Here is a 52,925-nt window from a genome sequence, read left to right as displayed (position 1 = left end):
GCGGACCTCGCCGGGGGCCAGAAGGTCGACCCCGGGCGTGGTGCTCGAGGCTCCGCCCTCGGAGACGATCGGGATCGGCCCGGTGGTCGCGTAGGAGGTGAACACCGTGTCGTGGTAGGCGACGGCGATGGTGGGGATGGCGACGGCGAGGGTGTGGCGCTGTGCGATCCCTGGCTGCAGGATTGCCCCCTGGACCAAAAGTGCGTGCCCGCGACGACCGAGGACAACGCGGCACCGAGCATCAACAAGTGTGTCCCGGTGCTCGGTGCTGGGCAGCCGGGTGACGCGTGCAAGCTCGCCAGCAGGGTCGAGGCGACCGACGATTGTGGTGCGGATAGCTACTGCTGGAACCAGGACCTGGGCCTCTCGGGCGAGTGTTCGGCCTTTTGCGAAGGAAGCTCGGCGGAGCCGAGCTGCGCTCCCGGTACGACCTGTGTCACCGTCGACGCCGGCGCGGTGTGGAACCTGTGCGTGGATGGCTGCGACCCGGTCGCGCAGGACTGCAACATGGGTGAGCAATTCGGGTGCTACATCTTCGACGGGGATTTCCTGTGCGCGCAGTCGCCCTCGCTCATCCCCCTGGGTGAGCCCTGCGAATACATCAACGACTGCGCGCCGGGAGGCGTATGCATCCCCGGGGCAAGCCTGCCCGATTGCGTCGATGCGGCTTGCTGTACGGCCGTCTGCGAGCTCGATGGTGCGCAGTGCAACGCGCTGCCCGGGACCCAGTGCCTTCCGCTGTTCGAAGCCGGCGAGGCGCCGTTCGGATTCGAGGACGTCGGAACCTGCCAGTTGCCCACGTGATGCGATTTGCCTGTGTCCACGCGACGCAGCAGAACGCGCAGCTCGCCACACTCGACCCGCGAGCTCGCGGCGTGACGAGCCTTCGGCGTGGCGCCTGTTCGATGACGAGCGCCGCCCGATCGCCTATCCTCGCGCCCGTGCCACGTGCCCCTGTGCCCGAACTCCGCGGTCTGACGCGCTACGGCAACACTTTGGAGCTGATGCTGGACACGGACGGGTTCATGGCCCGCACGTTTGACAGTGCCGACGTGGTGCGAGCGCGGTTCGGAGGCGACTGGGTCGTGCTCGCGCGGGCGCCGGAGCTGATCGAGCAGGTGCTCGTGACCCAGAGCCGCAGCTTCATGAAGGACCGCATCACCCGCGACGTCGCCGAGCTGCTCGGCAACGGGCTGCTGGTCAGCGACGGTGAGCTCTGGCGCCGCCAGCGTCGGCTCGTCCAGCCGGCGTTTTCTCGCGATCGGATCGCCGACTACGCGGGGGGCATGGTCGAGGCGGCACGACGCCACGCGGCCGCTTGGCGCGAAGGACAAGTCGCGGATCTGTACGGCATGCTGATGCGCCTGACTCGCGACGTCGTCGTCGCTACCCTGCTGCGCGGGAAGCATGTCCAGAACGCCGACGACTTCGGCGCGGCGCTCGAGACCCTGATGGCCCGCTACGCTGACTGGCGCCACGCGGTGTTCCCCGGGCTGGGCCGGCTGCCGCTGCCGGAGAACCGCCGATTCGCGGCGGCACGCCGGCGGATGTACGCGCAGGTCGACGCCGTGATCGCCGAGCGGCGGCGCAGCGGGTCCGGGGACAGCGGCGACCTGCTCGATTTGCTTGGCATGCTCATGGCGGCGCGCGACGAGTGTCCCGCGCAGCTGAGTGACGAGCAGCTGCGGGCCGAGGTGCTGATCTTCTACATCGCCGGGCACGAGACCGTTGCGATGACGCTGTCGTGGGTATTCGCGCTGCTGTCGCGGCGGCCGAGTGCGTGGGACCTGCTCACGCGCGAGGTGGACGCGGTGCTCGGCATGCGCGATGCGACCGCCGAGGACGCACCCAAGCTCGCGTACACCGAGCAAGTGATCCTCGAGGCGATGCGCCTGTACCCGCCAATCTGGACCATCGGCCGCGAGGCGCTCGAGGACGTCGAGCTCGACGGGTTGACGCTGACCCGCGGTACGCAGGTGTGGCTCGTGCAATGGGCGGCACACCGCAACCCGCGGTATTTCCCGCAGCCGCTCGCGTTCTTGCCCGAGCGCTGGGAGAACGACCTCGGGGCCCGGCTGCCGCGTTTCGCCTACTTCCCGTTCAGTGGCGGGCCGCGGCAGTGCATCGGCAACCGCTTCGCCATGCTCGAGACCGTGCTGGTCCTGGCGACGCTGGTCCAGCGCTGGCGCCCGGAGATCGCACCGCGCGACCAACCGAAGCCGCGGTTCTCTATCAGTCTGCGTCCGAGCGGCCCGCTGCGCGCCCGCCTGCGAGCCCGCTGACGAACACCTACGTACGCAGCGACGCAGCGGCTCCGTCAACGCCACCGCCGGCGCAATTCGGGTTCTCGTAGAGCACCATGACCCCCACGTTCAGGCTCGCCGGATCCTCGATCCAGTCGGGCAAGACAGCCGCGACGCCGAACTTCGGATGCTTCAAATACTTGCTGAGGACCGGGTCGGGGACCTCCGGTTCGGGCGGGCGAACGGTCCCCGCATACGCCACGCCGTCGTGCACGAGTCCCCCGACCCGACGGGCGCAGCAGAGCGCGTACCAGGTCGCCAGTCGCTCGTGGTCGAGCTGAGACGCCGCGGCCCCAAGGCGCTCGCGGTACGCGGCGAAGCCGGGAATGCGTGCGAAGCCGAAGTAGTATCGACGTCCCTCACGCCGCAGCTGCTCGAAGATCACCTCGAATAGGGCTCGGCCGGCCCCCGGCATCGACGAGCACACGCTCACCCCATTGATGGAGTTGCCGCCGGCCTGATGTGTACGGCGCGTGAACCCTCGGTCCGTGAACGCGGCGTTGCAAGTCAGCCCGGCGATATCTCCAAGGTCGAAGTCGAGGTACTGCGAGTATCGATAGCCGACGATGCCGCCCGCATGGCTTGCGACGAGCAGCCCGCAGGGGTTCACTTCCAGCCAGCACCGGAAGTGCTCCTCGCCGTAGACCTCCATCCCCGAAGGTCCGAATCGGGCGCGGTCCAGTGCCGCCAACGCTGGCACGTCCGCCGCGGTGGCGGTGCGGATCGTGAAGCCGCTGAACGTGCCAATCTCGCCGATCATCTGCTTGATCACAGCGCCGGTACTTCCGTGAGGCCCGGTTCCGCGACGCGCTCGTCGTCGGGCTGGCGCCGGCGTGACCGCCAGATTGGAATCGTGTTTCCCGCGATACCGAGACCGGTGCTGGCGACGAACGCCAGATTGATGGTGGCCAGGCCGATGTGAGCGATGAACACACCGGCCACGCACACGACCGACGAGCCCATCGTGATCACCGTATTGTAGCGTTGGTCGCGGGCGAAGGCGTCCCCGAGGTCGAACACGTCGGCGAGACCTCGCAGCGTCCCGTCCAGGAGAACCATCTGCGCGCTGGCGACGGCCGGCGCCGCCGCGTCGCGCAGCGACACTGACAGCGCTGCTTTCTTGAGCGCGATCGCGTCGTTGATGCCGTCGCCGACGAAGCAGACGGTCCGTCCGGCGGCGTGCAGCGTATCGATGAACCGGCCCTTGTCCTCCGGGAGCTGCTCGGCGTGAACATTCGGGATTCCCAGCGCCTCCGCGAGGGCGCGGGTCGGGGCCTCCCGATCGCCCGACAGGACGTGGATAGCGAGACCGCGCGCGCGCAAGCGATCGATCAGCGCCCGCGCCTCCGGGCGGACGACCGGCGCGAGGACCAGGCTCCCGATCGGCGCGGAGTCGACCGCGACCCACACCCGCGAGTGGATCCCCGCGTCCGCCTGCTCCGCGTCGGGCAGCTCGATCCCCTGCTGGTGCATGAACCGTTGGCTCCCCGTGAACACCACCTCGCCGCCGACCTCGGCGCGAACGCCATGACCGAGCGTGTACTCGACCTCGGTCGCGGGAGCGAGGACGACCTCGCTCGCGACCGCCGCGGCCACAATCGCCCGCGCGATCGCATGGTTCTGGCGCTGCTCGACCGCCCCCGCGTACGCGAGGACGGCCCGTTCGTCCGCGCCACCGAGCGGGACGATCGCCGCGACCTTCAGCTCGCCGAGCGTCAGCGTGCCCGTCTTGTCGAACACGACGGTATCGACCCGCGACAGCGTCTCGAGCGACCGACCGTCCTTGACGAGGACCTCACGGTTCGCGGCGATCTCGATGTAGTTGAGCATCGACCACGGACTCAACAACCGCAGCGCCGACGAGAAATTCGACGACATGACCCCGAGCAGCGCCGGCACGCCCTGCAGGACGCCCGCCGCAGCAGCGAGGGCGAAGGTGGGCACGGTCGTGCGGTCCGACACGAGCTCGCTGCGTAGCTCGAGCTGCTGCTCGTAGGCGATCGTGTCTCGGAGCGCGGCCTCGATGCGGGCCGCCGCGGTCTCTGCTCCGGTCCGCGTGACACGGACGACGACCCGACCGCGAAGCACGACGGTGCTCGCATGCACTTCGTCTCCCGGCACCTTCTCGGCCGGCTGGTCCTCGCCGGTGAGAAACCGCTGGTCGATGGCTGCCTCGCCGCGCTCGACGATGCCGTCGACCGGCACCAGCTCGCCGGCTCCGACGATGACGTGGTCCCCGACCCGCACACGGTCGACCGGCGTGGCGATCTCGGACTCGCCGACGAGACACCAGGCGACCGCCGGCGGCGCCGCGACGATCCCCCCGAGGTTGTCGCGCAGGCGGCTCTTCGCGTTGACACGCAGCCGAATCGCCACGAAGTAGACCCACTGCGCAAACCCTCCCAGCACATACAGCCCGGCGCCGAGCGCAATTAGCACCGCTGAGGTATCTACGAACTCGGCACCGATCCGCCGCTCTACCTGCCACTTGCGCCACGCGCCGCGCAGCACGTCGACCGTATTGTAGACAATGCACCCGATTCCCAGCAATGTCGCCGGCGCCCACAAGACCGCGCCGGCTGCCGTCAGCCCGAGCCCTGTGACTGCCAGCGCGTGTCCTTCGCGCACGCCGTCGCTCTCGGCGCTTGCAGCCGCGTGGGTCGCCTCGGCGTCGTCGGCTCGAGGGGCAGACTCGGCAGCAGGTTGCTCGGGCTCCGCAGCGAGGTGCTCGTAGAGCCTGCGCGCGACGTACACGACACCGCCGACGAGCAGGATCTCGAGGCCCAGCATGGCCTTCACTACCATGAATAAGCGGACGGTGTCGACTACGCGCGGTCGCGCGACGTCACGAGTGGAGCGCGCAGCCGAACAGGTCATCCTGCTCGGCGACACCGTCGATGCCTGGGACATCCTGGTTATCTTCGTTGGGTTACACCGATCGCCAGATCGTCGAACCCATCGCAGTTGAAGTCCCCTGCCGCCAGCGCCCAGCCAAAGTGGTCGCCCGCTTCGGCGATGTCTTTGTTGAGCTTGTTCTCATCGCAGTACTCGTCGTTGTCCTCGGTCAGGCCATCGCCGCGGTCCACGGCGTCAAGATCGGGATCGTGGCCGGGTACGCATCGAGGGCTCGGTAGGCGAAGTAGGCCTTCCACGCCAGCCGCCCCCGACAATCGATCGACAGCTTGAGGTGCGTGACTTCGAACGAGCAGCGCTCGCCACGGGCGTTGGTCCGGGTCACGCGAGGTCGGGCGAGACCAGCAACCAGGGCCGCGCGCGCCGACTCGGGCAGTCGCTCGCTGACCAGCTGCGAGTCGAACAGGACCGGGAGATAGCGCTCGCGCGCGCCGGGCTCTTCGAAATTGAATTCGAAGCCAAGCCTGACGAGCTCGCCATCGACGACATCGAGGGGGCAAAAGCAGTCCCACTGCGGCAGCGCCCGACCGAGCTGCTCGATCGCCGGACGCAAGCTCCGCGCCGCGTCGTGCTCGAAGCCATCGAGCAGCGCCGCGCTGGCGCTGAACCGCAGCGCCGGGTAGGCCTTGAACAGCTCGCGTCCTCGGCGGATACCGTGACCGATCTCGAGCGGCCGCACGGACCCACACAGCTCGGCCAGCCGCACGATCGACGGGTTTGCGGGGTCGAAGCCTGGGCCGAGCAGCTGCGCGAATAGATCGCCGAGCTCGTGCTCGCCGAGCCTGGCCGCGTGCATGAAATACGACCAGACCACGCCAGCGATGCGCAGGCGCTCGTCGTCGTCGACCTCGAACCCAAAGTAGCAACGCTCGGGGAACACTGGCGCCTGGCGATGACCCACGAGGGCCTCGCACGCGCGCGTGAACCCGGCCGCAAACCGTGGCTCGGCGAACCATGGGCGCAGGTGCTTGGTCACCACGCGGGCGAGGTTGAGCCGGCCAACGCCGGGCAGCTCGGTTGCGATCGAGACCGACAAGCTGTTGCGACCGCGCGCGTCGTCGAGGAGGCCGAGCTCATGTTCGATGCCGAAGCCGTTGCTCATGAACACCTGCGGCAGCTCGCCGAGCGTTCGCTGAACTCGCGCGTAGCCATCGGCGTCGCGGACCGCGGTCGGCAACAGGTCAGCAAAACAATCCAAGGTTGCGCGCATGCTCGAGTCGTTCATTCAGGGCTCCTGATGGTCCACTAATAGCAGTAAAGCGCCCCGTCGAGGGGGCGGGGATGGTTGCCATCCCAACCCGAAGTACAGCGTTTAAATATGAGCAAATGCCAAAATTTAAGTTGAATTGTGACCCGCGGGTTCTTAGAGTCGCTCTCGCCAGCGCCCCTTGGTCTGGCGAGAGGAAGTAGGAAAATGAAGAAAAAAGTAAGCATGGTCGAATTGTATGAAGCCACCCGCTCCATGAGCGAGGAGCAGTGGTCGGTCTTTCACAAGATTGGCAATGAGTGTTCCCTCGACGAGTTCTCGGACTTCGTCGCGAATGGCGAGCTCCCGCTCGTCGAGTTGTCCAAAGAGCAGCTCGAGAGCGTCGCGGGTGGCAACAAGCCGCGCAAGGTCGTGGTCGTGAGCAACCCTCACGATTGGCCGTCCTGACCCCTCTGATCTCCCCAACCGAGCGCTGCGGTCACGCCGTGGCGCTCATATAATTCACACACTCGACCGAGGATAGTTCAGATGCTGCCCGAGGGTCTCACCCGTCTCGTAGGAACTAAAGCCGAGGAATTCGCCGCCGCCGTGCGTGAGGATCGGCTCGTGCAGTGCTTCGTACCCGAGCCCCAGCGAGGGGGATGGCCCGATCCGACCGCGCCGAGCCTCAAAGACTTGCTCGACGAGTTTCCCCAGACCTCGTGTGCGGTCGGCGTGATGCCATATGGCGAGTGTCGGGCGACCAACGACGAGGCTGTCGATGCGCTCAAGCTCGGCGGGCACGTGCAGATGGCCATGACCTGTATCCCCGACGTCAACGCGTGGATGTGTGGCCTCGCCGACGAACTATCCCGCGGTCAGGCACACCACATTCAGGCGACCTTGACGGTCAGCAGCCCGGGCGCGGGGGTCGCCTGGCACCACGACTCGGACTCGTGCCTGCTCATCGTGCAGCTCGCGGGTCAAAAGACCTGGTGGCTGACCGAGAGCGGTGAGGATCTCCACCCCGAGCGAATGGGCCACATCGACGCACGGCTCGCGGGGGTCGGGGGGACCCAGGCGCAACACGAGGCGACCGTCGCTCGACTCGAGCAGCGAGCCGAGCGCGTCGTGATGCGTCCGGGCACCGTCGTGGTCGCGCCGCCCTACACCTGGCACCGGACCCTGGCCGAGACAGACGAGGAGTCGTGGACGCTGCTGTTCGTGATCCAGCGCGGGACCTACGTCGAGGCCGAGTGGCGCCGACTCGCGCGCCAGGTGTGGCCGCGCGAGCTGTGGCCCGAGGTCGGGGACTATGACGCGACCGAGGTCGGCGAGCAGCTCGCGGCCCGGGTCCGCGAGTACAGCGAGGCCAAGCTCGAGGCGCGGCCGTCGACGATCTTCGATCCGCGGACCATGGTCAGGCGCAGGCCCGGCGTCGGCGTCGAGCTCGACCGCGGGCGCGGCGGCTACTGGACGCTGCGGACCACCGTCGACGACGAGACCCGCGAGCTGCTGGTCCCGCGGGCCTACGTCGCGGCCCTGCGCTGGCTGGCGACGACCCCCCGTCCGTTCTCGGGCTACCGCGCGCGGGCTGAAGCAGGCATCTCGCACCAGCTCGTCGATCGAATGCTCGAGACCCTGCTCGCGCGCGGCGTGCTCGAGCGTGTCGAGACCGAGACCGAGACCGAGACCGAGGTCGCGGGTGTCGGATCCTAGCTCGGTGATCGAGGCCGTCGACACCGTCCCCGCGCTGCTCGAGCACGTCGACGCCGGGCGGCCCGCGCTGTTCGACGCGGCCTTGCTCGGCCCGCGGACGACGGCGCTGGTCGGCTCGTGGTCGGCGCTGTGTGACGCGGCCGAGCCGTGGGCGATCCCGGTCCGTCCCAACTATCGCGACCACCGCTTCGCCGCCTTCCGCGACTACCTGCGAACCCGATCCGAGCCGAGCCTCGCCGGCTTCGGACCGCTGCCGGCCGCGCGCGTGGAGCTGCGCGATTACATCGAGCAGGCCCAGGCGCGCCCCGACCAGACCGATCCCGCGGTCGAGCTTCGACCCTCTGCGCGGCTGCTCGAGCACCTCGACGGGCCGGCCCCGCTGTTCGAAGCGATGGGCCTGACCCGGCTCCACCCCGGCAAGACCGACGACGCCGACGCGATCGTGGTCTACGCCTACGTCGCGGGCGCGGATCAGTCGAGTGATCTGCACTTCGATCGCGATGGTCGCCACGTGTTCAACGTCCAGCTGATCGGTCGCAAGCGCTTCGTGTTGTTCAGCCCGCACGCCGGCCCGCTGCTCAGCCCGATCATGCAGTTCAGCGGGATCCGGGCGCGCGAGTGGAGCCCGAGCCAGCGCCGCGACTTTCTCGCCTACGCCGGTGGCTGCGAGGTCGTGCTCGAGCCCGGCTGGGCCCTCTACATGCCGCCGTTTTACTGGCACCACATCGACTACCTCGACGCGGCCGCGGGTCTCGGGTTTCGCGTGCGGCCGCCCGACCCCGGGCTGCAGCGGGTGCTCGATCGACTCCCCGCCAACTACCTGCTCCAGACGATCGCCGCCGAGCTGCTCGCGCGCGACGACGAGCCCGCGCGCCAGTGCCGGGCCGAGCTCGAGGCCTTTGTCGATCGAGGCGCGCGCTCGGTCGCGGCCGCCTACGAGGCCGCGTGCGCGCTCCAGCGTCGTTGCCTGGCGACGCTCGGGGTCGAGCTGTGTGGCGGCGGCAGCCCGGTCATCGACAGCCTCGACTTCGGCGCCCCGCTGTTTCGGCAGTTCATGGCTGGGCTGGTCGACGACGCGCGCGAGCCGAGCCTGGCGCTGGCGCCCGAGCTTCGCTTCGCGCCGCTCGACCGCGGTCACGTCGCGCTCGTCCACGGCGAGCGCTCGGTCCCGGTCCCGCTCGCGCTCGGCCGGGCGCTGCTCGGTCGCCCGCGCTTCGATCTCGACGTGCTGATCGCCGAGCACCCCGAGATCTCGGCGACGCGCTGGACCCGGACCATCACCAAGCTGCGCGAGCGCGGCTTCATTGTCGCGCTCGACGGCTGATCCGTCAGCGTCGACGCGCGCGCACGATGAAGCTGTAGTGGCGCGGGGTGTTGATGTGAAAGTCGTAGTAGTGGCGGATCCACTCGATCTCGTAGACCGGATCGAGGAGCCGCTCGAGCTCGCTGCGGGTGAAGCACGACTCGGGGTTGTGCTGCAGCACGTAGCGCAAGAATTTGCCGACGACGCCGAGCGAGAGCGAGACCAGGCCGAGCGTGGGGTTGTACTTGGCCGAGTGGACCAGGACCAGCAGCTCACCGCCTGCGCGCAGCGCCGCCGCGCCGCGCTGGACGTAGTTGCCGAGCAGATGCCCGGGGATGTGATGCATGCACCAGCTGTCGAGGATCGCGTCGAAGCTCTGGGGCTCGAGCTCGAGCTCGAACACGTTGGCCGCACGAAACTCGAGCTCGCCCGCGTGGCTCGCAAACAGCTCGCCCGCGCGAGCGATCGCGCGAGCCGAGATGTCGACGCCGAGGACCGCGGCGCCTCGCTCGGCCAGCGCGGCGCTGTTCGAACCGACCCCGCAGCCGAGCTCGAGCACCCGCCCGCGGCCAAACCCCGCCTCGGCGGCCTCGACGACGATCGGGTGGGGCAGCCGCTCGTCGTCCTCGTGGGCCCAGGGCGCGGCGGCTCCTTCGGCGTAGCTCGGCTCCCAGTCGCGGACGTGAGCGCGGTACTCGTCGACGTCGTAGCCAAGCTCGGCGAGGGGCGCGGCCACGTCCCAGGCGCTGAGCTCGAGCAGCGGGCGATCTCCGAGCGTCTCGATCAGCTTGGTCAGCGGCTCGATCGCCGCGCGCATCCGGCAAGCCTCGGCTTCGGCGAGCAGCGGCAACAGGTGGTCTCGGGTCGAGATCGGCGTGGTCATGGCGGGTCGCAGGGCAACAGCTGGCGGGTCAGGGCGAGGTCGCGCACGGTCGCGACCATGGCCGCGACGCTGCGCTCGGGTTCAGGCAAGTGAAAGCGAGACTGGAGGTCGGCGGTGATCTCGGCGTGGGTCCGGCCGTCGATGAGCAAGACCAACACCCGCGCCAGCGCCCGGCCGGCGGCGCCCGTGGGCAAGCTCCCGGTGCCAGCGCGGACCAGCAGCTCGGTGTAGCGCTCGCCGAGGGCCGCGGGATCCAGATCGAACGCGGCGGGGTCGAGCCCGGCGACGACGCGATCGAGCTGCCTGCGATCCTCGCAAAAGCGCAGCAGCGCCGCGAGCAAGCGCGACCGGGGCGTGTCGCAGACCTCGAGTAGACCCAGGGCCTGCTGATGAAAGGCCCGGGCCTCGAGCGCCGCACGGATCGCGCGGGTGTGGCTCGGCCCGCAGTCGTGGGCCGTGAGGATCGCGTCCGCGAGCTCGCCGGCCTCGCTCGGGCGGGTGCTGACGAGGTCGAGGCCCAGGACCACGCAGGCGCGCAGACCGTTGGCGGCGAGCGTGCGCTCGAGCCCGGCGCGGTAACCCTGCTCGTCGTGGATCCGCAGCCGCCGCAAGGTCCGGCCGATCAAGGCCACGTTGTGCGCGACCTCGTCGTCGGGCGTGGTCGTGAGCCGCAGGCCCGGACCCCAGTAGTCGAGGGTCTGGCCGCCGACGCTGCGGGCCCGAACCGCCAAGGTCAGACCCGGCGAGCCCGTGTGGCCGAAGCCGTGGATCGATCGGTCTTGCTCGACGCGGACGACCGCCCCGCGCTCGAGCAGCGAGAGCTCGAGCTGCTCGCGCGCGCCGAAGTGCAGATCGTTGTCGTAGCGCTCGCCAAGCTCGAAGCCATAGTCGACATAGACGACCGGGTCGCTGAGGTTTTGAAACGCTCCGGACCAGCGGTGCGAGTGGGCGTTGCCGAACGTGTCCGTCCACATGTGGAAGGTCATGATGAACTGGTCGTCGGCGTAGACGGGTACGACGTTGGTCGCGTCGTGGAAGCACGCGCGGTTGGCCCGAGCGTTGAGCCGCGCGAGCGCGAGCTCGAGCAGCGCGCGCTTGTCGAGCGCGGCAGGGTTGACGCGGGCGAGGACCTCGGTGGCGATGTCGGCGAAGCACGCGAGGCGATGACCCGCGCGCTCGTAGGCGGTGCGGGTCTCGGCCGCGACCGTGGCGAAGATGTCGGCGGTGGGGGAGGGCATCGTCGATCTCGATTCAGGCGTGGAGGGTCGCCCGCGCGCGGGCGAGGGCCTCGACGCAAAACCCGGTCGTCAGGGCTTCGGAGCCGTAGAACAGCCCGCCGGCTCGCTCGCGACCGCCAAAGATGTAGGCCGACTCGGCCGGCCAGGAGCCGTCTTTGTGCTGACCATCGAGCAAGGCCGGCAGCTGGGCGGCGACCGAGACCGGCGCCGACAGGTTGAGCAATGTCGTGATCATCAGCGCGCGATCTTGAAGGCTGGTTTCGCCGTCGAGGCGCGCGTCGATCTTGGCGAGGATCGGCGCGCGGGCCGGCTCGAGCGCGCTGACCCCATGACGATAGGCGCGCGAGATGAAATACCAGATCAGCGGACGCGAGGTGTAATAATCACCATGTTCAATCTCGCAATTCGAATTGACGCAATCAATTAGCTTGGCGATCGACGGTTTGACCCGGTCATCCTCCTGGCCCAGAAACAACAAGGCATTGGCGAGCACCCCCATGTCGACCATGTCGCGCAGCGGCAGGGCCGTGAACAGCTCGGACAGGCTCGGCGTCCAGGCCGAGCGAAGGGCACGCTTGAACGCCGGCGTCGACTCACGCCGCGGCACCAGCCAGGTCCGCAGCAGACCCTCGGCGTTGCGATGATCGAGGACCAGGGCCTCACAGCTGGGGAATTCGACGGCGTGGTCGCGGAGGACCCACGCCACGCAGGCGATGTCGTCGAGGTCGGGCGGCGCCTCCTGGCGACGCGGGTGAAACCGCGACCAATAGCACCACAGCCCCGCGCCGCGCATGTCGGCGCGGAGAAACGCGAGCGCGGCGTCGATCTGCTTGGCGAGGTGCTCACCCTCGATCTCGCGGACACAATAGAGGATCAGGGCCGTGGCGAAGGGCGTGCTGTCGAGCTCGCGCGCGCTCGCCAGGGTCGAGTCGGGACTCACGAAGGTCGGCCACTCGCCGTGGTCGAGCTGCGATCGACGCAAATACGCAATTGCGCGATCGATGGTCTCGTAGAGTCGATGTTGCATCGAAGCCTCGCGACCATGCCATGTTCGGACTTTACCCGCCACCGGCTCGCGGTCCCGTTCGCGCGGCCGGCTCGATCATCACGGGTCGCTGTGCGATGCTCGTTTGACGGTCGTCGACATGAACGCGCCAAGTGATTGTAAAGACCCCGACGACGAACCACGCAGCGCCGCGTCACAGTCATTGTTTCGGGCTGCGGCGCTCGAGGCTCACGAAGATGACTATCTCCATGGCGCGCCTTTGCTCGTCGTGCCGGGCTGGGCTCGCCTGGCGGCGGGCTTGTTGATCACCGCGGTCGCGGTCGCGCTCGGCTACGCCAGCGTCGTGCCGATCAGCAGCTACGCGCATGGGGTTGCGATCGTTCGTGATCCCACGCCAGCGCTGGTGCGCAGCCCGACCCGAGCTGTGGTCCGCGCGGTCGTCATTCGCCCCGGGCAGGCGGTCGCTGCCGGGGACCCGCTCGTTCAGCTCGACGGCCCGGCCGCGGGCACGGTTCGATCCACGGCCGCCGGGGTGGTCGCCGAGGTCGCGGTCACGGCTGGCGACATGCTCGAGCCCGGTGACGCGCTCGTGACCCTGACCGAGCTCGACCCGCGCCCGATCGTCGAGCTCCACTTCGATGTCCACCAGCGCCCGCGCATGGACCTCGCCACGCCGATGTTCATCGAGCTCGACGGGTTCGCGGCCAGTCGAACCCCGGTCGTTGTCGAGGGGATCGCCGAGCTCGTCGGCCCGAGCGACGCAGCCGCGACCCCGCCGAGCGTCCGGGTTCGCGCGCGCCTGCCCGAGCTCGAGTTTTCCGCCGCCGATGGTCGCTACCCAGTCTACGCAGGCATGCGCGGGCGCGCCGAGGCCGAGCTCGGATCGGCGCCGCTGCTCGAGTCCGTGCTTCCTCGCTTGTTTGGAGCTTGATCCGTGGCCAGCGCTCGCCCTCCTCGTTTCATGGCGCTCGCCCGTCTGGGCCTGCGCGTCGGTCGTTCGCTCGAGCACGTCCAACAGCTGACCGAGACCGACTGCGGCGCGGCCTGCCTGGCCACGGTCTTGCGTTATCACGGCAAGCCGCGGCCGCTCGACGAGCTCCGCGCGGCGATGGGGACGGGCCGCGACGGCGTCAACGCCCTCGGTGTCCTCCGCGTCGCGCAGCGCTACGGGCTGCGCGGGCGCGGCGTTCGAGTCGGCCTGAAGCACCTCGACTCGCTCACGCCGGGGGCGATCTTGCACTGGGAGTTTCGCCACTTCGTGGTGTTCGAGTCCGTCGATCGCCGCGGCGTGACGATCATCGACCCGGGCCTCGGCCGTCGGCGGGTCACGCTAAAGCGCTTCGACGAGGCCTTCACCGGCATCGCCTTGTTGCTCGAGCCCGGCGAGGACTTCGAGCGCGGCGAGGCCCCACGCTCGCCGACCTGGGCCTACCTGCGCGAGATCTCGAGCCACCGCGAGCTGTGGGCCCACGCGCTCTCGATGTCGGCGTTGATCCAGCTGTTGGGCCTGGCGCTGCCGCTTGCGACCGCGGCCTTCGTCGATCGCGTGATCCCCCGGGCCAACTATGATCTGTTCGCGATCCTCGGCCTCGGCGTCGCGCTGATGGTCGTGTTTCAGGTGTTGGCGGCGATCGTCCGCGGCAACTTGCTCGTGCAGCTGCGCTGCCTGCTCGACGCCAAGCTCACAGTCTCGTTCTTCGATCACCTCGTCGCGCTGCCCTACGCGTTCTTTCAGCGCCGCTCGACGGGCGACCTGGTCATGCGCCTCAACAGCAACGCCGTCGTCCGTGAGATCCTGACCTCGGGCGCGATGTCGGCCGCGCTCGACGGCGCGTTGGTGACCATCTACCTGGTCTTGATCGCGTGGATTAGCCCGCTGATGGCCGCCGTCGTCGTCGGCCTCGCGGCCGTGCAGTTCTCGCTGTATTTCGCCACTCGCCGCGCGCAGGAGGAGCTGATGACCGAGGGCCTCGCGCTGCAGGCCAAGACCTCGAGCTACGAGGTCGAGATCCTCGGCGGGATCGAGACGCTCAAGAGCATGGGCGCCGAGGACCAGGCCGTCGAGCGCTGGACCAATCTGTTTGTCGACACCCTCAACACCTCGCTGCGCCGCGGCCGGCTCGACTCGCTGGTCGAGGCGCTGCTCGGCGGATTTCGCATGGCCGCGCCGCTGTCGGTCCTCGCGGTCGGGGCCGAGCTGGTCCTGCGCGGGCAGCTGAGCCTCGGCGAGATGCTCGGGCTCTCGGCCCTGTGCGCAGGATTCTTGGTCCCGCTCGCGGCCCTCGTCGGCGTGACCCTGCGGTTTCAGGCGCTCGGCAGCTACCTCGAGCGGATCGAGGACGTGATGCGAACCGAGCGCGAGCAAGACCTCCGCGCGGTCGTCCCGGCCAAGCCCCTCGGCGGCGCGATCAAGGCCGAGGGCGTCGGGTTTCGCTACGAGCAGAATGGCCCGCTGATCGTACGTGAAGTCGACGTCGAGATCGCCGCCGGCCAGGTCGTAGCGATCGTCGGCGCGTCGGGAGCTGGCAAGTCGACGCTGGCCAAGCTGCTGCTCGGCCTCTACCAACCCGAGCATGGGCGGGTGCTCTACGATGGTGTCGACCTCGCCCGGCTCGAGCTGCGCAGCGTCCGTCGCCAGCTCGGCGTCGTCACGCAAGGCGCCGACGTGTTCGGGACCAGCGTGCGCGAGAACATCGCCCTCGGTCACCCGGGCGTCGGCCTCGGGGCGGTCGAGAAGGCCGCCAAGCTGGCCGAGATCCACGCCGACATCGCCGCGCTACCGATGGGCTACGACACCTTGCTCGCCGACGGCGGCGCGTCGATGTCCGGGGGCCAGCGCCAGCGCCTCGCCCTCGCTCGCGCGCTCGTCGGCGACCCGGCGATCTTGCTGCTCGACGAGGCGACCAGCAGCCTCGACCGCGTGACCGAGGCCGCGATCGAGCGCTCGCTCGCCAAGCTCGAGTGTACGCGCATCATCATTGCGCATCGGCTGAGCACGATCGTCGGCGCCGACTTGATCTTGGTGATGCACGAGGGCCGGGTCGTCGAGGCGGGGACCCACACCCAGCTGCTCGCCGCGGGCGGGCGCTATGCGGGGCTGTACGCGGGCTCGACCGACGCAACAGCTGAGCCATGAGCCACACCCGACCTGACCCGACCCCGTAGCGAATGCCGTCGCGTCCTTGCTCAGGCCCGGGCGCCCACGAGCTCGCGCGGGGCGATGGTCTGCTTGGTCGAGCGGCCCCAGGCCACGAACGCAGCGAGCGAGCCGAGCATCAGCGGCGCGCCAAAGGCCTCACCCAGCGCGAGGTGGGTGATCGCGGCGAGGACCATCACGAACGCCAGCGCTCCGGCGGCGATCGGGGTCAGCTTCGGCTTGATGCGCAGGGCCGCGGGCAAGATCAGGCCGACCGCGCCGGCGACCTCGGACAGGCCGATGAAGCGCACGAGGGCGGCCGGCATGTGCTCGACGACGGTCATGCCGTTGGCCAGCAGCGTATCGATGGGCATGGCGAGCTTCATGCCGCCGGCCAGCAAGAAGGCGAGGGCGAGCAGGGCTTGGATGATCCACAGGGCGATGTTCATGGGTGTTCTCCGGTCCTGCGAAGTAGCCTAGGCTAGGTTCGTCTAGGCAACTAGGACGCGATATGACAACCTTGAGTTGCGCCCACGCAACCTGAAGGAACCGGCATGAACCTCAACGATCTCGCCAGCTTCGTCCACGTCGTCGAGCTCGGAACCATCAGCGCGGCGGCCAAAGCCGAGGGCGTGCCGAAGTCGACGATCAGCCGGCGCATCGCCAGGCTCGAGGACGAGCTCGGGGTCGAGCTGTTGCGCCGCAGCGCCCGGTCGTTCGCGCTGACCGACGACGGCCGGATGCTCCACGCCCGCAGCGTCGCCGCCGTGCAGGAGCTGAGCGACGTGGCCACCCGCCTGCACGAGTGCAGCGAGGTGCCCCGCGGCACGCTCGTGATCACGGCCCCACCCGACATCGCCGGCTCGGCCGGCTTCGCCACGCTGCTCACCGAGTACCGGCGGAGCTGCCCGGAGGTCCGCGTCGAGGTCCGGCTCGAGTCCCGGGTCATCGACCTCCAGCGCGAGGGCGTCGACGTAGCCCTGCGCGGGCACGAGGGCGAGATCCCAGGAGAAGCCGGGCTGATGTCCCGCTCGCTCGGATCGGCCCGGGGCGGCTTCTATGCCAGCCCCCGCTACCTGGCCGTCCACGGCACGCCGAGCACCCCCGCCGAGTTGAGCGAGCACGCGCTCGTGCTCCACGAGATCCTCGTCGGCCGCCCGCTCACCCTGGCTTCGGCCGTGGGTGCGCAGACCGTCAAACTCAGCTCGCCAGCCTTCGTGCTCAACGAGTTCGGCCTCGCCCAGCGGCTGATCGAGGCCGGCGCGGGCATCGGCATGCTCGCCGCGGCCTGGGCCCGCCCTTCGCTCGCGGCCGGCCTCATCGGCGAAGTCCTGCCGGGCTGGTCGATCCACCTGGGTCGGATGTCGTTGGTCTGGCCAGCGAGCCGCCAGCTCGCCCCGAGCGTGCGTCGCTTCGTCACCCTCGTGACCCAGCGGCTCGCGTTGCTGACGATGATCGACGAGCTGTGAGCGACCACGGCAGATCCAATCGCGCGGCGACCATCAGCCCCAGCTGTGGTGCACGGCGTGGTGGGCCACGAAGTCGAGCCAGAATTTGACCGACACGAGCACCAGCACGAGCGCCGTTGCTTGGTACATCTGGTACGCGACACGCATCGCCGCCAATCGACCACGTTGCGTCGAATACCTGCGGTTCAAGAGCTCGGGCGGGTCCTGCCGAGTCTCCAGCGGCAACCGGGCCTCGATGCTGACCGCGAAGCCACCGATCACAATCCAGAACACCAACGCGAAAAACTGCACCGGCCCGACCATCAGCAGCGGCGACTTGGAAACCATCAACGCGCCGCCGCCGACGAGCGCCGCGGCGAGCCCGATCTGCCCCGCCAACCTGGCGAGGCAGCCCAGCGGACCGGACAGACGTAGGTAGCTCACGCGAGTGAGCATATCGTGTTCAGGTCCGGGAACCCGGGACCCGGAACCCGGACCCGGAAAGCTCCGGATCCGGGTGCATGCGTCGACCGTGACCGCAGACGGCGCGATCGGCGGCGGCGCCCGAGGCCGATCGTTCACGTCGTCGCCTCGGGGCCGCCAAGCTCAGCATCGTTTCCACCGGCGGAACTCCGCCGGATCTCCTCATTCGCTCTGGAGGGTATCAGGAATAGGCGCCGCCCCAGGCGAACCAGCTGATGGTCCCGGTATCATTCCAGTAGTTGGTGACGACGAGGCGCGCCGAGAGAGTCCCCGAGGGGGAGATCGAGCGGATCGCTACGCCCCAGGGGTCGCCGCTAACCGGGCGGGTGTACGAGCTGAGCGTCCACCAGACCCCGCCACTGAGGGTTTGCAAGTAGACGTTGTCGAGCTCAGAACGGTGATCCCACGCGCAGGCCTCCAGCGCGCGTTTGGTCGTGTTGCTCACGGTGATCTTGGTCCCCCCGGCAAACGTCGACGCGACCGCGAACTGCTGAAAGCCCGTGTTGGTGCCGTAGCCGTTGTGCCAGTCGGTCCACCACTGGAATACGTCGCCGGGTCCTCCTCCGTTGACGCAGTCGCTGCCGGTGTTGGTCTCGCGCCACATCTGAAGTTCGCGCGGCGTGGTCGGGACGATCCCCTGGGCGGCGAGGCTCGAATGGTTCTCCACGAGGCGCGCGGGCGGGGCCTCGCTGGGAGCCATGGCGAGGTAGACCTCGAGCGGTGAAGAGCCCTCGTCGATGAAGTGGGTGACGCCGCCGCCCTCGGGCCCGACGGCGACGACGAGGATCTCATCGTCGCCGCTGAACTCGGAGACATCGAGGAATTCGATCATGCCCTCCTGCTCTCCGTCGATACGTGCCACCAACGGCACATCTTCGGGAGCGAGCTCGACCACCGGGAGCGCCCCCACCTCGTCAGGCGGGACGAGCTCGAGCGAGGCCTCGCCGGCAGGCGAGTCCACGTCGTTCGAGTCGTCGCATCCGGCCATCGAGCCAGTCGTCATGCACAAGAGCACCAGCAGGGATTTGTTCATTCGTTTCATTGGTTTGCCTTGGGATCAAAGAACGGCATTCGGGCCGCCCGACAGTGGTTCCAAGTGCCCTCGCTGGGATCACGACCTGCTCATCTTTTTTGGGGCCGACCTGCTGGATGCTGGACGCGGCGGTGCGATCGCGGCGAGCAGCGCCGCCGTGTCTGCGCAGCTATCGATCGCGGGCAACCCCGCCGCAGCCCGACCAACCTCCTGGAGCTGCTGCGCGTCGGCATTTACGAGGATCTGCACGAGCGTGTCGAGGCTTGCGAGCCGCTTGTCTAGGCACGCGGTCCGCAGATCGAACACGTTCTCGGATTGTTGCCCTTCGGCGTGGGTCCGGCACGCCTCGTCGCGCATGTCCGCCCACTCATTGGCGTAGCGATGGATCTGCGGCACCACCATCGCCAAGATCTCGTTGGCCTGCTCCCCATGCCTCGAGCGCACCGTTTGTTCGACGCGGGCGGCCCGCGCCTCGTCCCAGGTCTGCGTCATCTGATCTCCCGTGTTTGCACACACCTCGGGCTCGCTGGGCGCGACCCTGGGCCGGAGGGCGGCGAAGCTCAGCGCCCCCGCGAACGTAACGAGCAGGGTTCCGACCGCGACCCGGCGACGGCGGGCTCGAGGATCGCGGGCGAGCGCCAAGAGCAGCGCTTGCATCGATGGCCAACGGTCGCCCGGCTCGAGCGCTAGACCCCGCAAGAGCACCGCGTGCACCCAGCGAGGGACATCCGTGTCGCGTGGCCGGGCCGTGATCGCCCCAGCTCCGGTGCGACCCCACAGGTTGACAACGAAGCCGAGGGTCCGGTACGGGCACCCATGGCGATCCCGCGTTTGTACCGACTGCTCCCCGTCCTCCTCGCGCTGGCCCTCGTCTGCGGCTGTGACAAGGGCGACAAGGCCACGCCCACGGACCAGGCCAAGGACGACAAGAACGACAAGGACGACGAGGGTGACGAGAGCGAGGAGTCGGCCAAGCAGGACGAGGACAAGGGCCACGCCAAGCTCAAACTCGGCGAGCGCGACTGGAGCACGGAACGGGCCAGCGCCCAGCTCCAGGACACCGGTCACCTGCGCGTTCGCGCCAGCCGGACCGAGAAGGTCGACGGAGAGTCCCGGCGTGAGGCGCTGACCCTGCTGATCCGAGACTACAAGGGCCCCGGGAGCTACACGACTGACAAGGTCAATTCCAACTTCACCGGCGTCGGTTTCGACATCGAGGCGGCCGAGAAGGCCGCGGCCGAACAAGACGACGACAAGAGCACGGCGCTGGCCACCGACATGATTCGCAAGTCCACGGTCGTTCTGCTGCAGGACGCGAAGATCGAGATCACCAAGGCCGACGGGGACTTCATCGACGGCACCCTCGAGTGGTCCGGGATCGGTGGCGTGAACGGGCCGCGGTCAATCTCGGGCAGCTTCCACGCCCAGATCGACAAGGACTGACGCGGCCCGGGTCCAGCTCCGTCAGCTGGTCAGCAACTCGGTCGTGCGCAGTTCTCCCTCCGCAGGTGCCAACGATCCGCGTTGTCTCGACGGGCGCGGCTGCCCGATCAGGTGCCGCCGTCAGCCCCCGGGCCGGAAGTCTGCTCTGCGATGAACAACCACCCCAGGGTATCAGCCAGGTTCATGGGCCTGCCATCCCACTTGGGCGCCGTCATGGCTGGGTCAATATGCAGATCAGCCTCACGCAGGAACAGCTCGAGTTCTTCGAGATTATACCCCGTCGCCGCGGACGCCGGGCTGCCGGGAATGTCGCGTCCACGCTGATCCACGAATACAATTTTACCATCTCGAATTTCGCAAGCCAGGCCGTCCTCATGAATCATGCGGTGATGACCGGGGCACACCAACACCAGGTTGGACAGGGAGGTCGGGCCACCTTCGGCCCAGCCTTTTATATGGTGACCATGAAGGTGCTGCTTGCGACCGCAGCCGGGGACCCGGCAGCCGCCATCGCGCAGCCACAGCGCCCGGTCGATCGCTGAGGGAATTGTACGGGTGCTGCGGCCGACGTCGAGGAGTTCGCCGTGCTCGCCGACCACGACATCGACCCGGGCGCTGTCGCACGCGAGCATCTGCGCGACGTGGCTGGGCACTCGCGTGCCGTCCCGCATGAAGCCGCCGACACTACCTGGGCCGCCCTCGAGCTGCTGCGGCGAGGTGATGACGACCAGCTCGTAGCCCGAGCCGAGCGTGCGTGGGCGGTGTTTTGGGTACGCTCGCGCGACGTCGACGCTCGCCTCGGCGCGCTCCTGCTCGTGGGTCTCACTGTCGTTCGCGGACGTGAGCTGAGGGGTGGGCGGATCCGCAGGGGCTTCCGCGGAAGCCTGCGGCGAGGCTTCCGCGGAAGCCTGCCCGTCCTTCGCTGACAGCATGGCCTGCCAAACCAGAGCGGCCGCATGCGGCCTAGACACGGCCCTGTGACGAGCGCCCGATGGCCCGCAGCGCCAGCTAGAGCGCACCAACGGCGATAGCGAACAGCAACTCGGCAAGCGCTACAGGGAAGAGCATCGAATCAGCGGCGACCCTCGCATCATCGCCCGCGCCTCGCGCTCGCCACCACCCGATCGTGGCGCCAGCGGGCAACACGACACCGGCAAGCAGGCCCATCACCCAACCCGAGGTGACCGCATAGTGCCACGCGATAGCAGCCCCGGCGACTGCCAGGACCGCCAGCACCATGCCGATTAGAATCCGGGACATTCAATATCCTCAAATTCCTTGGAGAGCAGCGGCACACAGGCACACGCAGCGGCGATCCCAGCGCCCAACCCCCACGGATTGGCCGCAGCCAATGCGGCCGCGGTTAGCGTGATCCCAAGCGCGCAGCCTAGCCATCCTGCTTCCAGGGGATGCGTCGAGTAGGTAAAGCCACTGGCCATCGCAGCCGTGCGAGCCTCGAGCGTGCCAGGGGCGAGCGTCGTTTCAGTAGTGATCGTTCCGTCTGCCGAGTAGGTGACCCACGCATAGCCATCACTGAAATCAGACACAAAGACCTGACTGCCGTCTGGCTCTACCCAGTAGGTGAGAACGCCAAACAGGCCATCTTCAGTGTAACCGTAGAGGGTAATGTCGACCTCGCTTATCTCCATCTTTGTCCGTGTGATTGTGTTGGGAGACGTGCCCGCCGGTGCAAGTGCGAACACTGCGGCGGCAGTAATTGTGGCGATCGCGGTTGACACTCCAAAACCGTAGGTTGAGAGCGGGCTAGGTGCAATACGCAAAAGATGCACTGGCGTGCCGTCCCGCATGAAGCCGCCGACACGACCTGGGCCGCCCTCGAGCTGCTGTGGCGAGGTAATGACGACCAGCTCGCAGCCCGAGGCGAACGTGCGTGGGCGGTGCTTTTAGGTAAGCTCGCGCGACGTCGACGAACGCGTCGGCGCGCTCCTGCTCGTGGGACTCACTGTCGTTCGCGGACGTGGGCGCCTGCGCGGAAGCCTGGGGCGAGGCATCCGCTGAAGCCTGCCCGGCCGTTGCAACGAATTCGCAACTTCCTCGGTTGCCCAGATCTGCTCGAACCGCGAATATGCTCCATCCGATAGTCCCGTGTCGTCGGCGCGACTGCATGCGCGGGTCATGATCGAACAGCAAGAATGATCTTCCCCCGCGCCCGCTGGGTACGGCTGCGCGCAAGCGCGTCCCGTGTCTGCGCGAGTGGATACACCGAGTCGATCACCGTCCGCAGCCCGCCCGCGTCAACCATACTCGCGAGCACCGCCAGATCCGCCCCCCGCGAGCGACACAACACCATCCGCGACACCAGCCCACCCGGCATTCCAAGCAGCTGCGTAGGCGTCGATCGCAGCTGATCCCGAGCATTCTCCCCCGTCGGCACGGTCGACACATACCGCCCACCCGCGCGCAGACACCCGCGCACACGCTCGAGCGAGCTCTTGCCGATCGCGTCGAACACCACGTCGACACCACCCGACGCCGCCAGCGCCCCCACGACATCCTGGGTCCGATAATCGATCACCTCGTCGGCCCCGAGCTCGCGCACCCACGCATGATTCGCGCCGCTACACACCCCGATCACCTGCGCGCCCAGATACTTGCCGACCTGCACCGCATAATGCCCAACCCCGCCCGACGCACCGAGGATCGCCACGCGCTCATGACCCCGCAGCCCAACGTCGTCCCGCAGCGCCTGCAGGGCAGTCAGCCCCGCGACGCCCAGACCAGCGCAGTGGGCATGATCTGCGCTGCGCGGCTCGTGGGCGACGGCGCGCTCGTGCACGGCCATGTACTCGGCGAAGCCACCCATCTGCCCCAGCGTGGTCTGCATGGCGACGACCTCGTCGCCGGGCCGAAACCGCGACACCCGAGGTCCGACGGCGGCCACGACCCCCGCGACGTCGCTGCCCAGGACCTTGGGAAACCCAACGACGAACGAGCGAAACACGTAACGACCATCGCGCAGCAGCCAGTCGCGCGGGTTGACGGCGGCAGCGTGGACGGCGATCAACACTTGCGAGGGGCCGACCTCGGGGATCGGTCGAGGCTCGACCCGCACGACCTCGTCGCCGCCGAATCGCTCGATGTATGCAGCAAGCATCTGATTCATAGCGGGCTCCCCCCAACGTATTTGGTGAACAACGCGTGGATCTTTGGGTGCTGGCTGGGCGTGTCGCTGGGCGGGAAGGTGGCGTAGAGAAAGCTGAGCATCCGCGTGGTCAGCATCGGGCCAATCCGATTCCAGGCGCCGAGGTGGGCGCCCCGCCTGGTGATCACCCGTCGCCGCCGCTCGACCACGCCGCGCAGCGTGAGCGTGGCCGCCTGCTCGACGCTCAACACGTCATTGCGGTTCGCGTAGTCTTTCGTTGGCGCCATCATCTCGGTCCGGACCAAGGGCAGATACACCGAGCACACGTGCACGCCCTCGTGGTGGAACTCGGCGGCGAGCGAGTCGCCGAATACGTCGAGGGCGGCCTTGCTGGCCAGGTACGCCGCAAAATAGGGTCCGGGGATCAGCACGCCCATCGACAGCACCAGACCAATACAGCCCGCTCGCTCGCGCAGGCTCGGCAGCAGCCCCAGGCTCAGGCGCACCGGGGCAAAGTAGTTGAGCTGCATGGTCCGCTCGAAGTCGTGAAAGCGATCGAGAGACCGGGCGATCGGCCGCCGGATCGAGCGCGCGGCGTTGTGAATGAGCACGTCGACGCCGCCGTGCTCGGCGAGGATCTGCGCGACGAGGGCGTCGAGGGCCGCAAAGTCGGAGAGGTCGCAGACGTAGGGGTGAGCGTGGCCGCCCGCGTCACGGATCTGCCGGCTGACCTGCGCAAGCGCGGTGTCATCACGCGCAACCAGAAGCACACTCGCGCCCGCCGCTGCGGCCTGACGGGCCAGCTCGGCGCCGATCCCCCGCGAGCTCCCGGTGATGAGGACTGTCTTGCCGCCGAGCGTGGCCTGCATGGCGTCAGTCCTGCCATGTCGGCGGGGAATTCACCAGGTCGCACCACGGGCGCCCGAGCACAGCTAGCTTCGACGGGCCGCTGGTGGCACGCTGCCGCGACTGCCCACCATGACGGACACGCCCCAATCGGGTCGGCAGCCCAGCTCGGGCATGCGCCGTATCTTCGACCCGGATCATCCGATCTCGCCGCGGCGGCTGCCGTTCTTCTACGGCTACGTGGTGGTCGTGGGCGCGATCCTCGGGGTCCTGGCCAGCGTCCCTGGTCAGTCGACGGGCTTTGCTGTGTTCACGGATCACCTGATCGCGGCGAGCGGGCTGACGCGCCTGCAATTGAGCAACACCTATATGCTGGGGACGGTGGGCTGCGCGCTGTTGTTGCCCTACGGCGGCAAGCTGCTCGATCGCTGGGGCGCGCGGCCAACCGCGATGCTCGCGTGCATGTGCCTGGGCGCGACCTTGGTGTTGCTGACGGCGACGGCGCCGATATTCGAGTGGTCGGTCGATTGGTTCGCCGACTCGCCGGCCGCCCAGCTGATGTTCATGTTCTCGCTGCTGTCGATCGCGTTCGTCAGTCTGAAGTTGGCGACGCAGGGCATGCTCACGATGGTCAGCCGCACGATGATCGCCAAGTGGTTCGCGCGGCGCCGCGGGCTGGTGGTCGCGCTGGCCGGGGCGATCGTTGGATTTGGATTTGCGATCGCACCGATCGGCTTTAGCGCGCTGATTCAGGCGATCGGCTGGCGAGAGACCTGGTGGGCGCTGGCGCTGGCGGTCGGGGTCGGGATGACGCTGGTGGCGTGGGTGCTGTATCGGGACAACCCGGAGAGCTGCGGGCTGCTCATGGACGGTGACCAGCCGCTCACCGAGCCGCAGCAAGTGGAGACCCGGATCGCGCCGCCGCCCGAAGACGTCACGCGTGGCCAGGCGATCCGCACGCTGCCGTTTTGGACGGTCACGCTGGCGCTGTCACTACACACCCTGATGACGACGGGGCTCGCGTTTCACATCGTGGATCTCGGCGCCGTGGCCGGCTACGCCGAGGCGGAGGTCGTGAAGCTGTTCTTGCCGATGGCGGTGATCACCATGGTCATCGTGTGGCTGTCGGGTCTCGCCGCCGATCGCTTCGACATGCGCTGGCTGCTGGCGGGCATGATGGTGGCCGAGGGTGTGGGCATGCTCGGGGCCGCGAACCTGGGCACCGCGACGGCCCAGTGGGCGATGATCGGGGGGATCGGCTTCGCGGGCGGAGTCTCGGTGATCCTGTCCACGGTCGCGCTGCCCCACTACTTTGGTCGTGCACACCTCGGCGCGATCTCGGGCGCGCAGATGATGTGCATGGTGCTCAGCGGCGCGCTTGGGCCGTCGATGTTGGCGTGGTCGAGAAGCGCGACTGGGGGGTACGCGTTTGCGCTCGAGTCCGCGCTGGTGCCCGTGATCGTGGTGATCGTGCTGTCGTTGTTCACGCGTCCGGTCCGGTCGGCGTGAGATCTGGTATCTGTCAGTGATGCTGCGTCCCATCACCTCGCTCGCTGTGTGCTCGCTCTTCGCCGCGTCGCTCGGCGCGTGCCAGCGCTCGACCCCCGCGCCCGACGCCCAGCCGGCGGCGAAGTCCGAGACGCCCGCCGAGCCAGCGCCCAGCCCGGACGAGCCAGTCGAGCCAGCCGAGCCAGCCGAGCCAGCCGAGCCCGCGAGCGAGGCCCCGGCCCAGCCGATCGTCTACTACGTCGGCGCGCAGCTGTGGCGGGTCGAGCCCGATGGAACCCAGGCGCGAGCGCTCGGCCTCGAGACCTCGGGCGAGGACGACGGCACGGGCACGGTCGGGCACGGCGACTCCACGCCAACGATCTCGCCGGACGGTCGCTGGCTGGCCTACACCGAGGGCCCGGATCTGTGGATCGCCGAATTCACGACCGCGGGCGCCCAAACCCACCAGATCACCAAGATGCCGCCGACCGTCGATGATTGGATCGTCGCGGCGGAGCTGGGCTTTTCGGAGTGGTCGCCCGACAGCTCTACGCTGGTGGTCGCGCTCGACGAGCCGAGCTACGAAGACGAGTCACCGCTGCCGCTGCCGACCGGGCTCGAGTATGGATTTGCGGTCCTGCGGGTCAGCGATCTCGCGCTGACCCGCGCGGCACACATCGAGGGCTACCACGGCTGGACGCCAGACTCGAAGGGCGTGATCGACAACGTGTACGTCAGCCAGGCGAAGTACGAGCTGCGCCAGTACCCGATCGAGCCGGGCCCGGCCAAGCTGCTGCGGACGTCGAACGAGGGCTACGGGTTCGGTCAGCTCCACGTCTCGGGTGCCTGGCTGGCGTGGAATTCCAGCGGCGATGATCTGAGCGCCAGCATCAGCCAGATCCTCGTCGTACCGTTCGCAGGCGGGGACCCCAAGCCGCTGTCACCCCGGGCCGGCTTCGCGGCCATCCAGCGGCCCGTGGTCGCGCCCGATGGCGCGCGGGCGATCTACGAGCGCGAGGGCGGGCACTACGTCGGCTCCGGCCCAGACGAGGCGGCGGCCAAGCAGCTGCCCCAGGCCAGCGACCTGCGCTGGCTCGACGCCGAGCACCTGGTGGGTGTGTCCAGCGAAGGCTTGGTCGCGATCGATCTCGACGGGACCACGCGGGTGCTGGACACAGCCGGGACCGGGCTCGTGCGGATGTAGTGAACTGGCCGACGTCGCTCGCGCCGACGGGGCTGCTTGGCGTTCTAGGTGCTAGAGTCGAGGCATGAGCGGCGAAGCGGCGAACTTGCACATGACCTACGCCGAGTACTGCGCCTTCGAGCGCGAGTCCGAGGTCAAGCACGAGTACATCGCCGGCGAGGTGTTTGCGATGGCGGGAAGGACTCTCGAGCACAGTCGCCTCTGCGCCGAGATCGTGCACCAGCTGCGCCTCGCGCTCGAGGGCGGACCCTGCCGTGTGCTGTCCGCAGACGCGCGCGTGCGTGTGGAGGCCGCGGATGTCGACACCTATCCAGACATCTCCGTCTGCGGTCCGCCCGAGACCGCCGCCGGGGACGACCACGCGCTCCTCAATCCCAAGCTGATCGTCGAGGTCCTGTCGAGCTCGACCGAGGCCTACGACCGTGGGCTGAAAGCTTCGAACTACCGCAAGATCCCCGCGTTGAAGGCCTACCTGCTCGTCGCCCAGGATCGTCCGCGCGTCGAGCTGCAGGTCTGCGACGCGGACGGCCGCTGGGTCATCCACGAGGGCGTGGCAGGGGAGCGCCTGGCGATCGAGCCGCTCGGCATCGAGCTCGACGTCGACGCCCTCTACCGCGACGCGTTTTAGCCTATTTGGCCGTCTCTACCGGTTCGGCACCGAGCTCCTCGAGGACCTCGTGCTCGTCGTCGTCGGGCTCGTCGGCGCGCGTCTCAGCCAGCTCTTCGCGACGGCGGCGACGATAGAACACGACCTCCTCGGCGAGCCCCAGCACCACGAACAGGCTCAGCATGCCGATCAACACGGCCGGCCCGTTGACGCGCAGGAACGTGACGACCGAGAGCGCGAGCACCAACACGATGACGGTGACGCTGCGCTTGGTGAGGGTCAGATCCTTGAAAGATCGAAACCGAACCCGACTGATCATCAGGTAGCTCAGGACCAGCACGAAGCCCGCGATCGCTGCGTGGTTGCTGACCTCGGTCACGCCGACCGCGTGGTTGGCGAGGACCAGCGCGACGATCATGTTGGCGGCGATCGGGATCGGCAATCCGATGAATTGCGCGGGCTTCTTCTTGGTCGTGGCGGCGTCGGCGGGCGGCTCACCCGCGGCCTTGCTCGCGGCCTTGGCCTGCTGCTCGCGCATCTCGAGCACGTTGAAGCGGGCCAGCCGCAGCGCGCCGCAGGCGGTGAACACGAAGGCCACGAACAGCCCAGCGTGCCCGAGCTCCAGCAAGCCCCAGCGGTACACCAAGATCGCGGGCGCGACCCCAAAGGTGATCACGTCGGCGAGGCTGTCGAGCTGCACGCCGAGGTCCGACTGGGTCTTGGTCAGCCGCGCGATCCGACCGTCGGCGCCGTCGAACAGCAGCCCCAGCACGATCGCCAGCGCGGCCTTGTAGAGCAGCTCCTCGTCGCTCGAGCCGCCGTCGTGGCCGAGCCTGGCGGTGAGCACGATGCTGTACAGCCCGCAGAACACGCTGGCGAGCGTGAACAAGTTGGGCAGGATGAAGTAGGTCTTGCGGAAGTCCACGCCAGGTCTGGGCCCCGAACCTCGGGCGCCCCAGCGTACGGGAGCGTCGCCAGGGCCGCGACGGTTTTGTCGGCCCGGCCCCCAGCGCGGCCCGGCGGGCGCGGTAGAGTCCCGCGCATGGCCGTGCTCTTGCGCCTCGCCTATGACGGCACCGGGTTTCATGGATTCGCCCGCCAGACCGGGCCAGGCGGCGCGGTGCGGACGGTTCAAGGTGAGCTCGAGCGGGCGCTGTCGCGGCTGTACAAGCAGGAGCTGCTGACCCGCGGCGCGAGCCGGACCGACGCGGGCGTGCACGCGCGTGGGCAGCTCGTCGCGTTCGATCCGCCGTTCGAGATCCCACCTCGCGGGCTGCTGCTGGGACTGGCCGCGCAGCTGCCCCGGGACATGGTCGCGCTCGCGGCCTGGGCGGCGGACAGCCCCGACGCGGTACCGCTCAACCCTCGGTTTCACAACCTCGGCAAGCGCTACCGCTACCGGATCCGCGTGACCTCGCTGCGAGATCCGCTGACCGAGCGCTACGAGTGGCACCTGCCGCGGCCGCTGGCACTCGAGCCCATGCGCGCGGGCGCGCAGCGGCTGATCGGCGAGCACGACTTCGCGGGGTTTCGCGCGCGCGACTGCCAGGCCAAGACCACCGTTCGGCGGCTGCGCTCGATCGAGATCGGGGTTCACACGCTGGCGCAGATCGATCCGCTCGCGTGGGACACCGGCCGGATCGAAGCGCCGGATGAGCCCGCGGTGGTCGAGATCGATGTCTGCGGCGACGCCTTCTTGAAGAACATGGTGCGGATCCTGGTCGGGACCCTATGCGCCGTTGGCCGCGGGCAGCTCGACCTGGCCCGGCTCGACGAGCTGCTCCGCGAGGGTGACCGGGCCCGCGCCGGGCCGACCGCGCCCGCCCGCGGGCTGACGCTGATCGAGGTGCTGTGGCCGCGCGAGCTCGGTGGTCGCTGGTCCCAGCTGGACCCGGCGCGGCGCCCAGAGCTGGCCACCGCACCAATTCCGCGGGATTTTTCGCGCTGAGCTCGGACGTCGTCAGACTCCCCACCACCGCCTGTGCCCGAAACCCTCCGCACCTCCGGCAAGCTGTCGATCGCCGTGGCCGCCTCGCGCGTGCTGGGGCTCGTGCGCGAGGTCTTGTTCGCTCACTTGTTTGGGGTTGGGGCGATCGCCGACGCGTTTCAGGTCGCGTTTCGGATCCCCAACCTGCTGCGTGATCTGTTCGCCGAGGGGGCGCTGTCGAGCGCGTTCGTGCCGACCTTTCTCGCCGCGCTGGTCGGCAAGGCCGAGGACGGTGCCCCCGACAAAGAGGCTGCTTATCGGCTGGGCAACCTGGTGTTGGCTGGCGTGCTGTTGGTGACAGGCAGCCTGTCGGTGCTCGGGGTGGTGTTCGCCGAGGAGGTCGTCGGGCTGATCGCGGACGACTTCGAGGGCAGCAAGCTGAGCCCGGCCGCGGCCGCAGAGAAGCTGCGCCTGGCCGCGCTGCTGACCCGCCTGATGATGCCGCTGCTGACGATCATCAGCGTGAGCGCGGTGTGGATGGGCATGCTCAACGCGCAAAAGCACTTCATGGCCCCGGCCTGGGCGCCCGCGATGTTCAACGTGGCGAGCATCTTGGCGGGCGCGGGGCTGCTGGTGATCGATCCCCACGACGCGACCGGGATCGTGGTGTGGAGCGCGGCGACGTTGGGCGCGGGCGTGGTCCAGGCGGCGGTGCAGCTGCCCGTGCTGTGGCGCCTGGGCTACCGGCCGATCCCGCGCCTGCGGGGGCTGCTCTCGCATCCCGGCGTGCGACGGATCGTCCGGCTGATGGCCCCCGCCGTGCTCGGGCTGGCGGCGATGAACATCAACGTGATCGTCAACACACGATTCGCCGCTGGACTGGGCGACGGCCCGATCGCGCAATTGAGCTACGCGTTTCGCATTTTCTATCTGCCGATCGGGGTGTTCTCGGTCGCCCTGGCCACGGTCACGACCACGCGCGTGAGTGAAGACGCGGCCAAGCAGGACATGCGGGCGTTCGCGGCCAGCGCGGGCGAGGGCGTGAGCGCGGTGTGGATGCTGATGACGGCGAGCACCGTCGGCCTGGTGTTGCTGGCCGAGCCGGTCGTGCGGGTGCTCTACGCCTCGTTCAGCGACGCCGAGGCGACGGCCACGGCGATGGTGCTCAGCGCCTACGGGCTCGGGCTGCTGCCCTACGGCCTGGTCAAGGTGCTCGCGCCGGTCTTCTACGGGCTCGATCGCCCCCGGATCCCGCTGCTCGCCTCGTTCTCGGCGGTCGCTGTCACGATCGGGTTCAACGCGGCGACCTGGCGGGAATTCGGGGCCCCAGGTCTGGCCCTGGGCACCACGATCGGCGCCCTGGTCAACATCGCCGTGCTGCGCCTGGGCTTTCGTCGGGTGGTCGGGGCCCTGCCGGGCGTGAACCTGCGTCAGCTCGGGGCGCTGCTGCTGGCCAACGCGGTGCTCGGTGGCGTGGTCGCGGCCGCCTGGTACGGCGTCGAGCTGGGCATTGGCGTGGTCGGGTTCGCGTGGCCGCTGCGGGTGGCCGGGCTCGCGCTGGTCGTCCCGCTCGGGTTCTTCGCCTATGTCGCGATCTTGCGCGCGCTCGCGTACCCCGGCGCCGCGCTGCTGTGGGCGCTACCGAGCAAGCTGCTGCGACGAGTCCGCGGCGGTCAGCGCTGAAGCAGCTCTCGCCGCCTGCGCTTGCGGGCCTCGGCCTCGGCGATCGCTTCGGTGCACAGGCGCTCGATCTCCGGCATCGTCTTCGCTTTGCGATCTTCGATGCCGTGGCGCTCGAGCGCCCGATCAAAGTCCTTCCACGCGAACGACTTGACGTTGGCACCGAGCCACGAGACCGCGGTGACCACACCCCGCACGAGCACGTCGTCGGTGATGATCGCAACCGCCACTTTGTTGCTGCGCAGGGCGACCGCCGCCTGTTTGCGCTGCGCGGCCGAGACCTCGAGAATGCCGAGGCTGCAGCCGATGTAATACTTGAAATCGTCGGCGCCGAGCTCAGCGACGAAGCCCTCCCAGACCTCATCACTGATGTTGCCTGCCGTGTTCACGGCGACCATCAGGTCCCCGTCTTTGATCCACTTGAAGACGCACTCGCCCATGCGTTGTCCGTTCGACCCGAGTGTGCCAGAAAAGCACCCCGGCGGGGCGAGTCTTGGCCGTTCCCGCCGAAGTTCGTCTACATCGCGCGGGGGTGGGTCGAGACGATGTGATCTAGCGCAATGAGCGCGAAGTGATCCGCGAGCACGGGAACATCGTAGGCAATTGGCCTTGGTCCCGAACCATCAGGCCTAGAGAGGTATCCACCATTACACTGTTGCTGATCAACGAGGTAGTCGACACCCCGTCCAATCGTGAATTCGGCGTCAAAATGACTTAGCGTGATGAGCGCGTATGCACTGCTGATGGGATCACTCTCATCGCCGATTACGTGTCCCCAACCACCATTTTCATTCTGGGAGAGGCGCAGATACGACATCGCTCGGCGTTCGGCGGCTGTGCGATCAGTCTCGGACATGCCGTCGCGGAGAGCCTGCATCGCCAGCAGCGAACGGAAGATCGCGTTGCTGTGGGCACAGCTCCAGCTGCGCTCGAACGTGCCATCACTGTTTTGGCTGGCGATGATGTACTCGATGCCCCGGCGGAACACCGTTGGGTAGCGATCCTTGCTGGGCGCGAGCGCGTTGAGGACCGCCGCCGTCATGGCGACCTCGGAGCTGGCACCGCGCGTGAAGGTCGGGAACCCGCCGTCGGGGTTTTGCAGGCTGAGCATGTATTGCTCGGCCCTGGCGAGCGCGGGCGCATAGCGGTGGGGATCGAGCGCGCGCAGGAATTCGACGCAGTAGGCGGTGTCGTCGACGTCGGTCTGGCGGACGCCCTGGGCGTAGCCCCAGCCGCCGTCAGGCTGCTGATGGCGCAGCAAGAAGTCGCCCGCAGGATACAGCGCGGCGCCGTCGTGCCCGGCACCGACGAGGCCGAGCCCGGCGGTGGCGGTCGCGAAGATCTCCATGCGCGTGATGAACGAGAACCCGCCGTCGTCGCGCTGGTGGCCGAGCAGCTGGTTGGCGCAGCGCCTGACGATCGCGGCGTGGGCCGGGATCTCATTGAGGGCCAGCAGCGTGAGCAGGTGGCCGAGCAGGTATTGCTCCCAGGTCCCGCTGGCGTCGAACTCGAGCGTCGACAGCAGCGTGTTCACGTCTTCGTCGCTGACGTGCTCGGGCTGACCGCGGCCGACAAAGTACAGGACCTTGAGCGCGCGCATCAACACCGTCACCCAGCGCTGGTGCGGGGGCTTGGCGGCGAAGTCTCGCTCGGTCAGCGCGAGGTCGAGGTCGAGCCCGCTGACGGCCCCGAGCACGACCGTGAACAGGATCCGCTTGCGATCCGAGCTGAAGTGCTCGAAGCCCTCGAGGTAGTTGTCGATCGCCTCGGTCGGGGTGATGCGGGCGTCCCAGCCGAGCACGCTGGCGGTCAGCGCGTGGTGAAACGGGTCGAGGTCGTCCTGAAACCACAGCCCTTGCAGGTAGCCAACGATCCGCTCGCGCGCGGCCGGGTGCATGTCCAGGCGCTGCAGCAGGCACAGCGCCAGCGCTGACTCGAGCGCGCGGCTCTTGCATTCACCAATGATCGCCCCCTCGGCGTTGATGCTGTCGAGCACGCGCTGCGCGAGCACGTCGCGCGCGTCGAGTACACCTCGATCGAGCCTGGGGCGAGGGGGCACGGCTCGGACGGACACCAAAGAAGAAGTCAGCATGGTCAATCTCGCAAGTTGGGGGGAGGGCAGCTAGCGGGGGAGTCGAGCAGCGCTCGCGTCTGCGCGAGCACGTTGGCCTGGGTGGCGGTGGTCCAGCCGCGCGCGTGGGCGATGATCGAGAGCTCGGGCGCGGGCTCGAAGGCCAGCGGGAACCCGACGCGCTCGAACAGCGCGGCGTCGGTGACCGAGTCGCCGATCGCAAAGCACCGCTGCGCGCTCACGGGCCGACCCTCGGTCGCGGCCGCGAAGATCCGAGCCTTCTCGCCTGGCACGCCCGACGACAGATCGATCGTGCCGGTGTAGCGGCCCAGCTGGCGGGTAAACACCGCGCCGTAGGCATCCGAGATCTGGAGCTCGTCGGCGACCAGCCGGACCATCTCGATCGGGCTGCCGGAGATCAGCATGATCGTGTAGCCGCGCGCGCGCAGACCCGAGATCAACGCCGGGACAAACTCGAACAGGCGCTCGCGCTGGGTCGCCCACACCGCGCGGGCGTGGGCCTCGATCACCTCGCACTCGTGCCCGGCGATCGCTTCTGCGAACGCCTGGTAGGCGCGCGAGGCCATGCTCGAGAACTCGATCGTCCCGCTGCGATGCCCGGCGAGGATCTCGAGCACGCGCTCGCCCGACGGCTGATCGCAGGCCCTGGCTCGCATGAGCTCGCGCAGCAGCTCGACACCCAGCGCGCCCGGGAACAGGGTCCCGTCGACGTCGAGGATAGCGATTGTTTGTTCTGCGTTCATCGCGCGGGCCTAGGTTCTGAAGATCCAAGTTTAGGGGGCTGTAGACCCCTGTTTCGGGCCGAGCTGGACTGGACCGAGCAGCAGATGTCCGAGGGGTGCATTTTGGGACAGTTTTGTCCCCGCTGTAATACCCGGCTCGGAACGGCGTGCTTTTTGCGCAGCCTAAGTCCGCGAATCTGCCGAAAACGTGGAGATACCCGGTTTCAAGGCGCCCGCTAGATATCACAAGTATGTGTCGCGTCTACAGCCACACTAAAAATTCCTGGCCATACCCGACCTGCTGTGGGGCATTTTGGTGCGTCTGAAAGACCACTCGGTGTACTAAGGACCAATATTTGAAGCACCAGTCAACGGACCAAACTGTCTAGCCTGCGACACTCGTGCGAGCCTCTCACTGCCCGCAAAACGTGCGCCAGCAGCTTCTTGGACCCGCGGGCGAAACGCGGCGCCGGGATGCTCCGCGCGCGTTCATGACCATTCAGGCCACACAGGCAATCTGACTTTTACGTAGCGAACCTCACACGACGGCCCAATGGCCACCGTCGCGCTGGTCAGGAGTGGCTATCGGCGACGCGCAGCTCGGCCCCGACCGCGACGAGATCGTCGAGAAATCGGTCGAGCACCGCGCGCGTCTGCGCGGGGTTCATGATCACCAGGCGGACGGTGTCGCGCCCGTTGACCCGGCCGTAGCCGACCACGGCGAGGCCACGCCGGTTGAGCTCGAGGCACAGCTGCTCGCTCGACACCCCGTCCATCTCGAAGCACACGTTGAGGCTCTGCGGCGCGTGGCTCATGCGCAACTGCGGGTGCGCGTCGATCCGCGCGACCACGTGATCGCGCACGTCGAACAGCTGGGCAAACCGGGCGTCGTAGCCGTCGTCTCCGTGGTGCTGCCACGCGGCCCAGAGCTTGAGCGGGTCGTTGCGTCGCCCGCACTGGATCGAGCGCAGCCCCGGGTTGAGCTGGTCCTCGTCGGTCTGGAACAGGTAGTGGGCGTCCTCGCCGAGGTGGCGGTCGAGCAACCCTCGCGCGCGCAGCAGCAAGGTCGAGCAGGTCAGCGGGACACCCATGAGCTTGTGTGCGTCCCATGTCAGCGAGTCGCAGCGATCCAACCCGGCGAACAGCTGGGCCCGACGCCCGCGCGAGAGCAACAGCGATCCGCCCAGGGCCCCGTCGGCGTGGAGCCAGACCCCGTGAGCTTCGGCGATGTCCGCGATCGGCTCGAGCGGATCGAACGCGCCCATCACGGTGGTGCCGAGCGTCGCGTTGATCAGCGCGGGGTGGATCCCGGCGTCGAGATCGGCGCGCAGGGCCACGCCGAGCGCCTCGGGGATCATCCGACCCTGATCGTCGATCGCGATCACGCGCACGGCCGCGCGCCCGAGCCCCAGGATCTTGGCAGCCTTCGGCATCGAGTAGTGAGCTTCGGCCGAGGTGTACAGCGCGTATTCGATGGGGCCAGCGACGTCGTGCCGATCCGGGCGCTCATCGAGGCGCGCGCGGACCTCGTTGCGCGCGATCGAGACGGCCAACAGGTTGGACAGCGAGCCCCCGTTCGTGAACGTGGCCTCGCCGCCCGTGAACCCCGCGAGTTCGAGCATGTGCTCGATCAGCTCGTTCTCGACCAGGATCAGCGGACCCGCGGCCTTGTAGGTGTACATCGACACGTTGAGGTGCGCGGTGATCATGTCGGCGGCCGTCGCCGCCGGATCCCGCCCGCCAAACAGCTGGTTGAAGAACCGCGGCGTGGTGGTCAGCGGGGTGTGCAGGGCCAGCGCACGCAGTGACTCGAGCACCTCCGCGAGCGGGCGAGCCTCTGGCCCGAGCGGAGGGACCAGCGCCTCGGCGCGCTCGAGCGGCAACGGCGGACGGACGGCCTGCTCGGCCTCGGAGGCCGCGAGTTCTGGTAGCACGGAGGCCAGGAATTCGAGAGCCGCGAGGTAGCTCGGGTCGGGCATGCGCAGCGTCTGCGTACCATTTTCCCAGGCTCGCCAGCGAGAAACCAAGCCCGACCGGGGCGGGTCAACCTGATGATGGCGTCGCCCCGCAGTCGAGCTGTCAGCCTGACGCTCGCGGCGTGGTACCGTCGCCTGTCCATGCGCTTGCCCGCACGAACTCGGCGCGCCGTGACGCAGGGGCTGTTCGCGCTGTCGATCTCGAGCGGCTGTGGACCGGAGCCGGGTGACGCGCAGCGGTCCGCGCCAAGCATCGAGCTGACAGACTGTGGCGGCGCGGCGATCGAGGCCAAGTGCGGGGTCCTGCACGTGGAAGAGAACCGCGACGCGCCCAACGGACGCACGATCGCGCTGTCGATCCTGGTCGCGCCCGCGACCTCGCGGACCCCGGCCAGCGATCCCGTGTTCCTGCTCGCGGGGGGGCCGGGCCAGGGCGCGGCGGCGCTCGCGGGCATGGTCTTGCACCCGCTCGCGCCCGTTCGTCGCGATCGCGACATGGTGTTCGTCGACGTCCGCGGCACCGGTGAGTCGGGCCCGCTGGCGTGTGACGTCGAGCGCCCCGACGACCTCGAGGAGCTGCTCGGTGGGGTGTTCGAGATCTCTCGGCTCGACGCGTGCCTGGCCAGCTACGCCGAGGATCAGGTCGACCTCACCCAGTACACGACCACGCGCATGGTCGACGATCTCGATGAGGTTCGGGCGGCGCTCGGCTATGGGCCCATCAACTTGCTGGCGATCTCCTACGGAACCGTGGTCGCGCAGGACTACATGCGTCGCTACCCCGAGCAGGTCCGCAGCGCGGTGCTCGACGGTGCGGTCCCGGTCAGCGAGCGCGTGCTGCTGGGCATGCCCGCCAACACCGAGCGGGCGCTGAAGCTGGTGTTCGCCGAGTGCCGTGAGCAACCCGAGTGCGCGAGCGCGTACCCAGGCCTCGAGCGCAAGCTGGAGATGGTCCTGACTGATCTCGAGCAAAACCGGGTGCTCGAGCGAGTCCAGCACCCGCGCACGGGCGAGCAGCTGCGCGTGGACATCACCCGCGCTGGGTTCACGCAGGTCCTGGGGGGCGCGCTGTACAGCGGGACCATGACCGCGCTGGTGCCCCTGTTGATCGAGCGGGCCCACGTCGGCGACTACGGCCCGCTCGCGGCCGTGGGGCTGCGCATGGCCAAGATGTCGAAGTCGGTGAGCATGGGCCTGTACCTGTCGGTCAGCTGCGCCGAGCAGCTGGCGAGCGTGAACGAGGCCTCCCGGCGCGAGGTCACGGCCGGGCTCGAGCACTTCAGCGATCACGCGCTCGCGCAGCTCGAGCAGGCGTGCGCGCGCTGGCCCCACGCCACGGTCGACGCCGAATTCCGCCAGGCCGTCGAGTCCTCGGTCCCGACCTTGCTGTTGTCGGGCCGCTTCGATCCGGTGACACCGCCCTCGTTGGCCGAGCAGCTCGCTGGCCAGCTCGGCAACGCGCGGCACGTCGAGGTCGCGTCGATCAGTCATGGCGTGTGGCACAACGGCTGCGCGCCCGCGCTGATCGCAAGCTTCTTCGCCACGCCGGATCCGGCGGCGGTCGACGCCGGGTGCCTGACCGAGCTGGCCCGGCCGCGGCCGTTCTTGGGGCCGAACGGGCCGTGGCGCGCGAGCGAGTCCGCGGCGGTCGACCCTGATCAACTCGATCAACTCGATCAACTCGATCAGCCAGAACATCCCACTCATCCGGATCGTGCCGACGGCGTGCTCGCCCAAGGTCAGCCCCTGCGGGAGTAAAATTGCCATGATCGTCGCCCAGCAATTGCGCAAGCGCTTTGGGGACATCGTGGCGGTCCACGAGGTCTCGCTGCGCGCCGAGGACGGCCAGGTCACCGGTCTGCTCGGGCCCAACGGCGCCGGAAAGACAACGACCTTGCGGCTGCTGTACGGGCTGATGCGGCCGGACGCCGGGACCGTGCAGATCGACGAGGTCGACGTCGTCGCCGACCCGCTCGGAGCCCAGGCCAAGGTCGGGGTGTTGCCGGACGCCCACGGCCTGTACCCACGCCTGTCGGCCCGCGAGCACGTGCGCTACTTCGGCGAGCTCCAGGGCCTGCGCGGCGCCGCGCTCGAGCAGCAGATCGCGGCGCTGATCGAGCGGCTCGACATGGGCGGCATCGCCGATCGCCGCGCGGCCGGGTTCTCGCAGGGCGAGCGCATGAAAGTCTCGCTCGCGCGGGCGCTGGTCCACGGTCCCAACAACGTGATCCTCGACGAGCCAACCAACGGCCTCGACGTGATGAGCACCCGGGCCGTGCGCAAGCTGATCCGCGAGCTGCGGGACGAGGGCAAGTGTGTGCTGTTCTCCAGTCACGTGATGCAAGAGGTATCGGCCCTGTGCGACGTGATCGTGCTGGTCGCTGGCGGCCGCGTGGTCGCCCGCGGAACCCCCGACGAGCTGCGAGCGCTCAGCGGCCACGGGGATCTCGAGGACGCCTTCGTCGAGCTCACGGGCATCGACGACCACCGAGCGGACCACCGAGCGGATGGGGGGCAGGCGTGAGTCCGATGCGCAGCTGGCTGACGGCGATCCGGATCGTGCTGCGCAAGGAGCTGCTCGACGGCGTCCGCGATCGTCGGGCGCTGTTCTCGGCCCTGTTGTACCCGCTGCTCGGCCCGCTGCTCTCGGGGCTGCTGTTCGGGTTCATGGCCGACAAGCAGCGCGACGCCGCGGACGTCCCGGTCCCGATCGTCCACCAAGACCGGGCTCCCGAGCTGGTCGAGTGGCTCGCGGGTCACGGCGTGACCGTGGTCGACGCCCCCGAGCAGCCGCGCGAGGCCGTGCGCGAGGGCGAGGTGCCGTTCGTGCTCAGCGTCCCCGAGGGCTTCGAGGCCAGCCTCGCGCAGGGCACACCCGCGCAGCTCGAGCTGATCGTCGACGGCTCGCGCAACGACAGCCGCGCCGCGATCTCCCACGTGCAAAAGCTGCTCGGTTACTACGGCAAGGAGCTCGCCGGTCAGCGGCTGCTCGCGCGCGGCATCGACCCCGAGATCATGCACCCGGTGATCGTCGCCGAGGTCGAGGTCGCGAGCGATCAGGAGCTCGCTGCCAGCGTGTTCGCGTTCGTGCCGATGTTCGTGCTCATGGCAACGTTCATCGGCGGGATGCAGCTCGCCGTCGACGCCACCGCGGGCGAGCGCGAGCGCGGCTCACTCGAGCCGCTGCTGCTCAACCCGGTCCCGCGCTCGGCGATCGTGGTGGGCAAGTGGCTGGCGGCGGTGGTGTTCGCGCTCGGGTGCGTGATCCTCACGCTGATCGCCTGCGTGTTCGTGCTCGAGTACACGCCCGTGCGCGATCTCGGGCTGAGCCTGGATCTGCGCGTGCCCGCCCTGTTCGGGGTGCTGCTCGCGGCGGCCCCCATGGCGCTGATGGCCGCGGCGCTGCAGGTCCTGGTCGCCAGCTTCGCGCGCTCGTTCAAAGAGGCGCAGACCTACATCTCGCTGCTGGTGTTCGTGCCGATGGTGCCCGCGGTGATCGGCATGATGACCGGGCTCGAGCGCTCGGTCGGTGCGCTGCTGATCCCGGGCGTCGGCCAGCAGATCGTCGTCGAGCAGCTGCTAGGAGGTGGGGCCGCCACCGCCCTCGACTACCTGCTGCCGATGCTCAGCGCGCTCGCGGTCGCTGGCGCGTGCGTGTGGCTGACCGCGTGGATGTTCCGCCGCGAGTCGGTCGTGTTCGGTCGCTAGCCCTGGCTAGCCCCGAGGCCTTACCCCAAGCCTAGCGAGGCGGCTTGCGGGGCAGCAGCGGCGCCTTTGGACGGCGACGCTGCACCGCCCGCGACCACGTGCGTGGCTGCGGCGGCGGGCTCAGGGGCGGCCCCAGCGTTGGACTGGTCGGGGACGGCTGCGCCGGGATCTCGATGATCGCGTTGGCTTGTTTGATCGATGATGACATCGTGATGATCGGGGCTCACACCCGTCGCCATTCGATGGAGCCGCTGACGAGTTGAGGGGGGCGAAGCAGCAGCGCCAACATGTCTACCTTCGAGCGAGTGCTCCGCGACACGGGGGTCGGGAGTCGTGCGCCATCCGGGACTCAAACCAACTATCCCGTTCTCGTGATTTTCGCAATGCAGCTCATCGTGCAAAGCGAGCCGTCTAACTAGATGATCCTGGGTCAACTCAGCGGGCGCAGACGAGTCGCTCGATGTTGCGCAGGTCGTTCGCGTTGCGCTCCTGGAAACACTGCGCCCGCCACCCAACGAAAAACGATCGCTTGCTCCTGTGCCGCCCCGTTGGTTCAGCCGTCACGTACGCGTGCGCACGAGCGATCGCAGCCGCTGGTGTTCGGGGCGGCTCAGCGTGGATACTCGATCGTCATGCGCAGGTGCCCGGCCCGGATCGTGCTGCCGGCCGGCAGTCGCAGCGGCTGCGTGACCTCGACACCGTCGACGCTCATGCCGGTCTGATCCTGGCGTGGCTGGGCATGCTCGGGATCGGGCTCGACCGGCGCGAGCACGGCCTCGGTCCCGCGACCGCCCCAGTGCAGGACCGCCTGCACGCGCTTGCTCCCGTCGCTGGCGGTCTGGATCAAGCACTTGTCGCTGGTGCCGATCGTCTGCTTGCCCGGGATGACGAACGCGAGGTCCTTGGTCCCGCGGGCGTCGTCGATGTGCAGGACCGCCGCGACCGGGGTCTCGAACTCGCGGTGCAGGATCGACGCGAGCTGGCGGGCGACCACGCCACCGGTGGCCGGGCGCTGCTCGGGCTGCTTTTGCAAGGTCCAGTGGACCAGCTGGATCAGCCGCTTGGGCAGGCGCTTGCGACAGTCGCGGTAGCGATCGAGCGGGACCAGGTCGCGCTTGACGTGGGCCGAGAGCCACTCGAGCGGCTCGTCGAGCAGCCGCTCGCGGACCGCGTTGCACGGCTCCTTGGCGAACAGCGGCATCCGAGCCGAGAGCAGCTCGTAGAGCACGATGCCGACGCTGTAGACGTCGCTGGCGGGGACCAGCTCGGTGCCGGCGACCTGCTCGGGCTGACTGTAGTGCGGGGTCCCGATCAGCATGTGCCCCATGGTCGCCGTGATGCCGATCGTCGAGCCGGGGTCCCACGCGCGCGCCAGCCCAAAGTCGATGACCTTGCAGGTGCCGTCGGGCAGCACCCACAGGTTCTCCGGCTTGATGTCGCGGTGGACGATGCCCTGCTGGTGGGCCTCGTCGAGCCCCACGCACGCCTCGTAGGCGAGCTTGCAGGCTCGGACCGTGTCCATGGGATCGTGGAAGTGATGGACCGCGAGGAGATCCGCGCCCTCGAGCAATTCCATGATCATGTACCAGCGCTCGTCGGCGCCGAGCCCATGATCGAGGATCCGGACCACGTGCGGGTTGCTCAGTGACTCGAGGATCCGGATCTCACGGAGCGCCCGCAGGGCGGTGGCCTCGGCCTCGACGGGCACGCGAGACAGCTTGAGCGCGACCGGCTTCGGGTGACCCGGTGCCCGGACCTCGTAGACCTTGGCGAAGGTCCCGGTCCCGAGCTCGGCGAGGATCTCGAAGTCCTCATAGCGATCTCCTGGGGCGAGTTCGAGTTTCATTGTGGGAGGGGGCGGCTCGAGCCGGACAGAGAATGCGCGAGGATCGTCGGCGACGCCCGTGCGCGGCGCTCGATGCCAGCAGTACCACGCCCAGGCTGTCATCAGCTCGGGCGAGGCTGTTATCAGCTCGGGCGAGGCTGTTATCAGCTCGGGCGAGGCTGTTATCAGCTCGGGCGAGGCTTCTCGCCCGCTTGCGGGCGCCGGTGGTGGACTGGTCCACTGCGGGAAGCAGCGAACGCACGGCGCGCGCAGTCGCCCGAGGAGACCGGCGTGAGCGCCATGATGGGCACAGGACGCGCCGCCAGCTGCCGCTGGCGCGGCGCGCCGACGCTGAGCGAGCCGAGATCTGTGGGGTCGGAGCGCTTGCGCCCGTTGACCCCGTCTGTGTTCCGCGCGTGGCTCTCGTCCCCGAGTGCCGCTCGACGCAAGCAATGCGGAGACAGTTCGCCCGCAGGGCCTGGTCTGACCTTGGAGGCTTCGTCCATACTGAATTTTCGCGGTCATGAGTAAGCGACTCTACGTAGGCAATCTGTCCTGTGACATCACAGAGGACACGATCCGCCAGCACTTCGACGGCATCGGTGAGGTCGTCGAGGTCTGTATCGTCAAAGATCGCGAAACAGGCCGACCGCGTGGGTATGCGTTCGTGACGATGGCGTCGCTCGCCGAGGCAGCCAACGCGATCGTCGAGCTCAACGGCAAGGTGTGTGATGGCCGCACGCTCCGCGTCAACGAGGCCGAGCACCAGGTCTCCCGCCGCGGTCGCCACGGCCGCTGTGATTAGCGGGCTGCAAGCTCGGCGAGCACGCCCGTGAGCAGCAACAGCAGCCACCCGAGCCCAGCCAGCGCCACCGCGTGAACCAGGCGCGGCTCGCGGGCGAGGTGCATGTAGATCGCGGCGACCAAGCTGGCCTTCAGGGCCGCGAGGCCGAGCGCGGCGATCAGGTGCCACGCGGCGCCGAGCGGCGCGAACGCGAGCGCCGTGGTCAGAACGGTCAGGGCCAGCAGGGCGCCCAGGGTCGCGAGCGTGACCCTGACGCTGGGGTGGGTGGTGGCGGGCTCGCTCATGGCTGGGGGTCGATCAGATAGAGCAGCGGAAACAAGAAGATCCACACGACATCGACGAAGTGCCAGTACAGCGCGCAGCCGAGCACGGTGTTGCTGCGCACCCGCCTGCGAAGCGCGGCCACGATCAACGCGGCGAAGACCGCGAGCCCGGCCAGGACGTGGAGCGCGTGAAAGGCCGTGAGCACGTAGTAGACCGACCAAAATGAGCCCACGGGGTCAGCCACCCACGGGGTCTGGCCGTGGCCGAGGTGCTCGCGGTACTCGACGGCCTTGATCACCAAGAACCCGAGCCCCTGAGCGAGGGTGAGACCCAGCGCCGCGACCAGCGACGCGCGCCGCTGGAGCGCGGCGGATCGCGAGGCGATCACGACCGTGGCGCCGCTGGTCAGCAGGAGCGCGGTCATGGCCACGCCGAGCCGCCAGTCGCACTCGCGCGAGCCGGCGGCGAAGGCCTCGGGCGTGCGCAGCCGCTGCGAGGCGTAGTAGCTGAACAGCGCCGCGAAGAACACCAGCTCCTGGGCGAGGAAGGTCCAGATCCCGAGCACGGCGCTGTCTCGCTGATGGCCGGGATCGGCGAACGGCTCGCGCACGCGATCGCCAGGCTTGGCGTGGGCGCTCACGCGGGGTCCCTCGCGGCTTGCTCGGGGATCCAGTCGGGGATCCGGACGGGCATCGAGGCGTAGTCGTAGGCTGGAGACTCGACCGTTGGCTGGACCTCGAAATTGTCGGGAGGCGGCGGTGAGCTGGTCCGCCACTCGAGCCCGGTCGCGGCCCAGGGGTTGTCGCCAGCGTCGCGGGGCCGGCGGAGCGAGGCGAGCAGGTAGACCAGGGGCAGCAGGTAGCCCACGGCCAACAACACGGCTCCGCACGACGACACGACATTGAGCGCGGTATACGAGTCCGGGTAGCTGTGGTAGCGCCGGGGCATGCCGTCTACGCCGAGCATGAATTGCGGAAAGAAGGTCAGGTTGAAGCCGACGAAGATCGCAATTGCGGCGACCTTGCCCGAGCGCTCGCTATACATGCGACCGGTGATCTTCGGCCACCAAAAGTGCAGGCCCCCGAGGAAGGCCATCACCATGCCGCCGACCATGATGTAGTGAAAGTGAGCGATGACAAAGTAGGTGTCATGCAGGTGAACGTCGACGGCCAAGGTCGCGAGGAACAGCCCGGTCAGCCCGCCGATCGTGAACAGCGCGACGACCCCGAGCGCGTAGAGCATCGGCGTGTACAGGTGAATGCGCCCGCGGTAGAGGGTGGCCAGCCAGCTAAACACCTTGATCGCAGAGGGCACCGCGACCATGAAGCTCAGCACGCTGAACAGCAAGCTGCCGAGCGCCGACTGGCCGCTCACGAACATGTGGTGGCCCCACACGAAGAACCCGACCACGGCGATCGCCAGCGACGAGTAGGCGACGTAGCGGTAGCCAAAGATCACGCGGCGCGAGAAGCAGGTGATGACCTCGCTGACCACCCCCATGCCCGGGAGGATCATGATGTACACGGCTGGGTGCGAGTAGAACCAAAAAAAGTGCTGGAACAACAGCGGGTCACCGCCGCGATCGGGGTCGAAGATGCCGATGCTGAGCAGCCGCTCGATCGCCACGAGCAGCAAGGTCATGCCGAGCACCGGGGTCGCGAGCACGAAGATCACCGAGGTCGCGTAGTTGGCCCACACGAACAGCGGCAGCCGAAACCAGCTCAGCCCCGGGGCGCGCAGCTGGTGGGTGGTGACGATGAAATTCAAGCCAGTGAAGATCGACGAGACTCCGGCCAGGAAGATGCCGATCACCGTCAGGACCACGTGGCCCTCGGAGAAGCGGGTCGAGTAGGGGGCGTAGAAGGTCCAGCCCGTGTCGAGCCCGCCGCGGATCATGGCCGTGAGCGCGACCAGACCGCCGGCCACGAACACGTACCAGCTGGCCAGGTTCAGGCGCGGGAACGCCAGCTCGCGCGCGCCGAGCATCAGCGGCAGCAGGTAGTTGCCGAGCACGGTGGGGATCGCGGGGATCAAGAAGAACCACACCATCACGATGCCGTGGAGGGTGAACAGGCGGTTGTAGGTCTCGGCGCTGACGACGTCGCCCTCGGGGGTCAGCAGCTCGACGCGGACCACGGCGATCGCGAGGGAGGCGAGCACGAAGAACCCGAGGATCGTGACCAGGTAGAGCAGGGCGATGCGCTTGTGGTCGGTGGTCGTGAGCCACGCCTTGACGACGCTCGCGGTGCGCAGGGTCGGGGGCGGATCGGTGGCGGTCATGGCGTGTCTCCCTCGGGCTGGCTGGACCGGCGCGACCGCCACGCGGTGTAGTCGTCCGGGGTCATGACCACCACCCGACCGCGCATGCGCGAGTGGTCGAGCCCGCAGTACTCGGCGCACAGCAGCTGATAGTTGCCGGGCGTGTCGACCCGAAACACCAGCGTGCTCGCGCGGCCGGGCAGCACGTCGTGCTTGAGACGAAACTTGGGCACGAAGAAGCTGTGGATCACGTCTTCGCTGATCATGCTCAGGCGGATCGGGCGACCCGCGGGCACATGCAGGGCGTCGATCTCCCGGGGGCCGTCAGCGTGGTCGAACTTCCACATCCAGCGCTTGGCGGTGACGCTGACCTCGAGCGGGGACTCGGTCTCGCGCGTGTCGGCGTCGAGCTCGCGAAACGCGAGGGCCCCAAACACGAACATGCCGGCGAACACGGCGAAGGTCACCACGGTCCAGGCGACCTCGTAGCGATTGTGGTGGCGAATGGGCTCGGCGTCGCCGCGATCGCGCGCGTGGTGAAAACGAAGCACGAGGCCGACCATCGCAATCAGGACGACCAGCGTGACGAAGCTGCAGATCGCGGTGAGCGACCAAAACAGCAGCTCGAAGCGCGCGGCGGTGGGGGTGGGTGGCGTCATGGATTCGCCTCGGCGAGGTCGGCCCCGGCCCCGGCCCGGATCCGCTCGGCGGCCTCGGCTACGGGGATTCGGGCGATGCCGGCCTCGCGGTCGACCCACGCGTAGCTGGTCGCCCGCGCGTGCCACTCGGCCTCGACGGCGGCCCGCGTGGCGGCCAGATCAGCTTGTTCGGGCACGGACGAGCGTCCGTCCGAACGCGGAGTCGGCCACCAGATCCGCAGCAGCGTCAGCGACACACCCGCGGCGAACAGCAGGCACCCGAGCCAGCTCGCGATGCCCGCGAGCAAGCCCCGGCGAGATAGATCGGACCGCTCGTAGCGCGGCGACTCAGACATGGCGGCTGTGCTCCTGGTTGTGGGTTGGCCACCGCGACAGCGCGCGGGTCAGCGCCACCCAGGCTGCAGCGACGGCCGCGGGGATCACGGCGTCGAGCCAGCCAAACACCGGTAGCGCGGCGTCGGCGAGTGGAGCCGCTGGCAGCACGAGCCAGTACAGCTCGAGCAGGTGGGCGACCAACAGCAGCGCGGCGACGCTGGCGAGGCGCGCGGGGTGGCGCTTGACCGCGCGCATCAGCAAAGCAGGGATGGCGATCAACAGTGAGACGCCCGCAACCACGCATATCAACGCCAGCCACGGGCCATGGTTGCGCGCGAGGTACCAGGCGGCCTGGCCGGGGAGGTCGGCCGACCACACCAACAAAAATTGCGAGAACGAGATGTAGGCCCACAGCAGCGTGGCGCTCAGCAGCAGGGTGCCGAGGTCGTGGGCGAGCTCGGGCTCGAGCTCGCCGCGCCGGACCGCGAGCACCACGACGATGCACAGCGCCGCGACGACCCGAGTGATCAGCACGTACAGCCCGAACATGCTCGAGCTGAAGCCTGGATCGAGCGAGCTCAGCCAGTCGATCGTGCTCACGGTCCCGCTGATGAACACCGCGATCAGCCCGACCGCCGACAGGCCCTGACGCCGACGCCGGGGCGCGCGGGTCAGGGCCAGCGCGAGGCCCGACCAGATCGAGAGCGTGACGACCGACCGGACCACGAACCCGCGAGTGTGCAGGTAGGTGGCGTCTTGGAATTCGACGCCGGTCCACGGGTACACGGCCTCGGTCCCAAGCGCGATCGGGATCAGGCCCAGGGCCCACACTGGCAAGCTGCGAGCCCCGCCCTCGAGCAGCGGCAGGATCGGCCGGTTCCAGCGGCCGTCGACGAGCTGGTGAAGCATCAAGACCACCAGGCAGCCCAGGCTCAGGCCCAGGCCCAGCTGCCAGCCGATCAACCACGCCCGGACCAGCGCGGCGCTCACCGTGCACCTCCCGAGCTGTCATCGAGGGCCTCGAGCTCGCGGCGCTGCTCGGGCCCGAGCCGCTCGACCGGCACGTGCTGGCTGAGCTGCAGCACGCGGATCCACTGAGCGACGCGCCAGCGCGCCAGCGGATCGAGGTACGCATCGAACGCGAGCGTGCTCGCCTCGCCGTGGCCGATGCCCTCGATCAGCTCGTCGAGTGAGGCCGCCCGCAGTCGCGGATCGGTGAACGGCGCCGGTCGGGGAAACCCGCGGCGCACGGCCATGCCGTCGCCGTCGCCCAGCTGGCCGTGGCACGGCGTACAGAGAATCGCGTAATCGCGGCGCCCTCGCTCGAGCGCGGCCGCGGTGACCCGCTCGGGCGGCTCGAACCCGGCTGGCAGGTGGCCGTGGGGGATCGTGCCGGGGATCGGCGGGCGGGCCGAGCTGCCGTCATCGAACCACGCGCTGGCCTCGAGCGGCTCGTAGCGGGGCTGGTCGACCAGCTCGTCCTGCGCGCAGCTCAACAGCAGCGCGGCAGCTGCGATTGCCCAGGCCTCAGACGTGTAGCTCATGGATCACCAGGGGCTCGAGATCCTCGAGCAGCTCGCGGGTCCGGACCGGATCGAAGCGCGGGTCCTCGACGCCAACGGACAGAAAGAAGCGATCGTCGCTGGCCCGCTCGAACCCCGGCAGCGCGAAGATCGGGTGGTGCGGTCGGGGCATATCCCCAAGCGCGAGCGCGGCGAGAAACACTGTCAGCGAGGCCGCCAAGATCACGCACTCGAAGCTGGGGATGATGAACGCGGGCCACGAGAATTCAGGGCGCCCGCCGACATTGAGCTCCCAGTCGACCGCCGACGCCCACCCCTGAAACCCGAACATCAGGCCGCCGCCGAGCAGCCCGCCGAGCAACGCCAGCGCGGGGATTCGCCGTCGCGTGGGCGGCTCGGGCAGCGCGGTGATCAGGCCCTCGAGGTAGACCGGCGCGTAGGCTTCGACGTGCACGTAGCCCGCGTCCACGAGCCGCCGCGTGGCCGCGATCAGGGCCGCCGCGGCATCAAACTCGGCGACCAGCGCCGCCCCCGTGGGCTCAACCGGCATCGCCGTCGTCCTCGACCAACAGCTCGCGCATCTCGGTCATCGAGATCATCGGCACGAAGCGGATGAACAGCAGCATGAAGGCGGCGAACAGTCCAAAGCTGCCGAGCAGCGTGGCCCAGTCCCAGATCGTCGCGGTGTACTCGCCCCACCCCGACGGCAAGAACCCGCGCTCGAGCGAGTCGATCACGATCAGGTAGCGCTCGAGCCACATGCCCACGTTGATCCCCACCGCGATAGAGAACAGTGCCCAGGTGTTGCGGCGCACCCGGGCAACCCACAGCAGCTGAAGCAGCCCGACGTTCAGCGCGATCACGGTCCAGTACAGCGGCGCCGAGTGGCCGAACGAGTGCGAGCGGACCAGCGCCACGCTGCTGAGATCGCCGGCGTACCAGCCGAACAGCTGCTCCGCGAAGTACCCGTAGGCCGTGAACAACCCGGCGACCAGGACCAGCCTGGCGCACAGCTCGATGTGGCGTGGGCGAACGAAGTCGTGCAGCCCAAACCAAGCCCGCAGCGGGATCAGCAGGATCAAGAGCATGGTCATGCCCGAGTACAGCGCCCCGGCCACGAAGTAGACCGGGAACACGGTGCTGTGCCAGCCGGGCAGCAGCGTGACGGCGAAGTCGAAGCTGACGACCGAGTGCACGCTGACGACCAGCGCCGTGGCCAGGCCCGCGAGTAGGTTGTAGGCCTGACGATGGTGGAACCACTGGGTCGCCGAGCCGCGCCACCCGAGCGCGAGCAAGGCCCACACGCGCGCGCGTCGGCCCGTGGCGCGGTCGCGCATGGTCGCGAGATCGGGGATCAAGCCCAGGTACCAAAACGCGAGCGAGACCACGCCGTAGGTCCCGATCGCAAACATGTCCCAGACCAGCGGGCTGCGAAATTGCGGCCAGTAGGCGTAGGTCGAGGGGTAGGGGATCAGCCAGTAGAAGTACTCGGGCCGGCCGAGGTGAAGCAGCGGGTACATGGCCGCGCACACGATCGCAACCAGAGTCATGGCTTCGGCGAACCGGTTGATCGGGTTGCGCCAGCGCTGGCGACACAGCAGCAAGATCGCCGAGATCAACGTGCCCGCGTGGCCGATGCCGATCCACCACACGAAGCTCGAGATCGCGATGCCCCAGCTGACCGGAGAGCCGACGCCCCATACACCGACGCCGGCCACGAACAGCCACCCGATCGCCACAAACAGCACCAGCACGCCGAGCGAGGCGATGCCCATGGCCACCCGCCACGCGAGCTTGCGCTGCGGATCACGGACCCAGCCGGTGATCGCGGCGGTGATCGTGCTCATGCTCTGGCTCGCGTCCACTCAGGTGTCTGCCTTGGGGTGAGGGTTGCGGAGTCGGCCGAGGTAGGTGGTCCGCGGGCGGGTGCCGAGCTCGGCGAGCAGCGCGTAGCTGCGCGGCTCGGCCCTGGTCTTGGCGATCGCGCTGGTCGGATCGGCGAGGTCGCCAAACCTGATCGCGCGGGTCGGGCAGACCTGCTGGCAGGCCGTGCGCACGTCGCCGTCGCGCGGCTGACGATGTTCGCGTCGACTGGCGCGCCGACCCGCGTGGATCCGCTGCACGCAGTACGTGCACTTCTCCATCACCCCCAGGCCGCGCACGCTGACCTCGGGGTTGCGGGTGAGCGTGACGAGCTCGGGCTCGAGCCCGGCGTAGCCAAAGAAGTTGAACCGCCGGACCTGGTACGGGCAATTGCTGGCGCAGTAGCGGGTCCCGACGCAGCGATTGTAGACCATGTCGTTGAGGCCCGAGTCGCTGTGCACGGTCGCCCCGGTCGGGCACACGACCTCGCAGGGCGCGTGCTCGCAGTGCATGCAGGGCACCGGGACGAACGCGCGGGCGCTTGGCTGATCGTCGCGGTCGATCATATAGCTGTCGATTCGAATCCAGTGCAGCTCGCGACCTTTGCGGACCTGCTCGGGGCCGACGAAGGGGATGTTGTTCTCGGCCTGGCAGGCGACCACGCACGCGCCACAGCCAATGCAGGCGGCGAGATCGATCGCCATCGCCCAGGCCGGCGAGCGCAGCGGTCGATCGGGATGCAGGGATGCGGGCTCGGGATCCGCGGCCGCAAACGCCTGCGCCCCGAGCTCGCGGTAGCGGCCGCGGAAAACCTCGCGGACCAGCGGCCGCCCGTGCATGCGGTGGTGGTGCTGCACGATCGCCAGTGGACGTCGCCCGGACAGGGGCTCGAGCTGAACGTCGACGGCCGACCACGGTGTCGCCGCGCAGCGCAGCGCATAGGCGTTGACGCCGAGCCCGGTGCCGAGCTGCCCAGCGGCCCGGCGACCATAGCCAAGGTGGACGCTGACCTGCCGCTCGGGGTGACCCGGGAGCAGCAGCGCTGGCGCGTCGACGCTGCGTCCGTCGATCGTCAGCCGCACCATTTGCTCGTCGACGACCCCGAGCCGCGCCGCGGTGTCCGGGCTCAGGAACGCCGCGTTGCCCCACGTCAACGCGGAGATCGGCTTGGGCAATTCCTGCAGCCACGGGTTGGACGCGAACCGGCCGTCCCACACGCTGGGATCGGGGAACAGCGCGAGCTCGAGCGGCTCGGCTTCGACCGGCCTGGACCCCGCTCGCGCGCGCACCGACAGCTCGGCCAGCGCCGACGCGACCAGCTGGGTCGCAACCGGCTCGGGCTTGGCGTCGACGATCGATCCATCGTGGACAGCCCGCAGCCACGCGGCCTGCTCGGGCACGCGCCCGCGCCAGGTCGCGCGGACCAGGTCGCGCGCCGGGGTCGGGCGTCCGAGCAACGAGCTGATCAGCTCGGAGCTGCTGCGAGCCCCAAACAGCGGCCGGATCAGCGGCTGACCCAGGCTGGGCGTTCCATCGTGCGCGACGCTGTCAAACCAAGTCTCGAGCGGGTGCGTCGCGGGGACCACCCAGTCCGCGAGCCGGGCGGTCTCGCTGTCGTGGAGGCCGTGATAGATGACCCGCGGGGCCGCGCCGATCAGGCGCTCGAGCTCGAGCTCGGCCGGCGCATCGTAGGCCGGGTTGACGCCGTCGAGCACCACCAGGGTCTGAACCCTGCCAGCGCGCAGCTCGGCGGCGAGCTCCGCCAGCGACTCGAACCCGGGCGTCGGCCCGCGCGTCAGCGGCTCGAGGTACTCGATCGTCCGCCCCACGGCGCCGAGCAGATGGTTCAGTGCGTGAGCCACAGCGTGGATCTGCGGTCCCTGCCGTTGACCCGGCAGGACCAGCGCGGCTGATCCAGCTCGGCGCAGATCGTCGGCCGCGAGGCTCACCCAGCCTCGCTCGATCGCCGTCAGGGTCTCGCCAGCTTGGCGACCGCCCTGAACCGCGACGAGCAACGCCAGCGCGAGCGGCTCGACGGCGCTGTGACGGACGCTCAGGCAGTGATCCGCCGCGGCCCCGGTCAGCCCCGGGAAGCTCTCGACCGCGTACAGCCGCAGGGCCTCGTGGGTAGTGAGCTCCGGGCGGCGACGCTCGGCGAAGGCCCGCGCGTGGGCCAGGCGACCGGGCCGCTCCGTGAACAGCTCATCGTCGAGGCTGACGACGACCTGGGCGCGGTCGAGCCGGGGCAGCGGATGCAGGGCGCGGCCGAGCAGGGCCCGGGTACCGGCCAGGCTGTGGGTGTCGGCGATCGGCTCCCACGCGTACCAGCGGCTGCCTGGCGCTCGCTCGCGCAGGGTCTCGATCAGCCGCGCCAAGGTGCTCGAGGTGACCCGCGGGGTGAGGATCGCAAGCGGCCCGGCGGCGGCCAATCCCGCCAACGAAGCGTCGACGGCGGCCCACGTGCTCAGTTGCCCGTGGGCACGGGGCGCGCGCAGGCGATCGTCATCGACCAGGCTGCGGATCAGCGCCTGACCGAACGCGTCCGTCGCCCCGAGGCTCGACGGGTGCATGGGGTTGCCCTCGATCTTGGTGGGTCGACCCTCATGGCTCTCGACCAAGATGCCGTAGGCGTAGCCGGCCAGCTCCATGCAGGTCGCGTAGGAGAGCGGCCGGCCCGGGACCATCTGCGCGGGCGTGTGCACGTAGGGGACGATGTGCTCGGGCGGCTGCCGCTCGCCGCAGCCGGCCAACAAGCTAGCGAGCGAGGCGCCGGCCAGGGCCAAAAAATCGCGGCGGGAGCAGTGCAGGTCTCGATTCATCACGAGCGATTCAGCGGTGACAGGTGCTGCAGCTGAGCTGGGCCGGCAGCCCGTAGCGCGCGGGCAGGTCGGCGTGGCAATCGACGCACCAGCGCATCGTCAGCGGCGCGGCCTGGACCGTCAGGGCCATGCGCTCGACCTCCCCGTGGCAGGTCGAGCACGCGACCTCGGCCTGGACGTGAGCGCCGTGATCAAAGTAGGCGAAGTCGGGTAGGTCATGGACTCTGCGCCAGCGCAGCGGCCGTCCGTTGGCCCAGCTCTGACGGACGGGCGCGAGCATGGCGGCCTCCGTCCACAGCTGCGAGTGACAGTGCATGCAGGTCTGGGTTGACGGCATGCCCGCGAACGCCTCGGTGTCGACCGAGCGGTGGCAATAGCGACAATCGATCCCAACCCCGCCGACGTGGTGCGCATGGCTAAACTGCACTGGTTGCGCCGTGGCCCGGCCCTGACCCGTCGACCAGTCCGAGCGCGACGACGCCACCGCAACGATCGAGAGCACCACCGCGCCGATCGCCAGGGTCCACAAGCTCGCGCGCACGCGAAAGTTGACCGAGGCGGGGAACAGCTGGGCCACGCCACCCGCCAATGCAAATGTCGAACCCATGATGTCAGTTCACAATCTGGGGCCTGGCGCGGGGCAGCTCGATCGGGATCGTATCGATCTGAACCACACACGTGCGATTCCGACACGCCCGCGCCACGCCCGGCGAGCCGCGGACCCGCGTCACCTCAGACCAACGAGTCCGGCACGCTCGCTGCAATGCTGCTATGTTGTTGAGCATGGTCAGCGACGCCATGTCGAGACGCGGGGTCACCCGGCCGACGCCGGATCCAGATCAATCAGACAAACATGAAGATGGGCCCAGACACCCCCGAGGGGCGGTGGCGGTCGCGCCGTGGGTACTCGGCGCCGACGCGATCGCCAGCGCGTTGGCGACCGCGGCCGGCAGCGCGATCGTGTTGCTGTCGCGGCCCCGCGGCCCAGTCTCCGAGGGCTACGGCATGTGGCAGCGCTTCATCCGCTAGATCTATCCGTTAAATTTGGGGCACCTCGGTGGGGGTGGGCGTCGGTGACGGATCGCGGGGAAACCGAATCGGATCGGGCTCGCTCGGGGGGCCGATCGGGTCCGGCTCGCGCGGGGG

The 52,925-nt window shown here is 68.7% G+C and carries 52 protein-coding genes; 19 read left to right on the top strand and 33 right to left on the bottom strand.

Annotation, left to right across the window (positions count from 1 at the left end; all coding sequences use genetic code 11):
- The first annotated feature begins 111 nt into the window (after positions 1-111).
- Together ENSA7_RS43750 and ENSA7_RS17165 are read left to right on the top strand one after the other, a co-directional pair.
- On the top strand, positions 112-804 hold the full coding sequence (locus ENSA7_RS43750; RefSeq protein WP_181233822.1) for a ribulose phosphate epimerase: 693 nt from the start codon (positions 112-114) through the stop codon (positions 802-804).
- A gap of 137 nt (positions 805-941) precedes the next feature.
- Complete coding sequence (locus ENSA7_RS17165; RefSeq protein WP_181233821.1) at positions 942-2,282, top strand: cytochrome P450; 1,341 nt, start codon at positions 942-944, stop codon at positions 2,280-2,282.
- 7 nt (positions 2,283-2,289) lie between these two features.
- On the opposite strand, the gene ENSA7_RS17160 is transcribed toward ENSA7_RS17165, so the two are convergent.
- From ENSA7_RS17160 to ENSA7_RS17150, 4 genes are all read right to left on the bottom strand, one after another.
- Positions 2,290-3,075, bottom strand: coding sequence for a GNAT family N-acetyltransferase (locus ENSA7_RS17160; protein WP_106090379.1), 786 nt, complete (start codon positions 3,073-3,075; stop codon positions 2,290-2,292).
- A complete protein-coding gene (locus tag ENSA7_RS17155; protein WP_181233820.1) occupies positions 3,072-5,108 on the bottom strand; it encodes a heavy metal translocating P-type ATPase in 2,037 nt (678 codons plus the stop codon). The genes ENSA7_RS17160 and ENSA7_RS17155 overlap by 4 nt, the downstream gene beginning before the upstream one ends.
- Before the next feature lie 110 nt (positions 5,109-5,218).
- Positions 5,219-5,389 carry an FG-GAP repeat protein gene (locus ENSA7_RS45050; protein WP_219907984.1) on the bottom strand — a complete coding sequence of 57 codons (171 nt, stop codon included), beginning with the start codon at positions 5,387-5,389 and terminating at the stop codon, positions 5,219-5,221.
- A complete protein-coding gene (locus tag ENSA7_RS17150) occupies positions 5,368-6,441 on the bottom strand; it encodes a hypothetical protein (protein WP_219907983.1) in 1,074 nt (357 codons plus the stop codon). The genes ENSA7_RS45050 and ENSA7_RS17150 overlap by 22 nt, the downstream gene beginning before the upstream one ends.
- 237 nt (positions 6,442-6,678) lie before the next feature.
- On the opposite strand from ENSA7_RS17150, the gene ENSA7_RS17145 reads away from it, so the two are divergent.
- The 3 genes from ENSA7_RS17145 (at position 6,679) to ENSA7_RS17140 (ending at position 9,445) form a co-directional block, all read left to right on the top strand.
- Positions 6,679-6,870 (top strand): hypothetical protein, encoded by a 192-nt coding sequence (locus tag ENSA7_RS17145; protein WP_106090377.1) that lies wholly within the window; start codon positions 6,679-6,681, stop codon positions 6,868-6,870.
- A gap of 81 nt (positions 6,871-6,951) precedes the next feature.
- Positions 6,952-8,121 carry a JmjC domain-containing protein gene (locus tag ENSA7_RS42285; protein ID WP_146157794.1) on the top strand — a complete coding sequence of 390 codons (1,170 nt, stop codon included), beginning with the start codon at positions 6,952-6,954 and terminating at the stop codon, positions 8,119-8,121.
- Positions 8,108-9,445 carry a cupin-like domain-containing protein gene (locus ENSA7_RS17140; RefSeq protein WP_146157793.1) on the top strand — a complete coding sequence of 446 codons (1,338 nt, stop codon included), beginning with the start codon at positions 8,108-8,110 and terminating at the stop codon, positions 9,443-9,445. The genes ENSA7_RS42285 and ENSA7_RS17140 overlap by 14 nt, the downstream gene beginning before the upstream one ends.
- A 4-nt stretch (positions 9,446-9,449) precedes the next feature.
- Here ENSA7_RS17140 and ENSA7_RS17135 read toward each other — a convergent pair whose 3' ends face one another.
- The 3 genes from ENSA7_RS17135 to ENSA7_RS17125 are packed head-to-tail and all read right to left on the bottom strand — an operon-like array spanning position 9,450 to position 12,572.
- Positions 9,450-10,307 (bottom strand): class I SAM-dependent methyltransferase, encoded by an 858-nt coding sequence (locus ENSA7_RS17135; protein ID WP_106090375.1) that lies wholly within the window; start codon positions 10,305-10,307, stop codon positions 9,450-9,452.
- A complete protein-coding gene (locus ENSA7_RS17130; RefSeq protein ID WP_106090374.1) occupies positions 10,304-11,545 on the bottom strand; it encodes a hypothetical protein in 1,242 nt (413 codons plus the stop codon). Before ENSA7_RS17130 ends, ENSA7_RS17135 begins: the two co-directional genes overlap by 4 nt.
- Before the next feature lie 13 nt (positions 11,546-11,558).
- Positions 11,559-12,572: a hypothetical protein gene (locus tag ENSA7_RS17125; RefSeq protein ID WP_106090373.1), complete on the bottom strand. Its 1,014-nt coding sequence runs from the start codon at positions 12,570-12,572 to the stop codon at positions 11,559-11,561.
- 118 nt (positions 12,573-12,690) lie between these two features.
- Here ENSA7_RS17125 and ENSA7_RS17120 point away from each other — a divergent pair, with 118 nt between their 5' ends.
- Together ENSA7_RS17120 and ENSA7_RS17115 are read left to right on the top strand one after the other, a co-directional pair.
- Positions 12,691-13,482 (top strand): biotin/lipoyl-containing protein, encoded by a 792-nt coding sequence (locus tag ENSA7_RS17120; protein ID WP_146157792.1) that lies wholly within the window; start codon positions 12,691-12,693, stop codon positions 13,480-13,482.
- 30 nt (positions 13,483-13,512) lie between these two features.
- Positions 13,513-15,687 carry a peptidase domain-containing ABC transporter gene (locus tag ENSA7_RS17115; RefSeq protein WP_106090371.1) on the top strand — a complete coding sequence of 725 codons (2,175 nt, stop codon included), beginning with the start codon at positions 13,513-13,515 and terminating at the stop codon, positions 15,685-15,687.
- Positions 15,688-15,737: 50 nt separating this feature from the next.
- On the opposite strand, the gene ENSA7_RS17110 is transcribed toward ENSA7_RS17115, so the two are convergent.
- On the bottom strand, positions 15,738-16,136 hold the full coding sequence (locus ENSA7_RS17110) for a DoxX family protein (protein ID WP_106090370.1): 399 nt from the start codon (positions 16,134-16,136) through the stop codon (positions 15,738-15,740).
- 105 nt (positions 16,137-16,241) lie between these two features.
- Between ENSA7_RS17110 and ENSA7_RS17105 the strand changes: the two genes are divergently transcribed.
- Entirely contained in the window at positions 16,242-17,156 is a 915-nt protein-coding gene (locus ENSA7_RS17105) for a LysR family transcriptional regulator (protein WP_106090369.1), read from the top strand.
- Between the two features lie 33 nt (positions 17,157-17,189).
- Here ENSA7_RS17105 and ENSA7_RS17100 read toward each other — a convergent pair whose 3' ends face one another.
- The 3 genes from ENSA7_RS17100 to ENSA7_RS17090 form a co-directional block, all read right to left on the bottom strand.
- Complete coding sequence (locus ENSA7_RS17100; RefSeq protein WP_106090368.1) at positions 17,190-17,534, bottom strand: hypothetical protein; 345 nt, start codon at positions 17,532-17,534, stop codon at positions 17,190-17,192.
- A 265-nt stretch (positions 17,535-17,799) separates the two neighbouring features.
- Positions 17,800-18,660, bottom strand: a complete 861-nt coding sequence (locus tag ENSA7_RS17095; protein WP_146157791.1) for a hypothetical protein — start codon at positions 18,658-18,660, stop codon at positions 17,800-17,802.
- A gap of 69 nt (positions 18,661-18,729) precedes the next feature.
- The gene (locus ENSA7_RS17090; RefSeq protein WP_106090366.1) at positions 18,730-19,308 is read right to left on the bottom strand and encodes a hypothetical protein; all 579 of its coding nucleotides are present in this window, start codon (positions 19,306-19,308) and stop codon (positions 18,730-18,732) included.
- 159 nt (positions 19,309-19,467) lie between these two features.
- Here ENSA7_RS17090 and ENSA7_RS17085 point away from each other — a divergent pair, with 159 nt between their 5' ends.
- Positions 19,468-20,094: a hypothetical protein gene (locus ENSA7_RS17085; RefSeq protein ID WP_106090365.1), complete on the top strand. Its 627-nt coding sequence runs from the start codon at positions 19,468-19,470 to the stop codon at positions 20,092-20,094.
- 107 nt (positions 20,095-20,201) lie between these two features.
- Here ENSA7_RS17085 and ENSA7_RS17080 read toward each other — a convergent pair whose 3' ends face one another.
- From ENSA7_RS17080 to ENSA7_RS17060, 5 genes are all read right to left on the bottom strand, one after another.
- Positions 20,202-21,026: an HNH endonuclease signature motif containing protein gene (locus ENSA7_RS17080; RefSeq protein WP_146157790.1), complete on the bottom strand. Its 825-nt coding sequence runs from the start codon at positions 21,024-21,026 to the stop codon at positions 20,202-20,204.
- 76 nt (positions 21,027-21,102) lie between these two features.
- Positions 21,103-21,354, bottom strand: a complete 252-nt coding sequence (locus ENSA7_RS17075; RefSeq protein WP_146157789.1) for a hypothetical protein — start codon at positions 21,352-21,354, stop codon at positions 21,103-21,105.
- Positions 21,339-21,833 (bottom strand): hypothetical protein, encoded by a 495-nt coding sequence (locus ENSA7_RS17070; RefSeq protein WP_146157788.1) that lies wholly within the window; start codon positions 21,831-21,833, stop codon positions 21,339-21,341. Before ENSA7_RS17070 ends, ENSA7_RS17075 begins: the two co-directional genes overlap by 16 nt.
- Positions 21,834-22,228: 395 nt before the next feature.
- Positions 22,229-23,218: an NADP-dependent oxidoreductase gene (locus tag ENSA7_RS17065; protein WP_106090361.1), complete on the bottom strand. Its 990-nt coding sequence runs from the start codon at positions 23,216-23,218 to the stop codon at positions 22,229-22,231.
- Positions 23,215-24,066 carry an SDR family NAD(P)-dependent oxidoreductase gene (locus ENSA7_RS17060; RefSeq protein WP_106090360.1) on the bottom strand — a complete coding sequence of 284 codons (852 nt, stop codon included), beginning with the start codon at positions 24,064-24,066 and terminating at the stop codon, positions 23,215-23,217. Before ENSA7_RS17060 ends, ENSA7_RS17065 begins: the two co-directional genes overlap by 4 nt.
- A 109-nt stretch (positions 24,067-24,175) precedes the next feature.
- Here ENSA7_RS17060 and ENSA7_RS17055 point away from each other — a divergent pair, with 109 nt between their 5' ends.
- From ENSA7_RS17055 to ENSA7_RS17045, 3 genes are all read left to right on the top strand, one after another.
- Positions 24,176-25,552, top strand: a complete 1,377-nt coding sequence (locus ENSA7_RS17055) for an MFS transporter (protein WP_106090359.1) — start codon at positions 24,176-24,178, stop codon at positions 25,550-25,552.
- Between the two features lie 19 nt (positions 25,553-25,571).
- Positions 25,572-26,735, top strand: a complete 1,164-nt coding sequence (locus ENSA7_RS17050; RefSeq protein ID WP_106090358.1) for a DPP IV N-terminal domain-containing protein — start codon at positions 25,572-25,574, stop codon at positions 26,733-26,735.
- A 64-nt stretch (positions 26,736-26,799) separates the two neighbouring features.
- The gene (locus ENSA7_RS17045; protein ID WP_106090357.1) at positions 26,800-27,363 is read left to right on the top strand and encodes a Uma2 family endonuclease; all 564 of its coding nucleotides are present in this window, start codon (positions 26,800-26,802) and stop codon (positions 27,361-27,363) included.
- 1 nt (position 27,364) lies between these two features.
- Here the strand turns inward: ENSA7_RS17045 and pssA are convergent, their stop codons facing one another.
- On the bottom strand, positions 27,365-28,267 hold the full coding sequence (gene pssA, locus ENSA7_RS17040) for a CDP-diacylglycerol--serine O-phosphatidyltransferase (protein WP_181233819.1): 903 nt from the start codon (positions 28,265-28,267) through the stop codon (positions 27,365-27,367).
- Positions 28,268-28,384: 117 nt separating this feature from the next.
- Here pssA and ENSA7_RS17035 point away from each other — a divergent pair, with 117 nt between their 5' ends.
- Both ENSA7_RS17035 and murJ read left to right on the top strand, forming a co-directional pair.
- On the top strand, positions 28,385-29,290 hold the full coding sequence (locus ENSA7_RS17035; RefSeq protein ID WP_106090381.1) for a tRNA pseudouridine synthase A: 906 nt from the start codon (positions 28,385-28,387) through the stop codon (positions 29,288-29,290).
- Between the two features lie 33 nt (positions 29,291-29,323).
- A complete protein-coding gene (gene murJ, locus ENSA7_RS17030) occupies positions 29,324-30,952 on the top strand; it encodes a murein biosynthesis integral membrane protein MurJ (RefSeq protein WP_106090355.1) in 1,629 nt (542 codons plus the stop codon).
- Here the strand turns inward: murJ and ENSA7_RS17025 are convergent.
- The 4 genes from ENSA7_RS17025 to ENSA7_RS17010 form a co-directional block, all read right to left on the bottom strand.
- Positions 30,943-31,389, bottom strand: a complete 447-nt coding sequence (locus tag ENSA7_RS17025) for a hypothetical protein (protein WP_106090354.1) — start codon at positions 31,387-31,389, stop codon at positions 30,943-30,945. The two genes, murJ and ENSA7_RS17025, sit on opposite strands and share 10 nt — an antisense overlap.
- 77 nt (positions 31,390-31,466) lie before the next feature.
- A complete protein-coding gene (locus ENSA7_RS17020; RefSeq protein ID WP_181233818.1) occupies positions 31,467-33,008 on the bottom strand; it encodes a prenyltransferase/squalene oxidase repeat-containing protein in 1,542 nt (513 codons plus the stop codon).
- Positions 33,009-33,043: 35 nt separating this feature from the next.
- Positions 33,044-33,784 carry an HAD family hydrolase gene (locus ENSA7_RS17015; protein ID WP_106090352.1) on the bottom strand — a complete coding sequence of 247 codons (741 nt, stop codon included), beginning with the start codon at positions 33,782-33,784 and terminating at the stop codon, positions 33,044-33,046.
- Between the two features lie 551 nt (positions 33,785-34,335).
- Positions 34,336-35,742: a pyridoxal phosphate-dependent decarboxylase family protein gene (locus ENSA7_RS17010; RefSeq protein ID WP_106090351.1), complete on the bottom strand. Its 1,407-nt coding sequence runs from the start codon at positions 35,740-35,742 to the stop codon at positions 34,336-34,338.
- 138 nt (positions 35,743-35,880) lie between these two features.
- Here ENSA7_RS17010 and ENSA7_RS17005 point away from each other — a divergent pair, with 138 nt between their 5' ends.
- Genes ENSA7_RS17005 through ENSA7_RS16995 form a run of 3 tightly spaced genes read left to right on the top strand, consistent with a single transcriptional unit; the run spans position 35,881 to position 39,447 of the window.
- The gene (locus tag ENSA7_RS17005) at positions 35,881-37,497 is read left to right on the top strand and encodes an alpha/beta hydrolase (RefSeq protein ID WP_181233817.1); all 1,617 of its coding nucleotides are present in this window, start codon (positions 35,881-35,883) and stop codon (positions 37,495-37,497) included.
- A gap of 7 nt (positions 37,498-37,504) precedes the next feature.
- The gene (locus tag ENSA7_RS17000; RefSeq protein ID WP_106090349.1) at positions 37,505-38,263 is read left to right on the top strand and encodes an ABC transporter ATP-binding protein; all 759 of its coding nucleotides are present in this window, start codon (positions 37,505-37,507) and stop codon (positions 38,261-38,263) included.
- A gap of 5 nt (positions 38,264-38,268) precedes the next feature.
- Complete coding sequence (locus ENSA7_RS16995; protein WP_106090348.1) at positions 38,269-39,447, top strand: ABC transporter permease; 1,179 nt, start codon at positions 38,269-38,271, stop codon at positions 39,445-39,447.
- Positions 39,448-40,057: 610 nt separating this feature from the next.
- Here the strand turns inward: ENSA7_RS16995 and ENSA7_RS16985 are convergent.
- Positions 40,058-41,293, bottom strand: a complete 1,236-nt coding sequence (locus tag ENSA7_RS16985) for a serine/threonine protein kinase (RefSeq protein WP_106090346.1) — start codon at positions 41,291-41,293, stop codon at positions 40,058-40,060.
- A 502-nt stretch (positions 41,294-41,795) separates the two neighbouring features.
- Here ENSA7_RS16985 and ENSA7_RS16980 point away from each other — a divergent pair.
- Complete coding sequence (locus ENSA7_RS16980; protein ID WP_106090345.1) at positions 41,796-42,077, top strand: RNA recognition motif domain-containing protein; 282 nt, start codon at positions 41,796-41,798, stop codon at positions 42,075-42,077.
- Here ENSA7_RS16980 and ENSA7_RS16975 read toward each other — a convergent pair.
- From ENSA7_RS16975 to ENSA7_RS16925, 11 genes are read right to left on the bottom strand one after another with little or no spacing between them, the layout of a single operon-like run.
- Entirely contained in the window at positions 42,074-42,361 is a 288-nt protein-coding gene (locus ENSA7_RS16975) for a cytochrome C oxidase subunit IV family protein (protein WP_106090344.1), read from the bottom strand. The two genes, ENSA7_RS16980 and ENSA7_RS16975, sit on opposite strands and share 4 nt — an antisense overlap.
- Positions 42,358-42,981 carry a cytochrome c oxidase subunit 3 gene (locus ENSA7_RS16970; RefSeq protein ID WP_181233816.1) on the bottom strand — a complete coding sequence of 208 codons (624 nt, stop codon included), beginning with the start codon at positions 42,979-42,981 and terminating at the stop codon, positions 42,358-42,360. The genes ENSA7_RS16975 and ENSA7_RS16970 overlap by 4 nt, the downstream gene beginning before the upstream one ends.
- Complete coding sequence (ctaD, locus tag ENSA7_RS16965) at positions 42,978-44,621, bottom strand: cytochrome c oxidase subunit I (protein WP_106090342.1); 1,644 nt, start codon at positions 44,619-44,621, stop codon at positions 42,978-42,980. The genes ENSA7_RS16970 and ctaD overlap by 4 nt, the downstream gene beginning before the upstream one ends.
- A complete protein-coding gene (gene coxB / locus ENSA7_RS16960) occupies positions 44,618-45,259 on the bottom strand; it encodes a cytochrome c oxidase subunit II (RefSeq protein WP_106090341.1) in 642 nt (213 codons plus the stop codon). Before coxB ends, ctaD begins: the two co-directional genes overlap by 4 nt.
- Entirely contained in the window at positions 45,256-45,594 is a 339-nt protein-coding gene (locus ENSA7_RS16955; RefSeq protein ID WP_146157784.1) for a hypothetical protein, read from the bottom strand. Before ENSA7_RS16955 ends, coxB begins: the two co-directional genes overlap by 4 nt.
- Positions 45,587-46,564, bottom strand: a complete 978-nt coding sequence (locus tag ENSA7_RS16950) for a hypothetical protein (RefSeq protein ID WP_106090339.1) — start codon at positions 46,562-46,564, stop codon at positions 45,587-45,589. Before ENSA7_RS16950 ends, ENSA7_RS16955 begins: the two co-directional genes overlap by 8 nt.
- Positions 46,561-47,118, bottom strand: a complete 558-nt coding sequence (locus ENSA7_RS16945) for a c-type cytochrome (protein ID WP_106090338.1) — start codon at positions 47,116-47,118, stop codon at positions 46,561-46,563. The genes ENSA7_RS16950 and ENSA7_RS16945 overlap by 4 nt, the downstream gene beginning before the upstream one ends.
- A complete protein-coding gene (locus ENSA7_RS16940) occupies positions 47,102-47,647 on the bottom strand; it encodes a DUF3341 domain-containing protein (protein ID WP_106090337.1) in 546 nt (181 codons plus the stop codon). The genes ENSA7_RS16945 and ENSA7_RS16940 overlap by 17 nt, the downstream gene beginning before the upstream one ends.
- A complete protein-coding gene (gene nrfD / locus ENSA7_RS16935; protein WP_146157783.1) occupies positions 47,637-48,944 on the bottom strand; it encodes an NrfD/PsrC family molybdoenzyme membrane anchor subunit in 1,308 nt (435 codons plus the stop codon). Before nrfD ends, ENSA7_RS16940 begins: the two co-directional genes overlap by 11 nt.
- An 18-nt stretch (positions 48,945-48,962) precedes the next feature.
- A complete protein-coding gene (locus ENSA7_RS16930; RefSeq protein ID WP_106090335.1) occupies positions 48,963-51,779 on the bottom strand; it encodes a 4Fe-4S dicluster domain-containing protein in 2,817 nt (938 codons plus the stop codon).
- Between the two features lie 10 nt (positions 51,780-51,789).
- Positions 51,790-52,386: a cytochrome c3 family protein gene (locus tag ENSA7_RS16925; protein WP_106090334.1), complete on the bottom strand. Its 597-nt coding sequence runs from the start codon at positions 52,384-52,386 to the stop codon at positions 51,790-51,792.
- 278 nt (positions 52,387-52,664) lie between these two features.
- Between ENSA7_RS16925 and ENSA7_RS43745 the strand changes: the two genes are divergently transcribed.
- Positions 52,665-52,808, top strand: a complete 144-nt coding sequence (locus ENSA7_RS43745) for a hypothetical protein (protein WP_181233815.1) — start codon at positions 52,665-52,667, stop codon at positions 52,806-52,808.
- Positions 52,809-52,925 lie beyond the last annotated feature (117 nt).

The organism is Enhygromyxa salina, from assembly GCF_002994635.1.
Classification (GTDB): domain Bacteria; phylum Myxococcota_A; class Polyangia; order Nannocystales; family Nannocystaceae; genus Plesiocystis; species Plesiocystis salina_B.
The sequence above is the reverse complement of the archived record's forward strand: the minus strand, read 5'-3'. Positions and strand labels throughout refer to the sequence as shown.

Coding starts and splice junctions, on each gene's coding strand:
- ENSA7_RS17090 (WP_106090366.1), bottom strand. CDS start 19,308: ATGCAAGCGCTGCTCTTGGCGCTCGCCCGCGATCCTCGAGCCCGCCGT.
- nrfD (WP_146157783.1), bottom strand. CDS start 48,944: ATGAGCACGATCACCGCCGCGATCACCGGCTGGGTCCGTGATCCGCAG.
- ENSA7_RS16980 (WP_106090345.1), top strand. CDS start 41,796: ATGAGTAAGCGACTCTACGTAGGCAATCTGTCCTGTGACATCACAGAG.
- ENSA7_RS17120 (WP_146157792.1), top strand. CDS start 12,691: ATGAACGCGCCAAGTGATTGTAAAGACCCCGACGACGAACCACGCAGC.
- ENSA7_RS17065 (WP_106090361.1), bottom strand. CDS start 23,218: ATGAATCAGATGCTTGCTGCATACATCGAGCGATTCGGCGGCGACGAG.
- ENSA7_RS17135 (WP_106090375.1), bottom strand. CDS start 10,307: ATGACCACGCCGATCTCGACCCGAGACCACCTGTTGCCGCTGCTCGCC.
- ENSA7_RS17015 (WP_106090352.1), bottom strand. CDS start 33,784: ATGAACGCAGAACAAACAATCGCTATCCTCGACGTCGACGGGACCCTG.
- ENSA7_RS17035 (WP_106090381.1), top strand. CDS start 28,385: ATGGCCGTGCTCTTGCGCCTCGCCTATGACGGCACCGGGTTTCATGGA.
- ENSA7_RS17115 (WP_106090371.1), top strand. CDS start 13,513: ATGGCGCTCGCCCGTCTGGGCCTGCGCGTCGGTCGTTCGCTCGAGCAC.
- ENSA7_RS16930 (WP_106090335.1), bottom strand. CDS start 51,779: ATGAATCGAGACCTGCACTGCTCCCGCCGCGATTTTTTGGCCCTGGCC.
- ENSA7_RS17075 (WP_146157789.1), bottom strand. CDS start 21,354: ATGTCCCGGATTCTAATCGGCATGGTGCTGGCGGTCCTGGCAGTCGCC.
- ENSA7_RS42285 (WP_146157794.1), top strand. CDS start 6,952: ATGCTGCCCGAGGGTCTCACCCGTCTCGTAGGAACTAAAGCCGAGGAA.
- ENSA7_RS17045 (WP_106090357.1), top strand. CDS start 26,800: ATGAGCGGCGAAGCGGCGAACTTGCACATGACCTACGCCGAGTACTGC.
- ENSA7_RS17130 (WP_106090374.1), bottom strand. CDS start 11,545: ATGCCCTCCCCCACCGCCGACATCTTCGCCACGGTCGCGGCCGAGACC.
- ENSA7_RS16955 (WP_146157784.1), bottom strand. CDS start 45,594: ATGTCTGAGTCGCCGCGCTACGAGCGGTCCGATCTATCTCGCCGGGGC.
- ENSA7_RS17000 (WP_106090349.1), top strand. CDS start 37,505: ATGATCGTCGCCCAGCAATTGCGCAAGCGCTTTGGGGACATCGTGGCG.
- ENSA7_RS17055 (WP_106090359.1), top strand. CDS start 24,176: ATGACGGACACGCCCCAATCGGGTCGGCAGCCCAGCTCGGGCATGCGC.
- ENSA7_RS17125 (WP_106090373.1), bottom strand. CDS start 12,572: ATGCAACATCGACTCTACGAGACCATCGATCGCGCAATTGCGTATTTG.
- ENSA7_RS16985 (WP_106090346.1), bottom strand. CDS start 41,293: ATGAAACTCGAACTCGCCCCAGGAGATCGCTATGAGGACTTCGAGATC.
- ENSA7_RS16940 (WP_106090337.1), bottom strand. CDS start 47,647: ATGCCGGTTGAGCCCACGGGGGCGGCGCTGGTCGCCGAGTTTGATGCC.
- ENSA7_RS17155 (WP_181233820.1), bottom strand. CDS start 5,108: ATGGTAGTGAAGGCCATGCTGGGCCTCGAGATCCTGCTCGTCGGCGGT.
- ENSA7_RS17110 (WP_106090370.1), bottom strand. CDS start 16,136: ATGAACATCGCCCTGTGGATCATCCAAGCCCTGCTCGCCCTCGCCTTC.
- ENSA7_RS17005 (WP_181233817.1), top strand. CDS start 35,881: ATGCGCTTGCCCGCACGAACTCGGCGCGCCGTGACGCAGGGGCTGTTC.
- ENSA7_RS16925 (WP_106090334.1), bottom strand. CDS start 52,386: ATGGGTTCGACATTTGCATTGGCGGGTGGCGTGGCCCAGCTGTTCCCC.
- ENSA7_RS17050 (WP_106090358.1), top strand. CDS start 25,572: ATGCTGCGTCCCATCACCTCGCTCGCTGTGTGCTCGCTCTTCGCCGCG.
- ENSA7_RS16945 (WP_106090338.1), bottom strand. CDS start 47,118: ATGAGCTACACGTCTGAGGCCTGGGCAATCGCAGCTGCCGCGCTGCTG.
- ENSA7_RS17105 (WP_106090369.1), top strand. CDS start 16,242: ATGAACCTCAACGATCTCGCCAGCTTCGTCCACGTCGTCGAGCTCGGA.
- ENSA7_RS17060 (WP_106090360.1), bottom strand. CDS start 24,066: ATGCAGGCCACGCTCGGCGGCAAGACAGTCCTCATCACCGGGAGCTCG.
- ENSA7_RS17150 (WP_219907983.1), bottom strand. CDS start 6,441: ATGAACGACTCGAGCATGCGCGCAACCTTGGATTGTTTTGCTGACCTG.
- ENSA7_RS17025 (WP_106090354.1), bottom strand. CDS start 31,389: ATGGGCGAGTGCGTCTTCAAGTGGATCAAAGACGGGGACCTGATGGTC.
- ENSA7_RS17085 (WP_106090365.1), top strand. CDS start 19,468: ATGGCGATCCCGCGTTTGTACCGACTGCTCCCCGTCCTCCTCGCGCTG.
- coxB (WP_106090341.1), bottom strand. CDS start 45,259: ATGACGCCACCCACCCCCACCGCCGCGCGCTTCGAGCTGCTGTTTTGG.
- ENSA7_RS17080 (WP_146157790.1), bottom strand. CDS start 21,026: ATGCTGTCAGCGAAGGACGGGCAGGCTTCCGCGGAAGCCTCGCCGCAG.
- ENSA7_RS17095 (WP_146157791.1), bottom strand. CDS start 18,660: ATGAAACGAATGAACAAATCCCTGCTGGTGCTCTTGTGCATGACGACT.
- ENSA7_RS17145 (WP_106090377.1), top strand. CDS start 6,679: ATGAGCGAGGAGCAGTGGTCGGTCTTTCACAAGATTGGCAATGAGTGT.
- ENSA7_RS17010 (WP_106090351.1), bottom strand. CDS start 35,742: ATGCCCGACCCGAGCTACCTCGCGGCTCTCGAATTCCTGGCCTCCGTG.
- ENSA7_RS16995 (WP_106090348.1), top strand. CDS start 38,269: ATGCGCAGCTGGCTGACGGCGATCCGGATCGTGCTGCGCAAGGAGCTG.
- ctaD (WP_106090342.1), bottom strand. CDS start 44,621: ATGACCGCCACCGATCCGCCCCCGACCCTGCGCACCGCGAGCGTCGTC.
- ENSA7_RS16975 (WP_106090344.1), bottom strand. CDS start 42,361: ATGAGCGAGCCCGCCACCACCCACCCCAGCGTCAGGGTCACGCTCGCG.